Origin of the sequence: Roseomonas indoligenes (assembly GCF_017813365.1) — a bacterium.
In the GTDB taxonomy this organism is placed as follows: Bacteria; Pseudomonadota; Alphaproteobacteria; order Acetobacterales; family Acetobacteraceae; genus Roseomonas; species Roseomonas indoligenes.
On record NZ_JAGIZA010000006.1, the window covers coordinates 222,961 to 278,003 of the forward strand.

Sequence of the window (55,043 nt, forward strand, 5' to 3'; positions counted from 1 at the left end):
ACCTGACCGGCCGTCAGCAGCTGGGGCAGGAGCCAGCTTCCGGTCGCGCTGACCAGGGCGGCGAAGATGGTGGGCGGGATGAGGTAGCCGAGGAAGGACAGAGTCGAGGATCCTGCCGTGGCCTCCGCGATCCGGCCCGGCGGGGCGAGGCGGGCGACCTCGGACTGGTAGATCCCGTTCCAGCTCGCCGCCAGCGATCCTGCGAGGGCACCGAGGATGAGGGTGGGCCAGAACCCCATTGGCGGCAGCAGCACGAAGAGGGCGACCAGCACGGCCGCGCCCAGGCCTTGCCCGACGAGGTTCATGGGCCCGTTCGCCATGCGGTCCGCCACCCAGCCGAGGACGATGCGTGCGATGATGCCGCCCCCCTGCATGGCGGCGAAGACCGCGCCCGCTTGGGTCAGGCTCAGCCCGCGCGTCGTGGTCAGCCAGGTGACGGCGAAGGTGGTGAGGCAGCCCTGGAGCGTGGCGAGGGAGCAGGCGAGCACCGTCAGCGGCGGCAGGAGAGGATGAAGGCCAAGCGCGGTGAAGGGGCCGGTGACGTTGCGTCGGGAGAGGAGGGCGAGGGGATGGATAGGGCGATCCGGCTCCCGCTCCACGTCCAGCATGGGGCGGCTGCGCTGGATGAGGGCGGCGGAGACGAGGGCGATGGCGATGGCGAGGCCCAGGCCGAAGGGCCAGCCGGCGGAGGCGGCCACGGGCGCGATCACCAGCCCCGCGACCACGCCGCCCAGCGGGGCGCCGGCCTGCTTGATGGAGAAGATGAGGGTGCGGTGCCTAGGCGGGGCGGTTGCGGCCAGGATGCGGCTGCCGGCGGGCGGCGTGGGGCCGTAGCCGACGCCGATGAGGAGGGCGGCGACGGCAAGGGCGAAGGTGTTGCCGAGGGCCGCGACCGCCATGCCGCCCGCCGCGATCGCTGCCCCCGCCTGGAGGGTGCGGACTGGGCCGAGCCGGGCGAGCACGGGCATGCCGACGAGGAGGAAGAGGAGGGTGCCGGTGGTGGACAGGGCCGCAAGATGGCCGGCGGCCTCCGGCGGGAGGCCGGCGCTGCCCGTGAGGAGGGGGGCGAGCACCGGGACGCACTGGTTCAGGAAGGCCGCCACCGTCTGCATCAGCAGGGTGACGGCGAGGGCGATCTTCCAGGAGGCGCCGGCGAGGCCTTTCGGACCTTCGCCGGGAGAAAGGGGCCCGGGGGCCTGCGGAAAGGCGGGGCCGCCGTCCCTCACGCTGCCCGGGCTCTCCGGTTCAGGCGGCCTGGGTGTGGGGGATGCCGTTCTCGGTGAGGAGGGTGCCGAGCTCGCCGCTCTGGAACATCTCGGTGACGATGTCGCAGCCGCCGACGAACTCGCCCTTCACGTAGAGCTGGGGAATGGTCGGCCAGTTGGAGAAGGCCTTGATGCCCTCGCGCACTTCCGGATCGGCGAGGACGTTCACGCCGTGGAAGGGGACGCCCATGTGGGACAGGATCTGCACCACGCGGGCGGAGAAGCCGCATTGCGGGAAGACCGGGGTGCCCTTCATGAAGAGGGTGACCGGGTTGGCTTCGATCTCGCCCTTGATCTGGGCGAAGGCGGGGTTGTCGGACATGGGGTCTCTTTCACTCCGTTCTCTTATTCGGGGGTGGAGGTCTGGAGGGCGAGGGCGTGGAGTTCGCCGCCCATGCGGCCCTGCAGGGCCGCATAGACGATCTGATGCTGCTTCACGCGGGGGATGCCGCGGAAGGATTCCGAGATGACGGTGGCGGCGTAATGGTCGCCGTCGCCGGCCAGGTCCTCGATCGTGACCTTGGCGTCGGGAAGTGCGGCGCGGATCAGGGCCTCGATCTCGGCGGCGGGCATGGCCATCGTCGTCGTCCTCCTCAGGCGTCCGACATGAGGGCGGGGAGGGTGCCCTCATGCGCGGTGCGCAGCTCATCCAGGGATATGGCGGGGTGGCCGGGCAGCGCCAAGGCCCCGGTGGTACCGGCGAGCTGGGCGATGCGCATGGCGGGGATGCCGGCCGCCTTGGCCGCGGCGAGCAGGGCGGGGGCGTCCGGGGTGGCGCAGACGTAGCGGGCCTGATCCTCGCCGAACCAGAAGGCGTGGGCGGGGATGCCGGGGGGCGGGGCCTCGATCACCATGCCGCAGTTGGCGGCCAGGGCCATCTCGGCGAGGGCGACGAGGAGGCCGCCGTCGGCGCAGTCGTGGCAGGCGCCGATGGCGCCGGAGAGGATGCGGGCGCGGACGAAGTCGCCGTGGCGGCGCTCGGCGGCGAGGTCGACGGGCGGGGGGGCGCCTTCCTCACGGCCGGCGATCTCGCGCAGCCAGAGGGACTGGCCGAGATGGCCCTTCGTCTCGCCGATGAGGACGAGTTCGCGGCCGGAGCGGGGGGCGATGCCGACGGCCTTGGAGGCGTCCTCGATCACGCCGACGCCGCCGATGGCGGGGGTGGGCAGGATGGCCTGCGGGTGCTCGACGCCACGGGTCTCGTTGTAGAGGGAGACGTTGCCGGAGACGACGGGGTAGTCCAGCGCCTCGCACGCGGCCTTCATGCCGCGGATGCAGGCGGCGAACTGGCCCATGATCTCCGGGCGCTCGGGGTTACCGAAGTTCATGTTGTCGGTGATGGCGAGGGGGGTGGCGCCTGTCGCGGTGATGTTGCGCCAGGTCTCCACCACCGCCTGGGCGCCGCCGGTCTCCGGGTCTGCGAAGCAGTAGCGGGGGGTGACGTCGGTGGTCATGGCCAGGGCCTTGCGGCTGTCCTCCAGCCTGACGATGGCGGCGTCGGCCTGGCCGGGGCGGCGGACGGTCTGGCCGTTCACGGTGCTGTCGTACTGGTCCCAGATCCAGCGGCGGGAGCAGAGGTCGGGGCTGGCGATGAGGGTCTTCAGCGCGGCGGGGATGGTGGTGGGGTTGGGGATGCTGGCCGGGTCGAGCAGGGGCTGCTTCGGGGTTTCGACCGTGGGGCGGCGGTAGAGGGGGGCCTGGGATTCGAGGGGGGCGAGGGGGATGTCCGCCTCAAGCACGCCGTTGTGGCGGAGGGTGATGCGGCCGGTGTCGGTGAGGTGGCCGATGACGGCGAAGTCCAGTTCCCACTTGCGGAAGATGGCTTCGGCCACGTGCTCCTCGCCGGGCTTGAGGACCATGAGCATCCGCTCCTGGCTCTCGCTCAGCATCATCTCGTAGGCGGACATCCCTTCCTCGCGCTGGGGGACGTTCTCCATGACGAGCTCGATTCCAACGCCGCCCTTGCCGGCCATTTCCACGCTGCTGCTGGTGAGGCCGGCGGCGCCCATGTCCTGGATGGCGACGATGGCGTCGGTCTCCATCAGTTCCAGGCAGGCCTCGATGAGAAGCTTCTCGGCGAAGGGGTCGCCGATCTGGACGGTGGGGCGCTTCTCCTCCGCGTCCTCGGAGAATTCGGCGCTGGCCATGGTGGCGCCGTGGATGCCGTCCCGGCCGGTCTTGCTGCCGACATAGACGACGGGGTTGCCGATGCCGGCGGCGGCGCTGAGGAAGATGCGGTCCTGGCGGGCGATGCCGACCGTCATCGCGTTCACCAGGGGGTTGCCGTTGTAGGCGGGGTGGAAGTTCACCTCTCCGCCCACCGTGGGGACGCCGACGCAGTTGCCGTAGCCGCCGATGCCGCGGACGACGCCATCCAGGATGCGCTTCGTGTTGGGGTTGTCCACGGCGCCGAAGCGCAGCGCGTTGAGGTTGGCGATGGGGCGGGCGCCCATGGTGAAGACATCGCGGAGGATGCCGCCGACGCCGGTGGCGGCGCCCTGGTAGGGCTCGATGAAGCTGGGGTGGTTGTGGCTCTCCATCTTGAAGATGGCGGCCAGGCCATCGCCGATGTCGATCACGCCGGCATTCTCACCCGGGCCGTGGATGACCCAGGGGGCCTTGGTGGGGAGTTCCTTCAGCCAGACGCGGCTGGATTTGTAGGAGCAGTGCTCGCTCCACATCACCGAGAAGATGCCGAGTTCGGTGAGACTGGGGTTGCGGCCGAGGATGGCCAGCACGTTGTCGAACTCATCGCCCTTCAGGCCGAAATCCTTGGCGAGGCCGCGGGCCTTCGCTTCATCCAGGAGGTTGGCGGGGGTTTCGGGGGCGTTCGGCATTTGCGGGTTTTGGGGAGAGGGGGGGCGCTTGTCGAGGGGCCTTTCCGGGGTGGGGGTGGGCGGTTGTTGCATGGGTGGGGCCATCAGGGGCGCGCGGGTGGGGCGGGACAACGCTTCGCGTTGCCCTGGTGGGGCCTCGGCAATGCCGTTGGGCGATGACGCTTTGCGTCCCGCGCTGAGACGATGCTTTGCATCGCTCAGGACCAAGCCAAGCGGACGGTGCGGGGGATGCGGCGGCGGCCCTCGGCGGCCTTGAAGAGGTATTTCAGGCTTTTCAGGCGGGTTTTCAGGGCGGCGAGGCCGGCGCGGGTTTTGGGCGCGGCGGTTGGGAGGGCGCGGGTGAGCATTTCGGACAAATCGGGATCGGGCAGGAGCCAGGGCGGGGCGGGGAGGGCGCTGCGGAGGCCGATTCGGCGGATGAGGACGAGGAAGGGCAGGCCGAGGAGGCGGTGGGCGCGGCGGCAGGCGCGGACGATGAGGTGTTCGATCCCGCGCAGGGGGTGGTTGGGGGCGGCATCGGCCAGGGCGATGAGAAGGCGTTCCCATAGGCCGGCGCGGGTGAGGCGGCGGTAGTGGCGGGCGACCGTGTCCGGAGTGCCGGCGCCGGGCGGGGCTTCGCGCCAGGGGGCGTGGGTGTTGGCGACGTGGAAGATGGCGTTCATGCGGGCGCGGAGGTCGGAAATGCGGCGGCCGGCGGGGGAACGGGGGAGGATGTAGGGGAGTAGGGCGTGGAACTGGAGGTCGGTGAGCGGGGACCAGGGGGCGGGGGTGGTCAGGCGAGGGGTGTGGGGGAGGGGCATAGCGGAACGTAGTAATATTTACCTATAAATGTCAAGGCTGGCGGGGGCTGCCGTCGTGGGACGACTGCAGGGAACCTTCCCGTGGCGAGCCTCCGCTGCTTGCCGGTCCCGCATCTTGGCTGGGCGCGCGAGCGGCAGGCAGATTCGGCACTCCACGCCCGGTGGCGGGAAGCTGAGCGAGACCTCGGCACCGGACTGATAGGGCAGGGCGCGTTCCAGCATCCGCGAGCCGAAGCCGCGCCGTTCCGGCGGCCGCACCGGCGGACCCCCGCGCTCGCGCCAGGAGATCACGACGGCAGGCGTCTCGGCCCCGGTTCGCGCCTCCAGTTCCCAGACCACCTCCACATGGCCATCCGGGGCCGAGAGCGCGCCGTATTTCGCGGCATTCGTCGCCAGCTCGTGCAGCGCCAGGTTGAGAATGACCGTGGTATCCGAGGAAAGCCGGACCGGCGGTCCTTCCGCCGAGTAGCGCACCGCCCCGGCGTTCCCGGCGTGAGGCTCGAGGGTCTCCGCGAGCACCTCGCCCAGCAGGGCTCCCTTCCAGCCGGACCGCACCAGCATGTCGTGCGCACGCCCCAGCGCCTTGAGCCGCTCGACCAGGGTTGCCTGCAAGGTGGCCGATATCTCTGTCTCGCGCAGGGTCTGGGCTGCGACTGACTGCACCGAGGCCAGCGTGTTCTTGACCCGGTGGAGCAGCTCGTCAGTGAGCAGCACGCGGCGCTGCTCCTCAAGGCGGCGTTCCGTGTGGTCGCGCAGGATCTTCAGGAAGCCCTGCAGGCCGCCATCCCGATCCAGCAGCGGCATCAGAACGCCGGCGGCCCAGAAGCGGGATTCATCGGCCCGCATATGCCAGCGCTCGTCCACGGCGCGGCCGTCCTCCACCGCCCGGCTCATCTCGACTTCGGGCTGCCTCTCGGCGCGCTCCTCCGGCGTGAAGATGACGGCGGCGGGCTGCCCGAGGATCTCGTCCTCCGCATAGCCGAAGATGCGCTGCGCGCCGGGGTTCCAGGTCGTGACACGCCCCTGGGTATCGAGGGTGAAGATCGCGTATTCGGTCGCGCTCTCGAAGATGAGCTGCAGGTGCTGCTCATCCCGGCGCAGGGCCTCATTGGCGATGCCCAGCTCGGCGGTGCGTTCCGCGAGGCTGTCATCGAGCGTGCTGTTCCGGCCGGAGAGCTCGGCATTGGCTGCCTCCAGGCCTCTGGTCAGGATGTGGGCCTCCGCGAGCGACAGCCGCAGCTCGTCCCCGGCAGTCGTCAGCTCCTTCTCATGGGTGCGGGATCGCGCCTCGGCTTCGGCGTGCGCCTGACGCAGTGCGTCCATCCCCTCGCGGTGGGAGGCGGCATCGGCCCGGAGTGCCCGGTTCTCGGCCGCCAGCGCGTCGCGCTCCTTGGACACGGAGGCGGGGTGTTCGGCATCATGTCCGGGCAGGGGCGATGCCTCCTCGGATCTTCTGCCAGGCGGCATGGTTCCTCCTGCTGTGGCCGGGGCCAGCCTCGCCCGGAATGATCGCCCAACCCGAATGGACGTCCATCATTGGCTTGGGCATCGGTTGAGGATGGGCGAGTGCTGAATTCGGAGGTGCCGGATCAGGCTGCACGTTCGGGCTCTTGTAAGGCCGCCCACGATCTCCGCGCCATAATCCGGGATAATGCCCTCCGCCTGCCAGGTGCCTAGGGTGGCGAGGCCGGGCGATCGGAACGGCGAGACGGAGCCTGCCAGCGCTGATGCCGGTCCGCGATGCCCTGGAACGGGGCGAGCAGATCCGGATGCGTCCGGCCGTGTATCAGCGGCGCCCATGCTGATCGTTGCTGTCGATTCCACAGTCCATGAAGTACCGATGGAGGGGTAATATTACGCGGACATGATGTAGGGCGAGTAATCGTGCGTCGACTGCAGAAACCAGGTTATGGGACTTTGCGTTCTTCTTCGCAGAACAATGCAGCCGGAATGGCTGTGCGGAGGAGAGACCCGATGCTGCCCAAACTTGCTTTCCTTCCTCCGAGCCATCCCGGTGTTCTACTGGCGGAGTTCTTGCGGCAGGCCGATGTGTCGCGTGCGGATTTCGCCTGTGCGATCCGGGTCTGCCTCGTTCGCCTGGACCAGATCGTGGACGGGCAGCGGAGTGTGACGGCCGAAATGGCGCTTCGCCTCGCCAAGGCGACCGGCATCGGCGCGGAGACTTGGCTGGCGGCGCAGCAGCAATGGGACCTCTACGACACCGAGGACCTGATCTGCGACGAGCTGGCGAAGATCCAGCCGGTGTCCAGGGGGCGGGTGCGTCTTGCCGCGTGACGGGTGCGGGCGGGCGCACAAGCCCTGGGCCGTGAAGGGCCTGCCTTCGGGGAGGCGCCTGCACGGGTGATGGTCCGGCGCGTCCCGGTCCGTGTCATGCCCGTCGAGTCATGCCGCCGGAGTGATCTGTCGGAGTATCCTTCGACAATGCCTGCCCGCTGACTTCGTGACACCTCTCCGGACCGGCCGCCGCACTGAAGGGCGCTGATCAGGGAAACCATCCAACATGCGGGACGAATCCCTCCGTTTCCTGGCGGAGCTGATCAAGGCTCCGTCCCCGAGCGGGTATGAGGGCGAGGTGGCGCGGCTGTACCGGGACTATGCCCGGCCCTATGCCGACGACATCACCACGGACGTGCATGGCAATGTGACGGTGATCCTTAACCCCGATGCGCCGGTGAAGATCATGCTGGCCGGGCACATGGATGAGATCGGCTTCATCATCCACGACATCGGCGAGGAAGGGCTGCTCCACTTCATGGCGATCGGCGGGCACGACGCCTCCGTGCCGCTGGGGCAGACGGTGTGGGTGCATGGGAAGCGGCGCGTGGTGGGCGCGGTGGGGCGGAAGGCGATTCATTTGCTCGGGCCGGGGGAGATGAACGACAAGCCGAAGATGGGAGAGATGTGGATCGATATCGGCGCGACCTCTCGTGCCGAGGCGGAGGAGGTTGTGCGTCTCGGGGATATCGTGACCTTCCAGCGGGACTTTCAGCCGCTGCTGGGCGATCGCGCGGTGGCGCGGGCCTTCGACAACAAGGCGGGGCTGTTCGTGGTGGCGGAGGCGATCCGGCTGCTGAAGGAGGAGGGCGGGCTTTCGCCTGAGGTGGGCGTCTATGCGCTCGGCACCGTGCAGGAGGAGATTGGGTCCCGCGGGGCGGAGACGGCGGCGAACCAGTTGAAGCCGCTGACGGGGGTGGCGGTGGATATGGAGCACGCCATCGATTACCCGGGCGTGACGGCGGCGCAGTTCGGCAAGCTGGACATGGGGAAGGGGCCGAGCCTGCTGCGGGGGGCGAATGCCAATCCGAAGGTGTTCGAGCTGCTGTGCCGGGCGGGGGATGAGGAGGGGATTCCGTACCAGGTGCGGATTGCGCCGAGCAGCACGCCGACGGACGCCAACAAGATGCAGACCGCGGGGCACGGGATGGCCTCCGGGCTGGTGGGGGTTCCGCTGCGGTACATGCACACGCCTTGCGAGGTGGTGAGTCTCACGGATCTGGAGAACACGGCGCGGCTGCTGGCGGCCTATTGCCGGCGGGTGACGGCGGAGACGAACTTCGTTCCGTGGTGAGTGCGGCTTCGCGTCGTCGTCGGCCGGGGGTTTCTCAGCCCGCGGCGAGGTGCAGGACGACGGTGAAGTGGCAGGCGGCGGCGGCCAGGACGAAGGCGTGCCAGATGGCGGTGCTGTAGGGGATGCGCTCCGCGACGTGGAAGGCGGTGCCGGCGGTGTAGAGCAGGCCGCCGGCGGCGATGGCCGCGGTCTGCCAGGGTGGCATGGTCTGGAGCATCGTGGGGAGGGCGAGGACGCCCAGCCAGCCGAGGGCTAGGTAGGCGGCGAGGGCCGCGCGCTCATACCGGCCGGGGGCGATGAGCTTCAGGGCCATGCCGGGGAGGGCGCCGGCCCAGACGGCGGCGCAGAGGGTTGTGCCCCAGGTGCCGCCGATGCCGAGCAGGGCGACGGGGGTGTAGGTGCCGGCGATCATCAGGAAGATGGCCGCGTGGTCCAGGCGGCGGAGGATGTTCTTGCGCGGGCCTTCGGGCGCCGTGTTGTAGGCGGCGGAGCAGGCGAAGGTGGCGACCAGGCCGAGGATGTAGAGGCCGGTGGCGAGGGACGCGCCGGGGCTCGGGGCCGTGAGGAGGGTGTGGAGGAGCAGGATGGTGCCGGCGAGCACGGCGAGGAGGCCGAGCGCGTGGACGGCGGCGTCCGCGCGGCGTTCGGCCGGTGATACGGTTCGCGGGAGGGCCGGGATGGCCTCGGCGGTTGCCCCGGGCGTCACGGCAGCGGCGGTGGGCTCAGCTCTCGCTCGGCCAAGTGCGGCTGGCGAGGGTGGTGGCGCTGGCGCGCATCTCGCTCTCACGGACGACGCGCTCGTGGCCGTCATGGCCGCTCTTCACGCGGTACTCGCGGTCCATGGAATCGTTCGGGAGGAGGCGGGTGATCGTGTAGCGACCGTGGGCTTCACGCGGGGAGAAGTGGCGGGGGATGAGCTCGACGTCCTCGCCGATGCGGAACCTGTGCTGCTGCTGCATGGGGTGGTTCCTTGCCGGGCCCCTGCAGACCTCGATCGGGGCCGGCGCGTGTTGGCCGGCGGCTCGGGGGCGGGGAACCGGTGAACGGGGTGAGGGGCGGCCGGGGTTGGCCGCCCTTCCTTCCGGCGGGCCGTGGCCCTGCCGATGCGCCCGGGGTCTGTGCCCCGGGCGGAGCCTCAGCTCAGGCGACCTTCAGGTTGCCGGCAGAGACCTTGCCCTGCTGCCCTCGCTGCAGGTCGTACTCGAGCTTGTCGCCCTCGCGCGGCTCGGCGATGCCGGCGGCCTGGACGTCGGAGATGTGGAGGAAGACGTCCTTGGAGCCGTCATCCGGCTGGATGAAGCCGTAGCCCTTGGTCGCGTTGAACCACTTGATGGTGCCTGTGGCCATGGTAGGTGTTCCGTTCATGCTAAAACACCGGTGGGCAACGTGCACACCGGATCGAGCTTCGAGAGAGACGGACACCGAGCTCGGCGCTCGGAAGAGCAAGGAGAGCAGGCCGGCACGACGAGACTGACCCAGCCAAGATGGGCTGCGCGGCCACGAGTTGCAAGGTCTTACCGGATTTTCGCTTCTGTTCGCTTCACGGCACGGGCTTCGCTAGCCTTTTGCACAGGGCCAGGAACATGGCCGCGGGAAGGCTGGGCGCACGCATCCGAACAACGGGACAGGGATGCTGCTGCGATGATGCGTGGAGTTCGGGCCGCCCTTGGGGCGGCGGTTCTGGGGCTGGCGATGGGCGGCGCGGCCTGGGCGCAGCCGGCAGCGGATACGATGGGCGCCATCCGCGCGCGCGGCACTGTGATCTGCGGCGTGGCCGGGGGTGTTGCGGGATTCAGCCTGCCGGACAGCCAGGGGGTGATGCGTGGGCTGGACGCGGATGGCTGTCGCATCGTGGCGGCGGCGATCCTGGGGGATGCGAGCAAGGTCCGGTTCATCAACACGACGACACAGAGCCGGTTCACGGCGTTGCAGAGCGGCGAGGTGGACATGCTCGTGCGGAACACGACCTGGACGCTGGGGCGGGAGGCGGCGCTCGGGCTCGAGTTCGCGAGCATCAATTTCTATGACGGCACCGGCTTCATGGTGAAGAAGGCGTCAGGCGTGACCTCGGTGAAGGGGTTGGACGGGGCGACGGTCTGCGTGCAGCCCGGGAGCACGACGGAGCTGAACCTGACGGATTATTTCCGGGCCAACGGGCTGCGGTTCTCACCGCTGGTGATCGAGAATCTTGAGGAACTGCGGGCAGCGTTCATCAACGGGCGGTGCGACGCTTTCACGACGGATGCATCCTCCCTCGCATCCTTCCGCTTCGCGCAGGGGGCGAATGCCGATCAGTACCTGCTGCTGCCGGAGATCATCTCCAAGGAGCCGCTGGGGACGATGGTGCGGAAGGGGGACTGGAAGTTCTTCGACATCGTGCGCTGGGCGCATTTCGCGCAGCTGACGGCGGAGGAGCTGGGGATCGACAGCCGGAACATCGAGAGCTTCCGGGGCAGCGCCAATCCGGAGATCCAGCGCTTCATGGGCGCGACGGGGGATCTGGGGAAGGCGCTGGGGGTGAATCCGGACTGGGCGGTGCAGATCATCCGGCAGGTCGGGAATTTTGCGGAGATGTGGGACCGCAACATCACGCCGATGGGGGTGCAGCGCGGGATCAACAATCTCTGGACCCGTGGCGGGCTGCAATACGCGCCGCCGATGCGGTGATGGGTTATGGGGGAAGGCGACTGGCGCCTTCCCCCACGGAGCGGAGGGCGGTCCCTTCCGCTCGGGGAGGCCTGGCCGCGTGGGGGCGCGGTGTCAGGCTTCCCACTCGCTGTGCCGCCGCAGGGCGGTGGTGAGGAGGATGGCGGCGAGGCCGAGGATGGCGGCCGTTGCCGCGGGGCGCTTCGTGGCCTTCACGTAGAGGCTGCTGCTGCGGAGCAGGTGCGGCTCGTGCGTGCCGCGTTCATGGCCGCCATAGCCGGCCTGGAAGAGGGCACGGGCGGGATCGCCGGAGGAGCGGCGGGTTCGGGACTGGTGGGAGGTGTACATCAGCCGCTTCATCAGCCAGTCCGTGAAATGAGGGAACAGGAAGCCGATGAGGGCGGCGGCCTTCGCCTGCGAGCCGACATACATGTCGCGCTTGGGGTGGGCGGCGCACCAGAGGATGGCTTCCGCCACGGCTTCCGGCGGATAGATCATGCCGCGGTGGACGGGCTGCATCGGCATGTAGTTGCCGGCGTGCTCGTTGTAGGGCGTGTCGATGCGGCCGGGATGGATGAGGGAGACGGAGACGGGCCAGCCGTGGTGCTCGATCTCGGTCCGCATCGCTTCGGTGAAGCCGTGCACGGCGAACTTGGCGGATGAGTAGGTGGACTGCACCGCGGGCGCGCGGTCCCCGAAGAAGCTGCCGGTCTGGATGATGGCGCCCGGGCTGCCGCGTTCCCGGTAATGGCGCAGGGCGGCAAGGGAGCCGTAGACGAGGCCCCAGTAGACCGTGTCGAACATGCGGTGCCAGGCGTCCATGGGGACGTTCCAGGTCTCGCCGAAGATCGAGATGCCGGCGTTGTTCACCCAGGTGTCGAAGTGGCCGAACTCACGGATCGTGGTTTCCGCGAGGTTGCGGATGTCGTCCTCCTTGCCGACGTCGCAGACGACGTGGAGCGCGCGGCCGCCCTGCGCGCGGATCTCCTGCGCGAGGTTGCGCAGCGCCTCCTCATTCCGGGCGGCGACGACGACGGTGGCGCCTTCCCTTGCCGCCATGCGTGCCGTGGCGAGGCCGATGCCGCTGCTGGCGCCGGTGATGACGACGACCTGTTCGGACAGAGGCTTGAGTCGGGGCTGCATGCGCTCTCTCCGTTGCAGGGGGGCATGTAAGCCGTGGCGGCGGAGCGGCGCCTTGGCGCATGTGAATCGCGCACGCATGCGTGTTCGGATCGCGCGGGCATGCGTGCCGCGATGCGTGCACTCGGTGGAACGAATGTCGCGCTGGGATGTTCTTCGTGCCGACTAGCCGAGGAGCGGCGCATGTTCCCTTTTCATATGTTGCCCGCAGCAATGATCGCGGTGGCCGGGGCGGTGCTGGGAGGGTGCTCGGCACCCGCCGAACTCGGGAGCCGGGACCGCGCGATGGTGGCCGGGCGGACCTATGTCGTGACGGGGGCTTCCAGCGGGTTCGGGCGCGGCACGGCGGAGCGGCTGGGAACCTATGGCGCGAATGTCGTGCTGGCGGCGCGGCGCGGGGCGGTGCTGGAGCAGGTGGCGGCGCAGGTGCGCGCCAATGGCGGGCAGGCGCTGGTGGTGCCGACCGATGTGAGCGACCCGGCGCAGGTGGAGGCGCTGGCGCAGGCGGCGCTGGGCGGGTTCGGGGCGATCGACGTGTGGATCAACGACGCGGCGGTGGCCTCCATCGGGCGGTTCGAGGAGATCCCGATTGCGGACCATGCGCGGATGGTGGACGTGAACCTGAAGGGGGCGATCTACGGCTCCCACGTCGCGCTGCGGCAGTTCCGGCGGCAGGGGCACGGGGTGCTGGTGAACATTTCCTCCGTCGAGGGAGATGTGCCGCTGGCCTATCACGCGACCTATGCGGCGACGAAGCACGCGATGCTCGGGCTGGATGGCGCGATCCGGCAGGAACTGCGGCTGGGCGGGCTGGACCGGGCGATCCGGGTGGCGACGATCCAGCCCTGGGCGGTGGACACGCCCTACTGGGTGCATGCCGGGAACTACACGGGGCGGCAGGCGCAGGCGGGGTTGATGGACGATCCGGCCCAGGTGGTGGACGCGATCGTGTGGAATTCGGTCCACCCCAACGGGCCGTACCAGGTGGGGTGGAAGTCCCAGGCGGCGGTGCTGGGGGACCGGATCGCGCCGAGGCTGACGGAGCGGATCGCCGGGGGGTTCATCCAGCGCACGCAGATGGAGGATGCGCCGCCGGGGCCGATCACCTCGGGGAACCTGCACCAGCCGATGGCGGAGGGGACGGGGGTCGAGGGCGGCATCCGCGCGCGGATGGACGCGCAGGAGCGGCGGTAGGCTCGCGGCGGGGCCGCGAGCCTTCGCCCGTCAGGCGGCGCCCTGGGCTTCGACGTAGAGGGCGTAGAGCGAGTGGGAACTGGTCATGTAGAGGCGGTTGCCCTTGGCGCCGCCGAAGCAGAGGTTGGGGCAGCGCTCGGGCAGGCGGATATGGGCGAGGCGCTTGCCTTCCGGGCTGAAGACCATGACGCCGTCCAACTCCTCGGGCTTGCCGCGGAGATTGTAGACGGGGCGGCCGTTCACCGTGGTGGGCTGGGCTTCGAGGTTGCCGTCGCTGCCGTAGCCGACCCAGAGGTTGCCGTCCTTGTCGACCTTGAAGCCGTCGAGCGCGGCGGAGTCGGTGGCGTCGATGAGCTTGACGCGGTTGGAGAGCGTGCCGTCCGCACCGACATCGTAGGCGAAGATGGAGCGCGCGGGGGCGGGGTTGCGGCCGACGACGTAGAGCTTCTTCTCGTCCGGCGAGAAGGCGAGGCCATTGGGCAGGACGAGGTCGGTGATGACGGCCGTGATCTTCCCGTCCGGCGCCAGGCGATAGACGTTGGTGGTGGGCTGTTCCGGCGCGGCCTTGAAGCCTTCCCAGTCGCCGAGGATGCCGAAGGTGGGGTCGGTGAACCAGATGCTGTCGTCGGACTTCACCACGATATCGTTCGGGGCGTTGAGGCGCTTGCCCTCGTACTTGTCCGCGAGGACGGTGATGGAGCCGTCCTTCTCCGTGCGGGTGACGCGGCGGGTAACGGAGTGCTCGCAGGTCACGAGGCGGCCCTGGCGGTCGCGGGTGTTGCCGTTGGAATAGTTCGCGGGGCTGCGGAAGACGGTGCAGGAGCCGTCCTTCTCGCTGAACTTCATGATGCGGTTGTTCGGGATGTCGCTGAAGAGGAGGTAGCCGCCGTCCTCCGGGAACCAGGCGGGGCCTTCGGCCCAGCGGAAGCCCGTGGCGAGTTGCTCCACCGTGCTGCTGTAGAGGCGGTACTTCGCGAAGCTGGGGTCCAGGATCTGGACCGCCGGGTCGGGGTAGCGCTGGTTCGGGGTGAAGGGGAAGGACTGGGCGGCTGCCGCGAGGGGGGCAAGCGCCGGGGCGGCGGCCGCGGCCGTTCCGGCGGCGCGCAGCAGGGCGCGACGGGTGGTGTTCATTCCTGGGTTCCTCCTGCGCGCACCGGTGCCGGGCGCGGACCGTTGCCATGATGGCCACGGTCCGAGCGGGGGTGGCAAGGGCGCGGGCGCGTCGGCGGATGCGAGGTCCTGGCGCCCGACGAGGTCAGGGGACCGGAGGGCCCGGCCATCGGCGACGCTGGTGACGGGCCTGTATTCGCGCCTGCTACCCGCCTCTGGATCAGTTCCGCCCATACAGCCTAAGGGGAGGGATGACAGGGCGGGCGTGATGACAGCGGACACGGATTTCGAGATTTTCCTTTCGGCCCCGCCTGGGCTTGAGGACCTGCTGGCCGAGGAGGTCGGCGGGAAGGGGTTCAAGCGGCCGAAGGCGGTGCCGGGCGGCGTGGTGACCCGGGGCGGGTGGCCGGAGGTATGGCGGGCCAACCTTTGGATCCGTGGGGCCGGGCGGGTGCTGGCGCGGGTGGACGGGTTCCGCGCGGTGCATCTGGCGCAGCTGGATACGCTGGCGCGGCGGGTGCGGTGGGGCGACGTGCTGCGGCGGGACGTGCCCTTCCGCGTGGAGGCGTCCTGCGCGGGGTCGAAGATCTATCACAGCGGGGCGACGGCGGAGCGGTTCGAGCGGGCGATCCGGGAGACGCTGGGGGCGGTGCCGGGCGAGGACGGCGTGCTGGTGATGGTGCGGATCGAGAACGACTTCTGCACGGTCAGCGTCGATACCTCCGGTGAGCCGCTGCACAAGCGCGGCTACAAGGAGGCGGTGAACGCGGCGCCGATGCGGGAGACGATGGCGGCGCTGTTCCTGCGGGGATGCGGCTACGAGGGGAACGAGCCGGTGCTGGATCCGATGTGCGGGTCCGGCACCTTCGTGATCGAGGCGGCGGAGATCGCGGCGCGGCTGAATCCCGGGCGTGCCCGGGCATTTGCCTTCGAGCGGCTTGCCAGTTTCGACGCCGAGGCCTGGGAGCGGATGCGCGAGGTGAGGAGCGCGCGCGTGCCTGCTTTCCGGTTCCACGGGAGCGACCGGGATGCGGGGGCAGTGGCGATGAGCCTGGCGAATGCGGCCCGGGCCGGGGTGGAGGGGTTCTGCGCCTTCCGGCGGGCTTCGATCAGCGAGGTGATGCCCCCGGACGGGCCGCCGGGGCTGGTGATCGTCAATCCGCCCTATGGGTCGCGGCTGGGGGACAAGGGGAAGCTGCTACCGCTGTACCAGGCCTTCGGGCAGGTGATGCTGGAGCGCTTCGCGGGGTGGCGCGTGGGGATGGTGGCGAACGAGGCGCGGCTGGCGAGGGCCACCGGGCTGCCCTTCCTGCCGGCCGGGGCGCCGGTGCCGCATGGCGGGCTGCGGGTAACGCTGTACCGGACGGCGGTGCTGGGGTGAGGGGCGCTGCTCAGGACGGCGGGCAGTTGCGGGGCCAGGGGCCGGCGTAGCGGTTCAGGGTCCAGGTGGTGATCGCCTCGGCATCGGGGTGGCCCGCGCGGATGGAGGAGCGGTCGATGCCGTTCTCGTCCGTCCACATGCGCGTGGTGACGGGGCCGGGGGCGAAGAGGCGGCCTTGCAGGCGGAGGGTGTCGCCGGTGCGGCTGCCGGTGAGGGGGCCGAGATGGACCTCCTGTGCGACCTCGGGCGGTGGGGTCGGGCTGAAGCGGATCCGGGACTCGTCGTTGTCCGGGACCGAGGCGGTGATGCGGTAGAGGCGGAGGGTGCCGCGCTCGTCGCAGGTGGCGGCCTGGCCGGTGGGGTAGGGGCCGCAGCCCGTGCCGCTGCGGCAGCCGCTGTTGCGCGTGCTCATCCGCAGTTGGAGCCAGATGCGGAGGGGGCGGCCGGTGGGGGTGGTGGCGGTGCCGGCCCAATCGCCGGTGAGGGTGCCTTCCGCCGAGAAGGGGTTGCCCCAGGGATGGGTCAGGCGGTCCAGGTACCAGGGCAGGCCGGCGATGAGGATGACGGCGAGGACGGCGAGTAGGCGGACGGGGAGGGGGTAGCGGCGGGGGGCGGGCATGGCGCTCTCCTTCCGGAGGGCACCATGCCAGCGTGTTCAGGCCGAAACGAGGGTTTCGGCGAGGGAGGTGAAGAGGGGGAGGCCGTCCTCGCCGCCCATGAGGGGGTCCACCAGGTCCTCGGGGTGCGGCATCAGGCCGAGGATGCGGAGGTTGGGGGAGAGGATGCCGGCGATGTCGCGGGCGGCGCCGTTGCGGTTCCGGTCGGCGTAGCGGAAGGCGACGAGGCCCTCGCCCTCCAGGCGGTCCAGGGTCTCGTCCTCGGCGAAGTAGTTGCCGTCTCCGTGTGCCATGGGGGCGCGGAAGGTGGCGCCCTTCTGCCAGCGGGCGGTGAAGGGGGTGCCGGCGCGCTCCACCCGGAGGACGCAGTCCATGGAGAGGAAGCGGAGGCCGGCGTTGCGCAGCAGGGCGCCGGGGAGGAGGCCGGCCTCGCAGAGGATCTGGAAGCCGTTGCAGACGCCGAGGACGTGGCCGCCCTTGGCCGCGAAGTCGCGCACGGCGGGCATGATGGGGGACTGGGCGGCCATGGCGCCGCAGCGCAGGTAGTCGCCGTGGGAGAAGCCGCCGGGGAGGACGACGAGGTCCGTGCCGGTCGGCAGCTCGGTCTCCCGGTGGAAGGTGATGGAGGGCTTGCGGCCGGTCGCCTTCTGCAGGGCGATGGCCATGTCGCGCTCCCGGTTCGTGCCGGGGAAGAGGAGGATGGTGGCGTTCATGGTTCGTGGAGGACCCTGAGCCAGTGGAGGCCGCCGAGGACGGCGATGGTGAGGAGGGCCGCGATGGCGGCGGCGGTGACCCAGCGGTCCAGGCCCACCTTGGCGCGGGCCATGAGGCCCAGGCGGGCGGGGGCGCGCCTGCCGCGGGGGAGAGGGGCCGCGGGGCGGGCGAGGGCCTTGCGGCGCTCCCGCCATGAGAGGAGCATCGAGATCAGGACCGTCAGGACGGTCATGATGAGGAGGCTGGCCTTGATCATGGCGCGGAGCCCGGGCGCCTCAGGCCAGTTCGACGCGGAAGGATTCGATGACCGTGTTGGCGAGGAGCTTGCGGGCCATGGCCTCGGCGGCGGCCTTCGCGGCCTCCGGGTCGGTCTCGGCGAGCTCCAGTTCGATCACCTTGCCCGTGCGGACTTCGCCGATACCCTCGAAGCCGAGGGTGCCGAGGGCGTGGGCGATGGCCTTGCCCTGGGGGTCGAGGACGCCGTTCTTCGGCATCACGTAGACCTTTGCCTTCATCACTGCATGAGCTCCGGGCCCTTGAGGTCGCGCACGCCGGCTTCGGGGAGGATGCCAAGACGGCGGGCGACCTCCTGGTAGCCCTCCTCGACCTTGCCGAGGTCGCGGCGGAAGCGGTCCTTGTCCATCTTCTCGCCGGTCTTGGTGTCCCAGAGGCGGCAATTGTCGGGGGAGATCTCGTCGGCGAGGACGATGCGCATCTCGTCGTTCTCGTAGAGGCGGCCGAACTCGAGCTTGAAGTCCACGAGGGAGATGCCGACGCCGAGAAAGAGGCCGGTGAGGAAGTCGTTCACGCGCAGCGCGAGGGCGACGATGTCGTCCAGGTCCTGGGTGGAGGCCCAGCCGAAGCAGGTGATGTGCTCCTCGGACACCATCGGGTCCTGCAGCTCGTCGTTCTTGTAGTAGTACTCGACGATGCTGCGGGGGAGGCGGGTGCCTTCCTGGATGCCCAGGCGCTTGGCGAGGCTGCCGGCGGCGATGTTCCGGATCACCACCTCCAGCGGGATGATCTCCACCTCGCGGATCAGCTGTTCCCGCATGTTCAGGCGGCGGATGAAGTGGGTGGGGACGCCAATCTCGGCGAGGCGCGTCATCAGGTGCTCGCTGATGCGGTTGTTCAGCACGCCCTTGCCGGTGATGACGCCCTTCTTCGCGCCGTTGCCGGCGGTGGCGTCGTCCTTGAAGTACTGGACCAGGGTGCCGGGCTCGGGGCCCTCGAAGAGGACCTTGGCTTTGCCTTCGTAGAGCTGCCGCCTGCGGGCCATGGTGGGGTTCCCGGAATCTCGTATGGCCGCCGGAATCGGCCTGTCGGCGGGCCCGCGGCGGCGAATGAGGGCTGCGTATAGCAGGGGGTGTGGGGCAGGGCCACCGCCGCGGGCGCATGGCCGGGGCGGGCTGTCCGGGGGTGTGGATGGCGGGCAACCCACGATTGCGTGACCGGAGCGGGTCAACGCCTGGCCTTCACCCGCGTTAAGCCCGGGCACGGCACGGCAAGAGACCGTGACGCATCAGAACTTCAGGGAGATTTCGCTATGCGCACGCGTATCGCCATCATCGCCGCGGCTCTGGCCACCACCGCCCTGGCCCCCCTCGCCATGGCCCAGAGCACCAGCAATCCGTCTTCCCCCAGCAATCCGCCGATGAGCATGGCGCCGGCCACGCAGCCCCCCGGCACCACCGCCGCGCCCGGCACCACCTCCGGCCCCGCCGCTTCCCAGTCCCGCGCCGGCACGGCCACGCAGGGCGCGCCGCTGGGCAGCACCGCCGGCACCACCCACACCCAGACGGGCGGGACCGCCGGCAACACGACGGGCCGGACCGATAACGGCCAGTCCGCCGTCCGGACGGACAATCACGGCAATGCGCCCGCGACCACGGCCACCCCGGCATCCGGCGCCAATTCCTTCACCGAGGGCCAGGCGCGCAGCCGGATCGAGGCCGCCGGCTTCACGGGCGTGCAGGACCTGAAGAAGGACGAGGCCGGCGTGTGGCGTGGCCGCGCGATGCGCGGTGGCCAGTCCGCCGATGTGGGCCTGGACTTCCAGGGGAATGTCGTGACCGGCGCAGCGCCGGCGCGCTGAGCGAACGCATCCGACTAAGCCCGACGACAACGACCAAAAGGAGAGTTCTATGACGATGCGGACCATTGCCCGACTTTACGACACCTATGCCGACGCGAGCTCCGCCGTGAACGCGCTTGAGGCCGCCGGCTTCTCCCGCGACGACGTCAGCATCGTGGCGCGGAACGGCGACAACGCCGCGACGACGGGCACGACCACTGACGCCGTGGACACCGATGACGCGGCGACCGGCGCTGGCACCGGCGCCACGATCGGCACCGTCCTCGGCGGCGGCGCGGGCGTGCTGGCGGGCATCGGCGCTTTGGCGATCCCGGGCGTCGGCCCGATCGTCGCGGCCGGCTGGCTGGTGGCGGCGCTGACGGGTGCGGGCGCGGGTGCCGCGACCGGCGGCCTGCTGGGCAGCCTGGTGGGCGCTGGCGTCGAGGAGCGCGACGCGCACGTGTATTCCGAGGGCCTGAACCGGGGCGGCAGCCTCGTGACAGTTCGCGCGGATGAGATGCGCGCCAGCGAGGCCGAGGCGATCCTGGCCCGCTACAACCCCGTGGACACGGCGGGCCGCGAGGCCGACTACCGCGCGGGTGGCTGGACGGGCTACGACCGCGGCATCGTGGCGGACTCGCCGGACGGCACGCCGGGCAACCCCCCGGGCACGATGCTGAGCCGCGGCGTGGACCAGGTGGCCGGCACCAACATCTCCGGCGCGCACCCGGAGAACGAGACGAGCCGCGCCGACAGCACGGCTTTCCCGAAGTCCTCCAGCTACGCGGCCGGGACGACCTCCGGCACGAACCCGCCGGGCACCGAGGCTACCCGCGCCTTCGACCGTGCGGCGGGGACCAACACCTCCGGCGCCTTCCCGTCCCAGTCGGACGGCACGCCCGCCAACCCGCCGGGCACGGCGGCCGGGCGCGCGGTGGACAAGACGCTGGGGACCAACACGACCGGCGCGAACCCGACGCACAAGAGCATCTGATCGCGGCTTCCGCGCTCGGGTGAGGATGGGGCGGCTCCTTCGGGGGCCGCCCTTTTCTTTCGTCGCGGTCCCCGCCCGTCAGGGGTTGAGCTTCCCACGGTGGGAAGCGGGAGAATGCCCGGGATGGATCGGGAGTTGGGGTGATGGCCGGACGCGCGGGTGTGGCGGGATGGCGGGCGGCGGGAATGCTCGGCCTTCTTCTCGCGGGGCCGGTTTCGAACGCGGCCCTGGCCATGGTTGGTGAGGGAGCGGACGAGGGCGTGGAGCCCGTGCTCTCTACCGATTACGCGGTAATGCCGGCGGGCGCTCTGGCGGCGCGGCTGAAGGCCGACCGCGACTACGTGGCGGGGATGAGGGCGCATCACGCGGGGGCGCTGACCATGTCGGAGGAATATCTGGCGGACCCGGCCGCGCGCAGCCCGGCGCTGCGCGTGCTGGCGCGGTCCATCATGCACAACCAGCGCTACGAGATCGCGCTGATGGACGAGGTGGCGCGGCGGTTGGCGGAGCCGGCGATGGTCGTGGGCGGGCTGGCCGTGCAGCCTTCCGCGACGGAAGGGCTGGCGATGCCGTTGCGGTACCAGCGCTACCCCGTTCCGGGTTTCCTGGAGCCGTTCAACCCGTCGGGCGGGGCGATGACGGTGCGGGACGTGCAGTTCGCCAAGGCTATGACGATCCACCACCAGGGCGCGCTGGACATGGCCCGCGCCTACCAGGCGGATCCGGCGGGGCGGAACACCTTCCTCGGCCTGCTCAACGTGGACATCATCACGGACCAGACGCAGGAGATTGCCCTGATGAACCGGGCTGTGGCCGCCTATCCCGGCGACGCGGCGGCGGTGGTCGTGCCGGCCTCCATGGTGCACGGGATGGATGGGATGGCGCATGGCGGGCATGGCGGGGCCGAGCAGGGCGGCGCGCATGCGGGGCATGGTGGCAGTTCGGGAATGGCGGCGCCGGCCGTTGCGGCGCCTCCTGTCGGGCGCGGGGCGCGCCATTCCGGGCATCACGCTCATTGAGGGTGGGTGCGGCTTGATCGCGAGCCGGGAGAGATCCTTCCGCTACCCGGACCGAGTGGGGCAGGGCGCCGATAGCAACGAGGCTTGCCGGCGCGGCTGGCTGCCGCCTTTTCTCTCCGCAGCGATCTGCGACGGGGAAAGAGCAGGGCAACCACCATGCTGCGCCGCAGTTGGGACCACTCCAGACCTGGGAGTACCGACTTGCCGATTGCGCGCATCGCGAAGGCCCTGATCCAGGGTGCAATCCGGCGCCAGCAGTACCGGGCGCTGGGCGCGATCGGCTTGCGCGGCTGGAAAATGGACCTCTTCCGGGCCGTGCGGGGCATGATAAAGGCCCGGAGGCGTGATGGTGGGCGTGATGCTGGGCGTGGCGCCAGGGCGGATCGGCCGAGAGGTCGGCGGGACACGGCCTGACGGCCATGCCGGCTTTCGGCACCGCAGGGATGTACGGAGTGAGCCCGCTGACCCGTCCTCTGACCCTGGCCATGGCTTTCCTCGCCCTTTCCGTCGGGGCCTGCACCGCGCCATCGCCGGATGTCGACGCGGCCGGCAAGTATCCCGACGAGCTCTATGCGGATGACGCCCGGGCCTCCGCCGATGCCATCGCGGCGGGCATGGAGAGGGCGCGGCGTGATCTGGCCCGGCGCGCGATCATGCGGATGTTCCGGGACGAGATGTCGCGGTAGCAGGGGCATTGTCCCGCTTCGTCTCGCCGGCCGCCCGTTGCCCTCATGGCCGCGGTCCACTGGAAGCATGCCGTCCTCTCCGGCATGGCCGGTCTCGTCGGCATCCTCCTGGGCCAGGCGCCCGATCAGGCCGGGAAAGGCGCGTAGGGCGCAAGGTCCAGGGATGGCGGGCGGCCGAGGACGAGGTCGGCCAGTAGCGCGCCTGCGAGGGGGCCCAGGGTGAGGCCGCTGGGGCCGAGGGCGTTGCCGATCGTCAGGCCTTCCCAGCCCGGGGCGCGGCCGAGCTGGGGGGCGAGGTCGGGGCCGGCGGGGCGGAGGCCGATGCGGAACTCCAGCAGGGTGGCGTTGGCGAGGCCGGGGGCGAGGGCGAGGGCGTTGTCCAGCACCTCCTTCGCGCCGGCGGCCGTGAGGCGGGGGTCGAAGCCGGAGCCGGTCTCGCGCGTGGCGCCGGCGACGATGCGGGAGCCCTCGAAGGCCAGCATGTAGTGGCCGGACTGGGGGAGGAGGACGGGCCAGGCGGCGGTGTCCTGCCCCTGCAGGTGGAAATGGGCGATCTGGCCCCGCTGCGGCTGGACGTTGAGGCCGAGGTTCAGGGCGGAGAGGAGCGGCGGGGCCCAGGCGCCGGCGCAGAGGAGGACCTCGTCCGCTTCCAGCCGGGCGTCGGGGGTGAGGACGCCGGTGACGCGGCCGCCGGTGGTGACGAGGTCCAGGGCAGGGTCGGCGATGCGGCGGGCGCCGTGGCGCTCGGCGTCGCGCAGGAGGGCGGCGGCGAGGCGGCGGCCGTCCACGCGGGCGCCGCCGGTGAGATGGAGGGCCGGCAGGTCCGGGTTCAGAGCGGGGAAGAGGGCGCGGGCCTCCTGCGGGGCCAGGCGGGAGAGGGTCCCGGCCTCCGGCGCGTCGGGCAGGCGGGCGAGGATGCGGGCCTCGGCGGCTTCCAGCGTGCCGTCGGGGCCGGGGAGGACGAGGGCGCCGCTGCGGCGGTATCCGGTATCCGTCTCGCCTCCGGCCGCGAGGGCCTCGATCAGGGTGGGGTAGTGGCGCGCGGCGGCGGTGGCGAAGCCGTACCAGCCGGGATCGGTGCGGGCGGAGGGCCAGGGGCAGACGATGCCGGCCCCGGCGGCGGTGGCCCGGCCCTCCAGGAGAGGGTCGAGCACCGTGACCTCCGCGCCGGCGCGGGCGAGGTGGAAGGCGGCGTTGGCGCCGAGGATCCCGGCCCCGATGACGATGACCCGCATGCCGGAAGACTCCCTGCCGTTCCCCGGCAGGGTGGCCGGGGCCGCGCGGGTTGGGAAGGTCAGCGGCGGCGGGGGCGGGGCGCGACCTCGATCCGGACCGGCTGTTCCGCGCAGCGGCGGAGGACGGTGCCGGGGGTGACGCCGCGGCTGGCCAGGGCAGGGGGGATGGTGCCGGAGAGGCGCATGCTGCCGTCCGTCTGGCCCTCGAGGATGCGGGCCGGGCCGCCGCCGGCGGGGAAGAGGTAGAAGCGCTGCTCGTCCGCGAAGATGGCGTAGCGGGTTTCGCCGGAGACAGGACGGTTGCCGAAGTAGAGGCCGCCGCCGATCCAGGTGGCGGTGGGGGCGCCGCAGTCCGAGACGGCGTAGCGGGCGTTCAGCGCGGCGGGGAAGCGGGGCAGCCAGACCGTGTCCGGGGGCGGCGCGGTGGGCGGTTCGGCGGGCGGGGGCTGGGTGGGTGGCGCCCCCGTGGGCTGCGGCGCGGGCGGCAGGACGAGGGCGGCGGTTCGGGCATCGAGGAAGCCGGTGGCGGGCAGGCCGGCCCCGCGCTGGAGGGTGGCGATCACCTCTCGCCGGGCCTCCGGGGCCGCGGGGAGGCGCGATTCAAGGGCGGCCTGGGCGTCCGGGTCGCGCTCCGCCTCCTCCCGCGCGGGAGGCTGGAGCCAGCGGAGGAGGTCTTCGCGCTTGGCGGCGGTGGCACGGGCGATACAGGCGGCGTCGGCGGTGCCGCCGGGGCGGCACTGGGTCTCGAGGAAGGCCTGGAAGGCGCGGGCGTCGGCCTCCAGGCCCGGGCGCTGGGCGGGGTGCAACTGGTGGCGGAGTGCCTCGTAGGCTCCGGCGCGGCGGCGGTCCGAGGCGCGGGCGGCGGGGTCCGAGCAGAGCGCGGCCGCCACCGTGCCGGCGGCGGGTGCGGGATTGCAGGTCGCGGGCGCGCCGGGCTGAGACTGGTCGGGCTGGGGCTGGGCGGGGGCCTGCGCGAGGGCGGGAGTGCATGCGGCCGCGAACGCCACCAGCGCGGCGGCGGGAAGGGAACGCGGCGGAGGGATCACGCGCGGAGTTTCCGGGCGGTGGCCTTCCGGGTCAAGCGTCTCGGTCAAGCGTGCGCGGATGCAGGCCTGGGGCGCACGGGGCCGGGCGGCCCCGTGCGGCCATGCGAGGCCCCTAGTAGCGGTAGTAGGCGCCCGGCGGCGGGGGCGGCGGCACGTAGTAGCGCGGCGGCGGGGGCGCGTAATAGACCGGCGGCGGCGGGTAGCCGCGCCAGCGGCGGTAGTAGCGCGGCGGGGGCGGCGGCGCGTAGTAGCGCGGCGGAGCGTAGTAGTATTGCACGGGCTGCAGCAGCGCGGCGGTGCCGGCATCGGCCACCGGGGGCGACAGGGTATTGGCCGCCTGGAGCGTCATGGCATCGGCTGCCCCTGGCGCCAGGGCCAGGGCACCCGCCACGGCCGCCGCCGCGAGGGCGGCGCGGAGCGTGCCGCGCCGGCCGGTGCTGGTGGTGGACGGGATCATGGCTGAGGACCTCCTCCGTTAGCCGGCGGACCGGCCGGGGACGCCCGAGAGATGGGCGCCCATGTGGGCGGAACGGAGGCGGGGCGCTGCCGCATTGCGGCAGCGCGGATCAAGCTTCCGCGAACACCCGGGCGAGGGTGGCCCGGACATGGGTGAAGTCGCGCTGCGGGTCCATGACGCGGTCCAGTTCCTCCGGCACGATGAGGGCAGTGACCTGGGGGTCGGCGAGGAGGTTGTCGCGGAAGCTGCGGCCTTCCGGGGTGCCGAGCTTCTCCCAAGTGGCCATGGCGCTGCGCTGGACGGTGGCATAGGCGTCCTCGCGGCTCATGCCGGCCTGGGTGAGGGCGAGCAGCACCTTCTGGCTGTGGACCACGCCGCCGAGGCTTTCCAGGTTGGCCTCCATGCGGTCCGGGTAGATCGTCAGCTTTTCCATCATGCCGGCGGCGCGGGCGAGGGCGAAGTCGAGCGCGATGGTGGCGTCCGGGCCGATCACGCGCTCCACGGAGGAGTGGGAGATGTCGCGCTCGTGCCAGAGGGCGACGTTCTCCAGCGCGGGGGTGGCGTAGCCGCGCACGAGGCGGGCGAGGCCGGTGAGGTTCTCGGTCAGGACGGGGTTGCGCTTGTGGGGCATGGCCGAGGACCCCTTCTGGCCGGGGTGGAAGTATTCCTCGGCCTCGCGCACTTCGCTGCGCTGGAGGTGGCGGACCTCGACGGCCAGGCGCTCGATCGCGGAGGCGGTGACGGCGAGGGCGCAGAAGAAGGCGGCGTGGCGGTCGCGCGGGATGACCTGGGTGGAGATGGGCTCAGGGCGAAGGCCGAGCTTCTCCGCGACATAGGCCTCCACCCGCGGGTCCACGCTGGCGAAGGTGCCGACGGGGCCGGAGATGGCGCAGGTGGCCACCTCGTAGCGGGCGACGGTGAGGCGGGCGCGGCAGCGGGCGAATTCCGCCCAGTGGCCGGCGAGCTTAATGCCGAAGGTGGTCGGCTCCGCGTGGATTCCGTGGGAGCGGCCGATGGTGGGGGTGAGGGCGTGCTCCTCGGCGCGGGTGCGGAGCGCCGCGAGAAGGGCGTCCAGGTCCGCGATCAGCAGGTCGGCGGCCTTGACGAGCTGGAGGTTCAGGGTGGTGTCCAGCACGTCGGAACTGGTCATGCCCTGGTGCATGAAGCGGGCGTGCTCGCCCATGCCGGAGCCGTCCTCCCGCGTCTCGCCGAGCCAAGTGAGGAAGGCGATGACGTCGTGGCGCGTCACGCGCTCGATCTCGTCGATGCGCTCCAGGTCGGCGGGGGAGAGGGCGGCGATGCGGCGGTCGCCCTCGCGCCGGATGGCCTCGGCGGATTCGCGGGGGATGGTGCCGAGCCCGGCCATGGCCTCGGCGGCCAGGGCCTCAATCTCGAACAGGATGCGGAACCGGGTCTCGGGGGACCAGATCGCGGCCATCTGGGGGCGGGTGTAGCGCGGGACCATCGGTGAGCCTCCTCGGGGCAGGGGGGCGGTATCCGGGGGCGGGGATGGGGTCAAGCGCGGGATCGAGGGGCGCCGGGCCGCGCGGGTGGATCATGTGTTGCCGAATGATTGCCTATTCTTTATGTCCCGCGAACCGCCCCCGGGGAAACCCTGCCGGGTGTGGCAGGCCGCGAGGGCGCGGCCCGCGTGCCGCCTCCTGGGAGCCACCCTTGGGGCCGGCGCGCGATCATTCGTGGCCGGCGCCGCGCGGGCGTGCGGTGGGGAGGCGCTTCGCGCATGGGTGCGGATTGGTTCATCGCTCTGGGGCAGGTCTTGCTGATCGACCTGGTTCTGGCGGGCGACAACGCGATCGTGGTGGGCATGGCCGCGGCCGGCCTGCCGGCCGAGCAGAAGCGCAAGGCGATCCTCTACGGCATCGGCGCGGCGACGCTGATGCGGATCGGATTTGCGGCCGTCACGACCCAGCTTCTGGCCATTGTCGGGCTGACGCTGATGGGCGGTCTGCTGCTGCTCTGGGTCTGCTGGAAGATGTTCCGCGAGCTGCGGCACTCCCACGAGCAGAACGAGGGGACGCATGCCCTGTCCGGCGACGCGGTGGGGGCGCCGCAGAAGACGCTGCGGCAGGCGATCTGGCAGATCCTGATCGCCGACGTATCCATGAGCCTGGACAACGTGCTGGCGGTGGCCGGCGCCGCGAAGGAGCACCTGGACGTGCTCGTCGTCGGCCTGGCCATCTCCGTGGTGCTGATGGGCGTGGCGGCCACCTTCATCGCGCGGCTGCTGGAACGGCACCGCTGGATCGCCTGGGTCGGGCTGCTGGTCATCCTCTACGTTGCCGGCGACATGATCTGGGATGGCTGGCATGACGTCGGCCACTGGTGGACCACGGGGGCGCGGCCACCCTCGGCCGGCCACTGAGCGGGGAAAACTCCTCGCCGACATGACGACGGGGTTAAGGCCCTGTCATGTATCCAGGAAGCGCCGTCCGGGGGACCGGGCGGCGCTTTCTCGTTTCCGGAGCGGCGTTTAGGGTCCGCGCGCGGGCGGGGCCCGGGCATGCGCCCGGGGCAAGGCCCTTCCCCCGATCACCGGCCCTGCGGCGCATCCTCCCGCGCCCGGGTCACAGCGGAGACTTTCATGGAAGCGATCACCTCGGCAGTGCCGGAACTGCTGCAGATCATGTGGCTCAACATCATCCTCTCCGGCGACAACGCGGTGGTGATCGGGCTGGCGGCGGCCGGGCTGCCGGAGAGCCAGCGCAACAAGGCGGTGATGTTCGGCATCGTCGCGGCGGCGGTGCTGCGGATCATCTTCTCCGTCATCGCGCAGCAGCTGCTGGCGCTGTGGTGGATCGACATCGTGGGCGGCCTGGCGCTGCTCTACATCGCCGTCAACTTCCTGCTGGAGCTCCGCAAGGGGCAGAAGGAGGAGGACGCCGAGGGGCATTCCCACCACGACAAGTCGCTGATGGCGGCGCTGTGGCAGATCGTGATCGCCGACGTTTCCATGAGCCTGGACAACGTGCTGGCGGTGGCCGCCGTGGCCCGGGACAACCTGACCCTGCTGATCATCGGCCTCGTGGTCTCCATCGTCATGATGGGCATCCTCGGCGGGCTGCTGGCCCGGCTGCTGGATCGCTACAAGTGGATCGCCTATCTGGGCGTGGCGCTGATCGCCTGGATCGGCGTGAAGCTGCTTTGGGAAGGGCTGGTGATTGCCGATACGACTCTGGGTCTCGGGCTCGGGCTTCCCGCGCCGGCCGGGCATTAAGGGCACGATCACGGGCGGGGCGGGCGTGAGCCGCCTCGTTCCCATGCTGGCGCTGGCGGCCCTTGCCGGCTGCGCCACCCCCGAGGAGGACGAGGCCGCGGTGCAGCGCGCGCGGCCGGCCGTGGAGGCCGTGCTGGCCCGGCTTCCGGCCGCGGCCGCCGGCTTCGAGCGGGACGCGGTGCAGGACGTGGCGCAGGGCGACCCGGCTTCCGGCAAGGTGGTGGAATATGTCACCCCCCGCCGCGTGGCCGTGGCCTACGTGTTCCTCTACGATCTCGGCCAGCCCCGCGTGACGGCCGCCGAATTGCCGCCGGAGGTGGAGCGCGCCGTCTCAGAGGCGACGGCGCTGCCCTCCGACCGGACCGGGCGGCAACTCTCCGTGGCGCAGCGCTACACCGTGCCGGCCCGTGGCGGCGACCTCTCCTGCGCGGCGCTGGAAGGGAGCTTCGGCCGCACGCGCGTGGAGCGGCAGGTCTGCGTGGGCGTGGCGGACGGGCGCTTCCTGCGGGTGCAGGTGACGATGCCCAGCAACGCGGCACCCTCGGCGGACTCGCGGGCCTTCGCGGCGGCCGTGGCCGGCGCGGCGCGGGGTAGCTGACCGGGCTGGCCCGGCTTTTCTGACCGGCCGACGATCTGTCCCGGGGGGAGGAAGAAGAGTTCTTCCTCTCCCCGTTGCCGTTCAGAGCGGTGCTACGAACCCGACATCGCCCAGTTTTCTGTCATGGCTGGGCTGGCCTTGCGGCCCCGAGACCGGCCCGGGAGCCTCAACCGACGGCTTCGGCTATCCCAGGCAGCGCAGGAACAGCACCGAGGGATTTACCGTCTCCCCGACCTCGGCAGCCGTGCGGGTCGGACCGCTGGTGGCCACGCGGGGCTGGATCCGGTTCTCCCGCAGGAAGGCCAGGGCCTGTTCGGCCTTGACGGCGAAGTTGACGTTCTGGGGGATGTCGCCGGTGCGCTGGGCCACGCGCTGGGCGTTGAGCTTGCTGGTGATGATGCCCACCACGTTGCCGGCAAGGTCCAGCAACGGGCCTCCGGAGTTGCCGGGCTGCACGGGGGCGCTGATCTGGAAGTGGGCGCGGTTGTCGGAGAGACCGGCCAGCGCCGAGATATCGCCCGTGGTGAGGGTGGGACCGGAGGCGAGCATGCCGGCCAGCGGGAAGCCGTAGGTGATCACCGATTCGCCGCGCCGGATATCCGGGGCGTTGCGGAAGGTGAGGGGCGGGCCCGCATTCTCCCGCAGGTCGAGGATGGCCAGGTCGCGGCCGCTGTCACGGGCGCGAACGGTGGCGGTGATCTCCCGCCCCTCCGCGTTGCGGGCGCGGACGGAGCGGCATTCCCGGACCACGTGGTCGTTGGTGAGGGCCTGGCGGTCGCCGATGATGAATCCGGTGCCGGAGGAGACCTCCCGCGCGTTGGGCGGCGGGGCGTTCCGGGGATCGAGCGGCGGGGGCTTGCCATCGGGGCCCGGCCTGCCGGCGGGCGGGGTGCCCGGTTGGGCGCGCGCGTCAGGGCGCGAGGGAGGGCCGGGCCGCCGCGGGGCCGGGTCGGGCATGTCGTAGAGCGGGGGCGGCTTCCCCGAGGAGTCGGGCTCGGCCGCGCCGGCGCCACCGAGCGGCGGGGGCTTGCCGCTCTGCGCGTCGGCGGTTGGGGAGGCCAGCAGCAGGGCTGCGGCCAGGGGGGTAGCCAGGAGGCCGGAGCGGATCGCGGCGAGGGGGGCGCGCATAATGGAAGGGTGGGGTTGGTGCGGCGGGCGGTCAATCGCCGCGTTTCAGAGAAGGTTCTCGCGCCGAAAGGAGAGGTGACGGCCATTGCCGATGATGAGGTGGTCGTGAAGGAGAATGCCGAGGGTGGCGGCGGCCTGCCGGACCTCCGCCGTCATCTGGATGTCGGCGCGGGAGGGGGTTGGATCGCCCGAGGGGTGGTTGTGGACGAGGATCAGGGCAGTGGCCCCGAGCTCCAGCGCGCGCTTGACGACCTCACGCGGGTAGACGGGCGTGTGGTTGACGGTGCCGCGGGCCTGGGGTTCGTCCGCCAGGAGGCGGTTCCGGCTGTCCAGGAAGATGATGCGGAACTGTTCCACCGGCTCATGCGCCAGGGCGGCGGTGAGATAGGCGATGAGGCGTTCCCAGTTGTTGAGCACGGGCTGTTCCCGCGCTTCCTGCACCAGCAGCCGGAGGGCGGCGGCGCGGGCGAGGCGGAGAGCGGCGATGGCGGCCTCTCCGATCCCCTCCACGCCGCGCAGCTCGTGCTCCGGCGCGTTGCAGGCGCGGGCGAAGCTGCCAAAGCGGGCCATGAGGCGCTTGGCATGCGGCTTCGTGTCCACGCGGGGGAGCGCGAGGAAAAGGAGCATCTCCAGCAGCTCGTAATCCGCCAGGGCGTCGGGGCCGGCGCGGAGCAGCTTTTCCCGCAGGCGCTTGCGGTGACCTTCGGGGCCGGGGGGAGGGGCGGGCTCGGCGGAACGGGGAGGCGACGGGGCAGGGGCGCTGGCTTGGTCGGGCGCAAGGTCGAGCAGGGTGGAGAAAACGGGACTCGCTTCCTCCATGCCGCGCCGCGTGCCCAAGAACGCCTCCTGCACTCCGTATCTTGTGAAGATGGGCGCGGTGCCGCGGGAAGTCCATGCGGCCCGCGCTCCGATTTCCGCGCGCCGCATTTCCCGTTCGGTTAGGTGCCTTGGTCAGGTACTTCGGTCAGGCACGGTAGCGCTGCGCCGCGTGCTCCTGGCGGAAGCCGGGCTGCATGGACCGGCGGGCGGCCTCGAAGGCCGTCCAGGCGGATTCGTCCTGCAGGGGCGGGATGGTGACGGGCTCGCGCCGGTCGAAGCCGACCAGGGCGGCGTCCACCAGCTCGTTCACGTCCATGACGCCGGGAATCTGGGCCAGGTCCATCGCCGCGCGGGACCAGATCTCCGTGCGGGTGGCGGCGGGAAGAACGGCCTGCACATAGAGGCCGGTGGTACCGAACTCTGCCTGGAGGGCCTGGGAGAAGGTGAGGATGTAGGCCTTCGTGGCGGGGTAGATGCCCTGCATCAGCTCCGGCGCCAGGGCGAGGACGGAGGCGATGTTGACGATGGCGCCGCCGCCTTGCGCCACGAGGCGGGGAAGCGCGGCGCGGGCGAGGCGGGTGGGGGCGGTGATGTTGAGCTGGATCAGGGCCTGCTGCCGATCGGCATCCGTGCTTCCGAAGCCGCCGGGAAGGGCGGCGCCAGCATTGTTCACGAGGAGGGTGACGGCGGCGTCCTCGCGCAGGCGGTCCTCGACGATGCGGAGGGCGGCGGGGTCGGTAAGGTCGGCGGGGAGGACCTCCACCTTTCGGCCGGTTTCGGCCCGGAGGCGGGTGGCGAGGGTTTCCAGGCGGGCGGCGTCGCGGGCGACCAGGACCAGGTCGTGGCCTCGGTGCGCGAGTCGGTCGGCATAGGTGGCGCCGATGCCGGAGGAGGCGCCGGTGATCAGGGCGGTGGACATGGGGTGAGCCTTTCGGGGCTGGGTGGCGTGGTGCCGTTGCAGCAGGGTCGGCCTGCAGCGGCTTGGCTTTTCGTCGCGCGATCCGCGGCGACGGACGGGGCTGTCCGCCGCCGCGAGATGACCGTCGTCCCTGGCCAATGGATTATACTCGTCATCTATATCGTCAAGAGCCGCTTGGAGCCGGGGGCCGACTGCGGACGCGGCCGATGGCCGGTTTCGGGGAAAGTGTCTCTCCAGGCGCAAAAGCGATAAACTTTTGTTTGATTCAACCTTGGGTTGAGACAGACTGGGCCCATGCCAAAATTGGCTGCACCTGCTTCCGGCCCTCCGATGGCCTCTCCTTGCGAGGGACCGAGGACGTGGCCGGAGCTGACGGTTCGGAGGACGCCATGCCGCCAGCGCCGCTGCCGCGGAACGAAAAAAGCCGACTTGCCGCGCTTCGCTCCTACGAGGTGCTCGACACCGAGAGCGAAGAGGTTTTCGACGACATCGTGGACCTCGCCGCGCGACTGACCCACAGCCCGATCGCCCTCGTCTCGTTGATCGATGCGGAGCGGCAGTGGTTCAAGGCCCGGCACGGGCTGGAGGTGGCGGAGACGCCGCGCGACCTGGCCTTCTGCGCGCACACCATCCTCAACCCCGACAGGCCTCTGGCCGTGGAGGACGCGACGAAGGACCCGCGGTTCCAGGAGAACCCGCTGGTGACGGGGGCGCCGGACATCCGCGCCTATCTGGGCGTGCCGCTGGTGGACACGGAGGGGCACGCGCTCGGCAGCCTCTGCGTGATCGACCGGGAGGCACGCGAGTTCGACCCGGAGATGATCGGGACGGTGCGGACCCTGGCACGGGCCGTGGTGACGAACCTGGAGCTGCGGCGCGCCCTTCTCGACGCGCGGGAGGCGGCGCTGACGGATGCGCTGACCGGCCTGCCGAACCGGCGCGCGACGATGGGCGCGCTGGTGGATGCCCTGGGCAGCGGCACGCCCGTGGCCGTGGTGACGGTGGACCTGGACCACTTCAAGGAGGCGAATGACGGCGAGGGGCACGCCGCCGGCGACGCGCTGCTGAAGGAGGCGGCGGCCCGCCTGAGCGAGGCGGTGCGGCCGGGCGATACGGTGGGGCGAACCGGCGGGGACGAGTTCGTCGTCCTGCTCTCCGGCGTCGGGGACGACGTGACGGCCGACGCGGTGGCGCAGCGGATCAGCGCCGCCCTGCACAGGCCGGTGCCCTTTGGCGAGCGGATGCTGCGGCTTGGGGCGACGCTCGGGGTCGCGCTCGCCCCCGCGCATGCCGCGGATGCGGAGATGCTGGTCCGCGTGGCCGACGAGGCATTGGTGCGGGCCAAGCGGGATGTGCGCGGCAGCATCGGCCGCGCGAGCCCGGAAGATGCCGCGCAGCTGATGCGGGCCGCCGCCATCCTCCGTGCCTTCGATGCGGACGCCGCCTCCGGGCTTCCCGGGGCGACGGCGCAGCTGCAGCCGATCCTTGGGCTCGGCCGCGGCAAGGCGCCGGACGGGGCGGTGCTGGCGGTGGAGGTGCTGGCGCGGTGGGGCCACCCTGATGTCGGCCATGTCCGGCCCGGGGAGCTATTCCCGGCCATCGGCCCGGAGCGGGGCGCCCTCCTCGGGCGGGTCGTGCGCGGACAGGCGTTGGCGGCCTTCGCGGCGCTGCAGGCCCAGGCACCGGCCGGGGGACGGCTGGCGGAGGCGCGGCTGGCGTTGAATCTCTCTGCCAGCGAGGTGGCGCGGGCGGATATAGCGCTGGAATTGGCCGCGCAGGTCGAGCGGGCCGGCCTCTCCCTGCGGGCGGTGGAGATCGAGATCACCGAGGAGGTGCTGCTGGACCGGGTGAGCGACCGCACGCTGGACGGGCTGGCGGCGCTGCGCGGGCGCGGGGCGCGGCTGGTGCTGGATGACTTCGGCACCGGGAATTCCGGCCTCGCCCAGTTGCTGCGCCTGCCGCTGGACGGGCTGAAGCTGGACCAGCGCTTCATCCAGCGGCTGGGGATGGATGTACGGGCCGAGGAGATCGTGAAGGCGACCGTTTCCCTGGCCCATAGTCTCGGGCTGCAGCTGGTGGCGGAGGGGATCGAGACGCCGCGGCAGGTGGCCATGCTCCGGGCACTGGGCTGCGACGCGGTGCAGGGCTTCCTTTTTGCCCGGCCGATGACGCCGGAGGCGCTGGGTGGCTGGCTGCGCGGACTGCCGGCGGAGGGGGCGCCCGAGCCGATCCCACTGGCACCGCGGATCGCGCTTCGGGCGAATTAGAGGGCTGCGCTTGTTCTGATGGGGCCGGAACCAGGGGGCGCTGCTCCCTGGATCCCCGCCAAGGGCCTGAGGCCCTTGGATCCCCGTCCCGCTGCCGCCGCGCCCGACTGACACGGGGTCTCGGCGCGAAGGGATTGATCCTGCCCTTGCGGTCGCCTCGGGTCATCGACCCGAGACGCACTGTCAGCAGAGCAAGCCCAGAGCCTAGAAAAAGATGATGGTGAGGGGGCCGGGGAGAGAAAGAATTCCTTCTTCCTCTCCCCGGGACAGACCGTCCGCCCAGGGTCGGACCAAGGGTCCTCAGGACAGCGGCATGTCCTCGAGCGTGGCGAACTCGCCTGTTTCCTGGTTCAGCACGCGAAGGGCGCCGTCCATGACGGCGAAGTGGAGGCCGTGGAGGACGAGGTCGCCGGCGCGCTCGCGCTCGGCGAGCCAGGGGAAGGTGCGGAGGTTGGCGAGGGATTGGCGGATGGCGGCCAGTTCCATCGCGGTCTGGTCCTGGAGGGGGTCCACGCCGTCGCAGGCCAGGCGGGTGGCGGGGGCGGCGATCTGCATCCACTGGGCGACGAAGTCGCCGCCGGTGGTGTCCGTGCCCTGGAGGGCATTCTGGCGGAAGACGTTGATGCCGCCGCAGGAGGCGTGGCCGCAGACGACGACGTGGCCGACCCGGAGGGTGCGGACGGCGAACTCGATGGCCGCGGAGGTGCCGTGGTAGTTCGCGTCCGGCTGGTAGGGCGGGACGAGGTTGGCGACGTTGCGGACCACCAGCATCTCGCCGGGGTCGGCATCGAAGACGACCTCCGGGGCGACGCGGCTGTCCACGCAGGCGATCATCAGGACGTCGGGGCTCTGGCCGGTTTCGGCCAGTCGGGCGTAGTTCTCGCGCTCCCGCCGGAAGCGGGTGTGGCGGAAGCCGCGATAGCCCTCGATCAGACGAGGCGGGAGGTTCATGCCTCGGCGGTGGCCTGCGTCGCGTAGGGCGGCTTGGTGAGGCCGGCGGGGGAGAGGGTGAAGATCTCGCAGCCCGTCTCCGTCACGCCGACCATGTGCTCGAACTGGGCGGAGAGGGAGCGGTCCCGCGTGACGGCCGTCCAGCCGTCATCCAGCACCTTCACCTCGGGGCGGCCAGCATTCACCATCGGCTCGATGGTGAAGAACATGCCGGGCTTCAGCACCGGGCCCTCACCGGGACGGCCGAAGTGCAGAATGTTCGGCGGCGCATGGAACTTGCGGCCGACGCCGTGGCCGCAGAAGTCCCGCACGACGGAGAAGCGGTGCTTCTCCACATAGGACTGGATGGCGTGGCCGATGTCGCCGAGCGTGTTGCCCGGCTTCACGGCGGCGATGCCGCGCATCATGGACTCGTAGGTCACGTCCATCAGCAGGCGCGCCTTCGTGGTGGGCGTGCCGGCGACGTACATGCGGGAGCTGTCGCCGTGCCAGCCGTCGAGCAGGGGCGTGACGTCGATGTTGATGATGTCGCCGTCCACCAGCGCGCGGTCGCCGGGGATGCCGTGGCAGACGACGTGGTTGATGCTGATGCAGGAGGACTTGGTGTAGCCGCGATAGCCGAGGGTGGCCGGGGTGGCGCCGTGGTCCAGCATGAAGTCGTGGCAGAGCTGGTCCAGCGCGCCGGTGGTGGCGCCGGGGCGGACATGGGGGGTGATCATGTCCAGGCACTCGGCCGCGAGGCGGCCGGCGCGGCGCATGCCCTCGAAGTCGTCCGGTCCGTGCAGGGGGATGCGGCGCGCTTCGCCGGCCGATTGGTCCATGCGGCGAAAATGCGCGCGCGATCCGGCGGTTGCAAGGCATGACGGGGATGCGCGGGGCGGGGAGCCGGGACGCGCGGCGCTCAGGCCGGGAGGGCGTCCTTCAGGGCCGAGGCGGCCAGGCGGGCGGTGGCGAGGAGGCGGTCGGGGCCGTGGCCCTCGCGCGCCTTGGTGGAGAGGCCGGCCATGAGGGTGACGACGTAGTCGGCCAGGCGTTCGGCCTCGTCCGGATGGGTGGCTGCGATGAAACGGCGGATCGTGTCCTCGCCGGCGGCGGTGAGGGCGCGGGCGGCCTGCCGCGCCTCCGGGTCGTTGCAGCGGGTGCCTTCGATGGCGAGGCAGCCCGCGGCCGCGGGGTCGGCGGCGTAGCGGAGGGCGGATTCCTCCAGCAGGGCGGTGAGGGCTTCGGCCACGGGACGGCCGGGGCGCAGGATTTCCGCCAGCGGGAGGCCCTCGGCGGTGCTGTAGCGGCAGAGGATGCGGGCGTAGAGGCCGGCCTTGCTGCCGAAGGCGGCGTAGAAGCTGGGCGGGTTGATCCCGAGGGCCTGGGTGAGGTCGGCGACGCTGACGGCGTCGTAGCCGCGGGCGTGGAAGAGGCGCTGGGCGGTGGCGACCGCCTGGTCCGGATCAAAGCGGCGGGGGCGGCCCCTGGGACGCCCGGTCGAGCTTGGAGAATTTGTAGCCATCGATACAGAATGCCTTGACGGGGCTTTCAGAAGTTTTATGTAGTGGTCACTACGTTGAACTTCAAGGAGAGGCCAGTGGCCGGTTTTCAGGGCAAGTCCGTTCTCGTTCTCGGTGGAAGCCGGGGGATCGGGGCGGCGATCGTGCGGCGACTGGCGGCGGAGGGAGGGAAGGTGACCTTCACCTATGCCGGTTCCCGCGAGGCGGCGGAGCGGCTGGCCGCGGAGACGGGGGCGACGGCGGCGGTGACGGACAGCGCGGACCGTGACGCGGTGATCGCACGGGTCCGGGAGAGCGGGCCGTTGGATGTGCTGGTGGTAAATGCCGGCGTGGCGCTGATGGGCGACGCGCTGGAGCTGGATGCGGACGCGGTGGACCGGATGATCCGGATCAACGTGCATGCGCCGTACCACGCGGCGGTGGAGGCGGCGCGCCGGATGCCGGAGGGTGGGCGGATCCTGGTGATTGGTTCCAATGTCGGGGACCATGTGGGGTTCCCGGGGATCGCGGGCTACGCCATGACGAAGTCGGCCGTGCAGGGGCTGGTGCGCGGGCTGGCGCGGGATTTCGGGCCGCGCGGGATCACGGTGAACGCGGTGCAGCCGGGGCCGGTGGACACGGACATGAACCCGGCGGAGGGGCCGCTGAAGGACCTGCTCTACGGGAAGATGGTGATCCAGCGGCACGGGCGGCCGGAGGAGATTGCGGCGATGGTGGCCTGGCTGGCGGGGCCGGAGGCGGGCTTCGTGACGGGGGCGATGCACACGATTGACGGGGGCTTCGGCGCCTGAGCCCATGGGGCGGGGAACCGGACGGGGCCCCGCCCATTTTTGTCCCCTTCCTCCCTGTTCCGGGGCTTCGCGCGGGGCGCGGCCGGGCGCAATAAGGGTCCGGCCGGACGGCCGGCGGGCTTGCGTGCGGGGTGGGGCGTGGCGGTTTCGGGGTTGGACGCGGCGGAGGGTGTGGCGGCCTCCTCGGGTGATCCGGTTCCAGCGCCGCCCCCGAACACGCGGCTGACGGCGATCATCGTCGCCTCCGCCCTCATCATGCAGAACCTGGACTCCAGCGTGATCGCGACGGCGCTGCCGGCGATGGCGCGGGACCTGGGGACGGAGCCGCTGCACCTTTCGGCGGCCATCACCTCCTACCTCGTGGCGCTGACGGTGTTCATCCCGCTCTCGGGCTGGGTGGCGGATCGGTTCGGGGCGAAGCGGGTCTTCATGATCGCGATCGGGGTCTTTGCCTTCGCTTCGGCGCTGTGCGGGATTTCGCAGGGGCTGGGGCAGCTCGTCGCGGCGCGGGTGCTGCAGGGGCTGGGCGGCGCGATGATGGTGCCCGTCGCGCGGCTGCTGCTGATGCGGCAGGTGCGGCCGGAGGAGGTGGTGCGGGCGACCACCTGGCTGACGATGCCGGGCTTGCTGGGACCCATCCTCGGTCCTCCGCTGGGCGGGTTCCTGACGGATACGGTGACCTGGCGGGCGGTGTTCTGGATCAACCTGCCGATCGCGGCGATCGGCCTGCTGGCGGTGTGGCGGTTCATTCCCGCCAGCCGGGAGGAGAAGCCGCCGCGGCTGGACGTGGTGGGGGTGACGCTGATCGGGGCCTCGCTCGCTTTCCTGATGTTCGGGGCGGAGACGGTGGGGCGCGGGGTGCTGCCGGAATGGCTGGCTGTGCTGGCCTTCGTGCTGGGCGGCGGGCTGGGGTGGCTGGCGCTGCGCTGGGTGCGGCGGGTGCCGAATCCGGCGCTGGACCTTTCGCTGTTCGCGTTCCCGTCCTTCCGGATCGGGGTGGCGGCGGGCAGCCTGTTCCGGATCGGGGCGGGGGCCTCGCCCTTCTTGCTTCCGCTGTTCCTGCAGCTGGGGTTCGGGGCTTCCGCGACGGTGTCCGGGCTGATCACCCTGGCGACGGCGCTGGGAGCTTTCGCGATGAAGCCGATGACGAGCGCGGCGCTCCGCCTGTTCGGGTTCCGCAACGTGCTGGTCTGGAACGCGCTGCTGGTGAGCCTTTCCTTCGTGGCCTGCGCGCTGTTCAATCCGGGATGGCCGCTTGCGGCGGTGTTCGGCGTGCTGGCGTTGGGCGGGCTGGCGCGGAGCCTGCAGTTCACCTCCTCCAACGCGCTCTGCTACGTGGATGTGCCGCCGGCGAAGCTTTCCGGCGCGACGGCGATCGCGGCGACGGCGCAGCAGCTGTTCATGGCGCTGGGCGTCACCTGGGGGGCGGCGTGGCTGGCGGCCTCCTCCGCGATCGCGGGACGTGGGGCGCCGGCGGTGGCGGATTTCGCCATCGCCTTCCTCGGGGCGGCGCTGCCGCCGTTGCTGACGATGCCGATCGCGGCCCTGCTGCCGGCGGATGCGGGGGTGAAGGCCTCCGGGCACCGGAAGAAGGCGGGCTGATCCGCCTGCCGGAACGGGGCGGGGTCTCAGCGGAAACGGTAGCGGAAAGTTCAGGAAGCGCGGGCGATCCTCTCCCTGGGCGGGCGCCATGGCTGTGGCAAGCTGCGCGAAACGAGAATCACGGTCCGGTCCACACCATGCGCCTGCTCCGCTGCCTGATGCTGGCCGCCTCCCTGCTGGGAAGCGGCGGGGCCTTCGCGCAAGGCTTCGAGTTGCCGGGGCTCTCGGCCGAATCCTCCCGCTACGTCACCGCGCTGACCGCGAAGTTCCCCGCGGGCGGCACGCCGGCGCAGCGTCAGGGAGCGGAGCGGCGGGCGCGGGATGCCGAGGGGCGGGCGGACTGGGGCGCCGCCGTGACCGCCTGGGAGGAGCGGCTGGGGATGGGGCAGGCCCGGCCGGAGATGTGGCTTTCGCTGGCGCAGGCGGCGATGAAGCGGGTGCCGCCGGATCCGGCCAAGGCGCTGCAGGCGGCGCAGCAGAACTTCAACCTTGTCGAGTCGGGGGAGGCGGAGGTGCCTTCCCTGCGCGTGATGGCGGATGCGCTGCGGAGCCAGGCGCGTTGGCCGCAGGTGATCCAGGTGATGGAGGCCGTGGTCGAGCGGCTGCCTGAGGACACGGCGGCGAAGACGGCGCTGGCGGATGCGCGGCGCGAGGCGGGGATGATGCTGCGGCGCGTGCAGACGGAGCCGGAGGCGGAGCCGGCGCGGGCCTGCCTGCAGTTCACCATCACCCCGCGGCAGGCGGCGAATTGGCAGCCTGAGGACTGGGTGCGGGCGGAGCCGGCGATCCCCGGGCTGGCGGTGCTGAAGGAGGGCGACCGGCTCTGCGTGGCCGGGCTGCCCTGGGGGCGGAAGACGCGGCTGGTGCTGCGCGCCGGGCTGCCGGGCGAGGGGGGCGTGAACCTGCGCGCCGACCTGCCGGTGGAGGTGGCGATGCCGGACCGGGCGCAGCGGATCGGCTTCGACCAGAAGGCCTTCATCCTGCCGCGCGGGGCGCCGCCGCGGGTGACGGTGGCGACGATGAACGTGGAGCGGCTGAACCTGCGGCTGGTGCGGGTGAGCGAGCGCAACCTCGTGCCGCTGGTGCAGAACAACCGGCTGGGCGAGGAGCTGAGCGGGTACACGGCCGAGGACATCCCGGAGAGCCGGGGGCGCGTGGTGTGGGAGGGCACGGCGGATGTGCCGCGCTTCACGCGGAACGCGATGCAGCGCACGGCGCTGCCGCTGCCGGAGGCGCTGACGGGATCGGGGCCGGGGCTGTTCGTGCTGCTGGCGCGGAACGCGCAGGACGGCGAGCAGGACGTGAGCAACACGGCGGCGCTGCCGATCATGGCGACCGATCTGGGGCTGACGGCCTGGCGCGGCGGCGAGGGGCTGGCTGTGCAGGCGCGCGGGCTGGGCGACGCGCGGCCGAAACCGGGCGTGCGCGTGGCGCTGATGGCCCGGAACAACGACATCCTGGCCGAGACGACGACCGGGGATGACGGGCTGGCGCGCTTCGGTGGGCCGCTGCTGCGGGGCGAGGGGCCCGTGGCGCCGGTGGCGCTGCACGCGCAGCTGGGCGAGGACCTGGTGGCGCTGGACCTGGAGGCGGCCTCCTTCGACCTGTCCGACCGTGGGGTCACGGGGCGGGAATGGCCGGGGCCTGTCGATGCCTTCCTGTGGACGGACCGGGGGATCTACCGGCCGGGCGAGTCCGTGAAGCTGTCCCTCCTGCCGCGCGATCCGGCGGGGCGGGTGCTGGACCTACCGATCCGGCTGCGCCTGCGGCGGCCCAACGGGCAGGTGGCGGCCGAGGCGGTGCCGGACCGGGGGCCCGAGGGTGTGGTGCTGTGGGCGCCGACGCTTTCCGCCGGGGCGCCGGCGGGCGGATGGACGATCGAGGCCCTGCTGGACCCGAACCGGCCGCCGATCGCGAGCATCGGCTTCCAGGTGGAGGCCTTCGTGCCGGAGCGGCTGGCGGTGACGGTCGGGCCGGCGCCGGGGCCGCTGACGGGCACGGCGCCGCTGGATCTGCCGGTGGAGGCGCGGTTCCTCTACGGCGCGCCAGGGGCGGGGCTGACGGGGCAGGCGGAGATGCGCCTGGCGGTGGAGCCGGAGCCGTTCGAGGCCTGGAAGGGCTGGCGCTTCGGGTTGGCGGAGGAGCCCTTCGATGGTGGGCTTCAGACGATCGACGTGCCGGCGCTGGGCACGGACGGGAAGGGAGCGGTGCCGCTGACGCTGCCGAACCTGCCGGATACCTCGCGCCCCCTGCGGGCGGATGTGGTGGTCACGGTGGCGGAGCCGGGCGGGCGCGGGACGCGGGGGACGGCGGCGGTGCCCGTGCGCTCCGCCAATCCTTTCGTGGCGCTGCGGCCGGCTTTCCAGAACGACGCGGTGGATGACGGGGCGGAGGCGGCGATCGAGGCGGCGCTCGTCTCGCCGACCGGGCAGGCCTTGCCGGGGCGGCTGCGGGCGCGGCTGGTGCGGGAGCGGCCGACCTGGCGGCTGACGCGGATCAACGGCGCGGCGCGCTACGCGACGGTGTGGCAGGACGAGCCGGTGGATTCGGCTGATCTGACCGTGGCGCCGGGGCGGCCGGGGCGGTTCGCGCGGCGGCTGGGCTTCGGGCGGTACCGGCTGGAAGTGACGCAGCCCGGGGGGCTGGCGATCGCCACGATGCGGTTCCGCTCGGGCTGGGTGGGATCGGATGATCCGGCGGTGCCGGACAAAGTGGATGTGGCGGCGGACCGGCAGGCCTATTCCGTTGGCGGGACGGCGCGGCTGCGGATCACGCCGCCCTTCGCAGGGCGGGCGAGCGTGGCGGTGCTGACGGACCGCGTGCTCTCCGTGCGGGACGTGGACGTGCCGGCGGGCGGGGCGGATGTGGAGGTGCCCGTGGAGGCCGGCTGGGGCCCGGGGGCCTGGGTGGCGGTGACGGTGTTCCGGCCGGGCGAGGCGCCGGTGCAGGGTGGTGTCGCGACGCCGAGGCGCGCCATCGGGCTGGCCTGGGTGGGGCTGGACCCGGCGGCGCGGCGGCTTGAGGTGGCCGTGGAGGGCGAGGCGCTGCTGCGGCCGCGGCAGCGGGTGGAGGTGCCGGTGCGCGTCTCCAATGCCGGGGGTGCGGCCTATCTGACGCTGGCGGCGGTGGACCAGGGCATCCTGCAGCTGACGCGCTTCCAGTCGCCCGATCCGGCGGCGCATTTCCTGGGGCGGCGGAAGCTGGGGCTGGATATCCGCGATGACTACGGGCGGCTGATCACGCCGGCGGATGGCGAGCCGACGACGCTGCGGCAGGGCGGCGACGATGATGGCGACCTGGCGGGGGTGCAGCCGCCGCAGCGAGTGGTGGCGCTGTTCTCCGGCGTGGTGGCCGTGGGCGCGGACGGGCGCGCGGTGGTGCCGCTGGAGCTGCCGGACTTCAATGGCGAGCTGCGGCTGATGGTGGTGGCCTGGTCCGGGGATCGGGTCGGGTCCGGATCGCGGCCGGTGACGGTGCGGGACCCGGTGGTGGCGGAGGCGCTGCTGCCGCGCTTCCTGGCGCCCGGGGACGAGGCACGGCTGCCGGTGCTGCTGCACAACCTGGACCTGGCAGGTGGCGGGGTGCGGGCGAGCGTTTCCGTGGAGGGGCCGCTCTCGGTGGATGGTGGCGCCAATCTCGGCGGCGACCTCGCGCAGGGGCAGCGGGTGCTGCCGGCGGCGACGCTGCGGGTAACGGGCGCGGGCGAGGGCGTGGTGCGCGTGGCGGTGACCGGGCCCGGTGGCTACAGCGCGACGCATGAGAGCCGGATCACGCTGCGTTCCCCGCGGCCGCTGCTGCGGGAGGTGGCGGTGGCCTCCGTCGCGCCGGGTGCGACGGTGGGGGTGGCGCCGGATCTCGGGCGTTTCGTGCCGGGCACGGCCTCCGTGCGCGGGACCTGGGGGCAGCCGGTGCGCTACGACCCGGCGGCGCTGATGCGCGTGAATGTCGATTTCCCCTTCTCCTGCGGGGAGCAGGCGGCGAGCCGGCTGATGGCGCTGGTGGGCTTCGAGGCGGCGCCGGACCGCGATGTCGGGATGCAGCGGTCCATTGCGCAGGTGCTGGACAAGCAGCGCTTCGACGGGAGCCTGGGGCTGTGGTCCGCGAGTGGGCCGGCGGACCGCTTCGTCACCTCCTACGGTGCGGAGGCGCTGCTGCGGGCGAAGGCGGCGGGGGCGACGGTGCCGGAAGCGCCGCTGGACGCGCTGCTGAAGAGCATTCGCGAGGATGCGGACAATACCTATGGTGATGAGCCGCTGGACAAGGCGGTGGCGGCATACCGGCAGTACGTGCTGGCGCTGGCCGGGCGCGGGCTGCCGGGGGCGGCGCGGCGGCTGTTCGAGGATCTGGAGAGGCTGCCGACGCCGCTGGCCAAGGCGCAGCTCGGCGCGGCCTTCGCGCGGATGGGCGACCGGGCCAGGGCGGAGGAGGCCTTCGCGGCGGCGCTCGCCGCCCCCGGGCGGCGTCCCTGGCACGAGGATTACGGCAGCGCGGCCCGCGACGCGCTGGCGGTGACGCTGCTGCTGAAGGAGAGCGGCGTGTTGGAGGGGCGGATGGCGGAGGCGCTGGGCCGGGTGCCCGGGGCCGAGCTGACGCCGGAGGCGGCCTCCACCCAGGAGGCGGCCTGGGGGGTGCTGCTGGCCTCCTCGCTCGGCAAGGATGGGCGGCCGGTGCGGGTTTCAGTGGACGGGCGGGCGCTGGCGGTGGCGCCGGTGGTCTCGGCGGTGCTGGCGGGGCGGGCGGAGGTGCGGAACCTCGGCGACCGGGCCGTTCCGCAGGCCGTCTCGCTGGCCGGGCTGCCTGTGCAGCCGGCGGTGGCGGGGCGGGCGGGAATGCGGATTTCCCGCCGCTTCTTCAACCCGGATGGGACGCCGGTGAACCTGGACACGCTGCGGCAGAACCAGGTGTTCCTGATGCAGGTCGAGGCGCGGGCGGAAACCGGGGAGACGCACCGGGCCATGGTGCAGCAGGGGCTGCCGGCGGGGTGGGAGATCGTCGGGCGGCTCAACGGGGAGGGGATCCTGGCCGGGATGGACTTCCTGGGCGAGCTGACCGCGGCCGATGCCTTCCCGGCGCTGGACGACCGCTTCGCCGCGGCGGTGACGCTGACGCCGGAGAGTCCGGTGGCGCGCTTCGCCGTGCGGGTGCGGGCGGTGACGGCGGGGCGCTTCGAGCTGCCGGGGGCGGAGGTGCGGGACATGTACCGCCCGGCGGTGTTTGCGCGGCAGAACACGGGGCGGGTGAACGTGGCGCCGGTGCCGTGATGGCGCTGCCCTGCTGAGCGGTTCGGGCGGCGGGCCGGTGGAACCGGTCCGCCTCTCGTGCCGGCTTGTGCGAGGCGTGACGGGGGAGGATAGGGGCCGGGCCAGTTACAAAAAAAGGCACACGGCGATGGAAGAAGACGTAACGCCCGAGGCGCGGAAGGCGCTCTGGGGTTCGGCGGTTGGCTACGCGATGGATGGGTTCGACCTGCTCATCCTGGGATTCATGCTGCGGGCGATCTCGGCGGAATTGGAGTTCGGGCAGGCCGAGGCGGCCTCGCTCGTGACGGGCACGCTGGTCGGGGCGGTGCTGGGCGGGCTGATTTTCGGGCTGCTGTCGGACCGGCTGGGGCGCGTGCGGGTGCTGACCTGGACGATCGTGCTGTTTGCGGTGTTCACGGGGCTCTGTGCCCTGGCGCAGGGGTACTGGGACCTTCTGGCCTATCGGACCATTGCGGGGCTCGGGCTGGGCGGTGAGTTCGGGATCGGCATGGCGCTGGTGGCGGAGACCTGGCCGGCATCGAAGCGGGCGCGGGCTTCTTCCTATGTCGGGCTGGGCTGGCAGGCCGGGGTGCTGCTGGCGGCGGTGCTGACGCCGCTGCTGCTGCCGGTGATCGGCTGGCGCGGCATGTTCGCGATCGGCGTGCTGCCGGCGGTGGTGGCCTTCTTCATCCGGCGCACGCTGCACGAGCCGGAGATCTTCGAAAAGCGGAGCGCGGCGGCGGTGAAGGAGGGCTTTCCGCTCCGGCTGCTGGTGCGGGACGCGGAGACGACGCGGATCAGCCTGGGGCTGGTGATCCTCTGTTCCGTGCAGAACTTCGGCTATTACGGCGTGATGATCTGGCTGCCGAACTACCTGAACAGCCGGTTCGGGTACGGCCTGACGCAGTCCGCGGTGTGGACGGCGGTGACGATCCTCGGGATGGCGGTTGGCATCTATGCCTTCGGGCAGATCGCGGACCGCGTGGGCCGGCGCCCGGCCTTCCTGGGCTACATGATCGGGGCGGCCGTGATGGTCGTCGTCTATTCCATGCTGACGGGACCGACGGCGCTGCTGATCGGCGGGGCGGTGATGGGCTTCTTCGTGAACGGGATGCTCGGCGGCTACGGCGCGCTGATCAGCGAACTGTACCCGACGGCCGTGCGCGCGACGGCGCAGAACGTGCTGTTCAACATCGGGCGCGCGGTGGGCGGGTTCGGGCCGGTGGTGGTGGCGGCGGTGGCCGCGACGCAAGGGTTCGAGACGGCGATCGCGGCGTTGGCGGCGCTCTACGTGCTGGACATGCTCGCGCTGTGGCTGCTGATCCCGGAGCGACGGGGCGCCGAACTGGCGTGATAGCGGGGGCGGTTCCGGGGTGCCGGAACCGCCCTTCGCTTATGCGGGGATCTTCGGGGCGATGATCGTCTGGGGAACGTCGTAGGCCTGGAGCTCGGCCCAGTGGCGCTCCACGTCCCCGGCGAAGAGGGCGCGGGTGAGGCCGTTCACCAGCTTCGGCACCGCCGTGGTCATCGCGTTGATGGAGGAGCCGGAGGGGCCGAAGCTCATCGTGGAGGCGATGCTGAAGAGGTGGACATCGCGGATCCACGGGGTTTCGCCGGGACGCCGCTCGGTAAAGGCGAAGTCAGGGGCGAGATAGGGGAAGCGGGCGAGGCGGTCGTCCCGCTCGGACGCGGGCGGCGTGTAGTGGTCGGCCCAGGTGGCGATGTTCGTGGCGAAGGTGGAGAGTTCCGGGCGGAGCGCGGGATTCATCTCGATGCCCGTGCCGGCGATGGCGAAGTCCGCGCGCACGGAACCGCGCGGGGTTTCGAGGATCGCGGTCTCACCTTCCGCCGACGCACCGGTGACGGGGGCGCCGGCCATGAGGATGAAGTTGGGGTGGCGGGCGCAGCGGTCCCAGGTGTGCTGGGGGAAGCCCTCCCGCAGGCCGAGGATGCGCGACATGAAGCGCCAGCGCCACTCGTCCGGGAGATCGGCGAGGTGGCGGAGGAAGCCCGTGAAGGTGAGCCAGCGGTAGGGCTGGACGACCTGCGGCTCCGCGCGGCGGCAGAGGAGGCGGACTTCGCGTGCGCCGACCTCCAGCGCCATGGCGGCGTTGTCGAGGGCCGAGGCGCCGGCGCCGATGACGGCGACGACCTTGCCCTGCAAGGCGGCGAAGTCGATGGGGTCGGCGCTGTGGGCGCGGAGGTGCTGGGGGAGGGCCTTCAGGAAATCCGGCATCCACCATTCGCCCGTGGATTCCTGGCCGGTGGCGAGGACGAGCTTGCGGGTGTGGCGGATCGTCTCCGTGCCGTCGGCGGCACGGAGGGTGACGGCGAGGAGGTTGCCGTTCGCCGGGGCGATGCCGGTGACGGTGGTCTCGTTCTGCACCGGCAGGTTCAGCGTGTCGCGGAACCAGAGGAGGTAGGCGGCCCAGTCCTCGCGCGGGATGAGGTCGAGCGACGCCCAATGCGCGGGGCCGTACTTCGCCTCGTGCCAGGACTGGTAGGTGAGGCTGGGGATGCCGAGGTCCGGGCCCGTGTAGTCCTTCGGCGAGCGCAGCGTGGGCATGCGTGCATAGGTGAGCCAGGGGCCTTCCCGGCCGCGCTCGGCCCGGTCCACGAGCAGGATGTTCGTGACCTTCGCGCGATGCAGGCCATGGGCGGTGGCGAGGCCGCCCTGGCCGGCGCCGGCGATGAGGACGTCCAGCGCCTCCGTGCCGTCCAGGGCGCGGTAAGGGGTGAGCCAGGAGGCGCGGGGATGGGCAATCCTGTCCAGGTCGGCGCGGACCTGGGCGGCGAGGGCTTCCAGGGACATCAGCCGGCGAGCCAGCCGCCGTCCACGGCGAGTTCGAGGCCGGTGGTGAAGGCGGCGGCGTCGCCTGCGAGGTAGAGGGCGGCGTCGGCCACTTCCTCGGGGCGGCCGAGGCGGCCGATGGGGTGGCGGGCGCGGGAGCGCTCGCGGGCGGCGTCCGGGTCCGCGTTGCGGTTGAAGCTGCGGTTGAGGAGCGGGGTCTCGATAGCGCCGGGGAGGAGGGCGTTCACGCGGATGCCGCTCTCCGCGAAGTCGTTCGACATGGTCTTGGTCAGGGCGAGGATTCCGCCCTTCGCGGTGATGTAGGCGGTGTTGTTGCGGCCGCCCGCGCGGGCGAGCTGGGAGGCGACGGTGATGATGCTGCCGGAGCCCTGGGCCTGCATGGCGGGGAGGACGGCGCGGGCCCAGAGCCAGGTGCCGTCGAGGTGGACGCGCAGCACGGCGTGCCAGTTCTCGATGCTGGTGGTGAGCGCGTTGCCGCCGGTGGAGAAGCCGGCGGCGGTCATCAGCACGTCGATGCGGCCCCAGGCGCCGAGGGCGAGCTGGGCGCCCCGCTCCGCGGCGCCGGGATCGGCCACGTCGCAGACGAGGGTGAGCACGTCGTGGCCGGCGGCGCGGAGCTCGTCGGCCAGGGTTTCCAGCGGGGCGTGGTCGCGGTCGGCCAGCAGGAGGCGGGCGCCGTTCTGCGCGAAGAGGAGGGCAGTGGCGCCGCCGATGCCGGAGGCGGCGCCGGTGATGGCGGCGACCTTGTCTTTCAGTCTCATGGATGCCTCAGGCCTGGACGGGGACGGGCGCGGGATCGAAGTGGGGGATCGCGGCCAGGAGTTCGCGCGTGTAGGCGGATTGCGGGTTGGCGAAGAGGGAATGGCCGCTGCCTTCCTCCACCACCTTGCCAAGGCGGAGGACGACGACGCGCTCGCACATCATGCGGACGACGTTGAGGTCGTGGGAGACGAAGAGGAAGGCCATCCCGTCCTCCCGCCGCAGGCGGTCCAGCAGGTTGAGGATGATGGCCTGGACGGAGACGTCCAGCGCGGCGGTGGGCTCGTCCAGCACCAGAAGGCGGGGGCGGAGGGCGATGGCGCGGGCGATGCCGACGCGGGCCTTCTGGCCGCCGGAGAGCTGGTGGGGGAAGCGGGTGAGGAGTTCGGGCGGCAGGCCGGAGCGCTGGGCGGCTTCCTCGACGCGGGCCTTCAGGGTGGCGCCGTCGCGCAGCCCTTCCAGCGTGCGCAGCGGGTGGGCGATGCTGTCGAAGGCGGAGAAGCGGGGGTTCAGGCTGTCGTTGGGGTCTTGGAAGACGATCTGAATGTCGCGGCGCTGGGGCGCGCGGTGGAAGTCGCGGGCGGGGATGCCGCCGATGGCCTCTCCGTCGAAGATGACGTCGCCATCGGTCTTGTCGATCAGGCGGCAGATGAGGCGGGAGAGGGTGGACTTGCCGGAGCCGGATTCACCGACGAGGCCGAGGCTGCCGCCGCGGGGGATGGAGAAGGAGACGTCATCCACGGCGCGGGTGGGGGCACCGTAGTCCTTGATGAGGTTGCGGACCTCCAGCAGGGGCGGGGTGCCGGGTTCCGGGGCGGGACGCGGGGTGGCGGCGATCGGGGGCAGGACCTCCCCGGCTTCCTGGGCGGCGCGGGCCAGGTCTTCCACAGTGGAGCGGGGGGTGGGCGAGGCGGCGATGAGGCGGCGCGTGTAGGGGTGCTGCGGGTCGCTGAAGAGGGCGCGGGTCTCGCCCGATTCCACGATCCGGCCGCGCTCCATCACCACGATGTCGCGGCAGTACTGGGCGGCGAGGCCCAGATCGTGGGTGATGAGGACCATGGCCATGCCGCGATCGGCGGTGATGCGGGCGAGGAGGTCCATCACCGTCTTCTGGGTGGTGACGTCGAGGCCGGTGGTGGGCTCGTCCGCGATCAGGAGGTCGGGTTCACAGGCGATGGCCATGGCGATCATGATGCGCTGGCACATGCCGCCGGAGAGCTCGTGCGGGTAGGCGTCCAGGCGCGTCTCGGGATCGCGGATGAGGACGGCCTTCAGCAGGTCCAGGGCCTGGGCGCGGGCTTCCTTCTTCGACAGGTCGCGGTGGGCGCGGATGGCGTCGGCGATCTGGTCGCCGACGCTGCGGATGGGGTTCAGCGCGGCGCGGGGGTTCTGGAAGATCATCGACATGGCGGCGCCGCGGAGGGCGCGCAGGTCGCGTTCGGGCACGCGGGTGACATCCGTGCCGCGGAAGAGGATGCGGCCGCCGGTGATCTTCCCCGCGCGGTCCAGCAGGCGGGTGATGGCATAGGCGGTGACGGACTTGCCGGAGCCGCTTTCGCCGACGAGGCCGAGGGTTTGGCCCTTCTCCAGTGAGAGGGAGACGCCGTGCAGGGCGTCCACGGTTCCGGCACGGGTGGAGAAGGCGACGCGGAGGTCCTCGATCCGGAGGAGTTCGGTCATGTGCGCATCCGGGGGTCGAGGATGTCGCGCAGCCCGTCGCCCATAAGGTTGAAGCAGAGGACGGTGAGCATGAGCGCGAGGCCGGGGAAGGCGACGAGCCACCACTGGCCGGCGGTGATGAAGCGCGCGCCTTCCGCGACCATGATGCCCCATTCCGGCGTGGGCGCGGTGACGCCGAGGCCGATGAAGGAAAGGCCGGCGGCGTTGAGGATGGCCCAGCCGAGGTTGAGGGAAATCTGCACGGCCATGGCGGGGAGGACGTTGGGGAGGAGGAAGCGGAGGACGATGGCGAGGTGGCCTTCGCCGCCGGCGCGGGCGGCTTCCACCCAGCCGGCGTCGCGGCGGATGTTCACCTCCGCGCGGGCGAAGCGGATGTAGAAGGGAAGGTTGATGATGGCCGTGGCGATGACGATGTTTTCCACGCGGTTCCCCAGCGCGGCCACCATGGCCATGGCGAGGACGAAGAGCGGGAAGGCCATCAGCACGTCCACCACGCGGCCGACCACGCGATCCAGCGTGCCGCCGCGATAGCCGCAGAAGGCCCCGATGACCGCGCCGGCGGCGAAGGACAGGATGACGGCGCTGGCGGCGATCATGAGGTCCAGCCGGGTGGCCATGATGAGGCGGGAGAGGATGTCGCGGCCGAGCTGGTCCGTGCCGAAGAGGTGCGCGGCGCTGGGGGGGCGCAGGGCTTCCGCGACGCTGCTCGCGATGGGGTCGTAGGGCGTGATCCAGGGGGCTAGGATCGCGACCAGGACCAGCAGCGCGACGCCGGCGATGGCGAGGGCCGTGACGGGGTTGCCGCGCATGACCCAGCCGGCATGTCGGAGGGTCGCGCTCATTCGATGCTCACCCGCGGGTCCGCGATTCCGTAGAGGATGTCCACGATCAGGTTCACCAGGACGAAGATGCCGGCCATGAGGAGGACGAAGCCCTGGACGGGGGCGTAGTCCGAGGCAACCAGGGCATCGAGGGTGTAGGAGGCAACGCCGGGCCAGGAGAAGACCTTCTCCACCAGCACGTTGGCGCCGAGCATGGTGGAGAAGACGATGCCGGCGATGGTGAGCACGGGGAGCAGCGCGTTGCGGAGCGCGTAGGTGACGGTGACGCGCGATCCCGGCAGGCCGACGCTGCGGGCGGTGCGGATGAAGTCGCTGCCGAGCACGGAGAGCATGCTGGCACGGGTCATGCGGGCCAGGGGTGCGAGGACGAAGAGCGCCATGGTGCAGGCGGGCAGGATGATCTGGGTGAAGGCGGCCCACCAGCCCTGCAGGTCGCCGGTGATGGCGAAATCGACCAGCAGGAACCCGGTGATGTCGGGCGGTGAGGCGGAGAAGATGTCGATGCGTCCCGTGGGATCGGGCGCCCAGCCCAGCAGGTAGTAGAAGACGTAGATCAGCAGCAGGCCCGAGACGAAGGTGGGCATGCAGACGCCGAGCGTGCAGATGAAGCGCACGGCGTGGTCCACGAGGGAGCCGGGGCGCAGCGCGGCGACGATGCCGAGCGGGAGCGCGACGAGGAGCGCGATGAAGAGTGCGGTGAAGGTGAGCTCCAGCGATGCGGGCAGGCGGCGGGCCATGTCCGTGACGACGGGCTGGCCGGTGGTCATGGACTTGCCGAGGTTCCCCGTGGCGACGTCCCGCAGGTAGAGGGCGAGCTGGACGGGGATGGGCTTGTCCAGGCCCATCGAGCGGCGCAGGTCCTCGATCTCCTGCTGGCCCGCGCTGGGGCCGGAGGCGAAGAAGACGGCCGGATCCCCGGGCAGGACGCGCATCAGCAGGAAGGTGAGCACCACCACGCCGAGGATGGCCGGCAGCGAGGAGACCAGCCGCCGCAGGATGCGGCGGCTGATAGCACCGAGCGTGGTCACGCGCGGCTCAGGTCCCGGAAGTCGATCTGGCGGTAGAACTGGTAGGTGAAGCCCTCGATGGCCTTGCCCATCACGGCGTCCATGTTGGGCTGGTAGAGCATCACCAGCGGCATCTGGTCCGCCATGATGGAGATCATCTCCTTGCACTCCGCCTCATAGGCCGCGCTGTCGGTCTCGAAGCGGGCCTTGTCGGCGAGCTCGGCGATGCGGGGGTTGTTCCAGCTGGCGAAGTTCCAGCGCTGGTCGCGCGTGAAGTAGAGGTAGAAAAAGTAGTAGGTGGCGGGCAGCCAGGCGGTACCGGCATCGGTGTAGAAGGCGAGCTTGTGCTCGGACTGCAGCGTGTTGAGCTGGGCGTCCGTGACCTTCTGGATCTCCACCTTCACGCCGATCTTGCCCAGGGCTTCCTGCACCAGGGCGGCCACCGGCTCCGCGATGGCGGCCTGGCCGAGGGAGAAGGTGAAGGTGGTGCTGAAGCCGTTGGGGTGGCCGGCTTCTGCCAGCAGCGCCTTCGCCTTCTCGATGTCCGTGCGGACGGGCATGGCGATGGGGAATTCGGCCGTGGGCGGGGTGCCGGTCCAGCTGCCGTTGAAGAGGGGTTTGCCGCGCTCGAACAGGGCGGCCTTGAACATGGCGTCGTAGGGAAGGGCGGCGGCGAGGGCCTGGCGGACCTTCACGTTGTCGAAGGGCGCGAGCTGCGTGTTGAAGGAGATGTGGGTGAAGCCGTTGGTCTGCGGGAAGGACTGCACCTTCGCGCGGCCGCGGCTCTCCAGCGAGGAAATGTCGCTGGCCTGGAGGTCGATGGAGAGGTCGGCGTCGCCGCGCTCGATGAGGTTGGCGCGCGTCGCGGCCTCAGGCACGGTCTGTGCGATGATGCGGCGGAAAAAGGGGAGCTTACCGTCGGGGCCGCCCTTCCAGTTCTCGTTGCGGCGAAGCGCCACCTGCTCGCCGGGGCGGAAGGTCTCGACGATGTAGGCGCCGGAGCCCGCGGAGTTGTTCTGCAGCCACTTCTGCGCCCAGGGATCGTCCGGCGTCGCGTTCTTCTTCGCGAGAGTGGAGTTGATCATGATGGCGTAGGGGACGGCGAGGTTCGACAGCGCGAGGCGGTCCGGCTTCGCCAGGTGCACCTCGATCACGCCGGGGCCGGCGATCCTGAACTGGTCGGGGGAGGTGAGGCTGCCCGTTTGGAACTGCGGGGCGGCGAGGGACTTGGAGGAGACGTGGCGGTCCAGCGACCACTTGACGTCCTCGGCCGTCACGGGCGTGCCGTCGTGCCACTTGGCGTCGCGGCGGAGGGTGAGGGTGAACTTCAGGCCATCGGGGCTGCGCTCGATCTTCTCGGCCAGCTCGCCGCGGATGTTGTCGTGGTCGAAGACCCAGAGACCGTTCACCTGCTTGCGGCCGAAGGCGACCAGGCGGTCATAGACGTTCATCGACAGGCCGAAGGACTCGCGGGTGGCGCCCGGCATGGTCGGGTCCAGCGTGTTGATCGTGCCGCCGGTGACCTGGCGCAGCGTTTCCGCGCGGGTCTGCGCATGGGCGCCGCCCATGGGCATGGCAGCCATGAGCCCGGTGGCGAGGCCGCCGCCGAGGGTCTGACGACGATTGATCTTCATGCGCGCACCCGGTTCCCTGTTGGTCCCGCGTGAGGCCGGCATCCCTGCGGCCTCTTGCTGGGCCGGGCGGGAGATTGCCATCGCGGGATGGTGAAGGGCAAGGCGGGCCTCAGAAGGGGGACTGCCCGGCGATGTTGCCGGGCGGACTGTAACGGCAGACGAGGACGTCCGTGGCGGCGCCGGAGGCGAGGGCGCATCCCAGGCCTGTCGTGCCGCGCCAGACCATCTGGGTGTAGTGGCCGGTGCGGGCGAGGTCGCGCGCGCCGGCGCGCCAAGCCTTGCCCTCAGCGGCCCAGACCGCTGCCATCTGCGCCGGGGTGAAGGCGCCGCGCGTGCCGGCCCAGAGATTCTCGCCCTCCGCGAGGCCGGGTTCATGGGCGAGGCGGCCGGTGCGGGCGAGGCTGCGGGCCCAGCGACCGGCATCGGCGGCGAGGGCCGGGTCCCAGCGGAGGGGCGGCAGGCCGACGGCGGCGCGCTCGGCGGCATGGGCGGCGAGCAGGGCTGGGGCGAGGTCGAGCGGGGCCGGGCCTGCGACGCAGGCGCCCAGGAGGATCGGCAGGACAGGTGTGAGCCGCATGGGAGGGAAGGTGGCGCTGGCGCGGCGCCTGTCCAGCGGCGCGCTGCCTTCGGCAGGTCCCGCCTTTCGTGGCGCCAGCCCGTGCGACGGAGGCTGCCGCTTGATGCCGGGGGCTGCCGTGCGAGGATGAGGCGGGGCGGAGGACGGGGCTTGGCGCGGGCGGGATCTGGCATCTTCGGGCGGTGGGCGGCAGGGCTTCTCGGGGCCGTGCTGGGGGGGATCGCGCTTCTTCTCCTGCTGGACCGGGCGTTCCCGCCGGATCTCTCCCGCCTGGAGACGGTGGGGCGCGTGGTGGTGGACCGGGAGGGGCGCACCCTTTCCGCCCTGCCGGCGCCGGGCGGGGTATGGCGGCTGCCTGTGGGGGCGGAGGAGGTGCCGCCGCATCTGGTGGAGTTGCTGGTGGCGGCGGAGGACCGGCGGTTCTGGCGGCATCCCGGCGTTGATCCGATCGCGCTGGGGCGGGCGGCCTTCCAGTGGGCGCGGGCGGGGCGGGTGGTCTCCGGCGGGTCCACGCTGTCGATGCAGGCGGCTCGGCTGCTGGAGCCGCGACCGCGCAACCTGCGGAGCAAGGCGATCGAGGCCTTCCGGGCGGTGCAGCTGGAATGGCGGCTGGGCAAGCCGGGGGTGCTGCGGGCCTGGCTGACGCTGGCGCCGATGGGCGGGAACCTGGAGGGCGTGCGGGCGGGGGCACTGGCCTGGTTCGGGCGGCCGGTGGAGCGGGTTTCCGTGGCGGAGGCGGCCCTGCTGGTGGCGGTGCCGCGCCGGCCGGAGACGTTGCGGCCGGACCGGCACGCGGAGGCGGCACGGGCGGCGCGGAACGCCGTGCTGACCCGGCGCGGGGCGCCTGCGCTGCCGGAGGCGGAGCGGGTGGCGGCGCTGGCGGAGGGGATGCCGGATGCGCGGCGGCGGATGCCGGGCCTGGCGCCGCATCTTTCGCGGCAGGTGGCGCGGGAGGTGTCCGGGGATGTGCTGCGGACCACGCTGGATTCGGGGCTGCAGCGGGCCATGGAGGGGATCGCGCGGGAGGCGATGGCGGGGCTGCCGGAGCGGGGATCCCTGGCGATCGTGGTGGCGGACCTGCGGACGCGCGAGGCGCGGGCGGTGGTGGGGGGCGAGTGGCTGGCCGAGGGGCGGGCGGGGGCGCTGGACCTGACGCGGGCGGTGCGGTCGCCGGGATCGGCGCTGAAGCCGCTGCTCTATGCGATGGCGTTCGACCGCGGGCTGGCGCGGCCGGGGAGCGTGATGGAGGACCTGCCGCGCCTGTTCGGGGATTGGGCGCCGGAGAACTTCGCGCGGGGGTTCTCCGGGCGGGTGACGGCGGCTTCCGCCCTGCGGCAGTCCCTGAACCTGCCGGCGGTGGCGCTGATGGAGGCGCTGGGGCCGATCCGCTTTGCCTCCGCCATGAAGCGGCTGGGGGCGCCGCCGCGGATGCCGCCGGGGGCCGGGGCGGCGCTGCCCCTCGCGCTCGGTGGGGCCGGGGTGACGTTGCGGGAGCTGGTGGGGGTGATAGCGGCCATCGGCGATGGCGGCCGGGGCGGGGCGCTGCGGGTTCTGCCGGGCGGGGCGCCGTTTGAGGGGGAGGCGGTGGTCCGGGCACCGGCCGCGGATGCGGTGGCGGCGATCCTGACGCAGGGCTTCCCCGGTGGCGGCCCGGAGGGGGTGGCGTGGAAGACGGGAACGTCCTGGGGCGGGCGGGACGCGCTGGCGGTGGGGTTCGACGCGCGGCACGCGGCCGGGGTCTGGGTGGGGCGGCCGGACGGGACGCCCATTCCGGGGGCGACGGGGCGAAGCCTGGCCCTGCCGGTGCTGGCGCGGGTCTTCGCGGCCCTGCCGATGGCGCCGAGGGCGGTGGAGGGGACGGTGGCGGCGCGGGCGG

Annotated in this window: 51 protein-coding genes (2 of these 51 only partly in view); 18 read left to right on the forward strand and 33 right to left on the reverse strand. The window is 71.7% G+C overall.

From position 1 onward, the window contains the following. From J5Y10_RS12650 to J5Y10_RS12675, 6 genes are all read right to left on the reverse strand, one after another. A protein-coding gene (locus J5Y10_RS12650; protein WP_209374041.1) for an MFS transporter crosses the window boundary here: on the reverse strand, positions 1-1,226 show its 5' portion. Its footprint begins 49 nt before the window's first position; only the first 1,226 of its 1,275 coding nucleotides appear in the window; it begins with the start codon at positions 1,224-1,226; its stop codon lies off the left edge, out of view. Between the two features lie 19 nt (positions 1,227-1,245). Further along, positions 1,246-1,587, reverse strand: a complete 342-nt coding sequence (gene grxD / locus J5Y10_RS12655; protein WP_209374042.1) for a Grx4 family monothiol glutaredoxin — start codon at positions 1,585-1,587, stop codon at positions 1,246-1,248. 23 nt (positions 1,588-1,610) lie between these two features. Beyond that, positions 1,611-1,844 (reverse strand): BolA family protein, encoded by a 234-nt coding sequence (locus tag J5Y10_RS12660; protein ID WP_209374043.1) that lies wholly within the window; start codon positions 1,842-1,844, stop codon positions 1,611-1,613. Positions 1,845-1,858: 14 nt separating this feature from the next. Next, the gene (purL, locus tag J5Y10_RS12665) at positions 1,859-4,102 is read right to left on the reverse strand and encodes a phosphoribosylformylglycinamidine synthase subunit PurL (protein ID WP_209374044.1); all 2,244 of its coding nucleotides are present in this window, start codon (positions 4,100-4,102) and stop codon (positions 1,859-1,861) included. 197 nt (positions 4,103-4,299) lie between these two features. Then, positions 4,300-4,902, reverse strand: a complete 603-nt coding sequence (locus J5Y10_RS12670) for a transposase (protein WP_209374045.1) — start codon at positions 4,900-4,902, stop codon at positions 4,300-4,302. Between the two features lie 18 nt (positions 4,903-4,920). Next, positions 4,921-6,369, reverse strand: a complete 1,449-nt coding sequence (locus J5Y10_RS12675) for a sensor histidine kinase (RefSeq protein ID WP_245214624.1) — start codon at positions 6,367-6,369, stop codon at positions 4,921-4,923. 507 nt (positions 6,370-6,876) lie between these two features. Between J5Y10_RS12675 and J5Y10_RS12680 the strand changes: the two genes are divergently transcribed. Then, on the forward strand, positions 6,877-7,197 hold the full coding sequence (locus J5Y10_RS12680; RefSeq protein ID WP_209374046.1) for a HigA family addiction module antitoxin: 321 nt from the start codon (positions 6,877-6,879) through the stop codon (positions 7,195-7,197). Between the two features lie 226 nt (positions 7,198-7,423). Then, positions 7,424-8,491 (forward strand): M20/M25/M40 family metallo-hydrolase, encoded by a 1,068-nt coding sequence (locus tag J5Y10_RS12685; RefSeq protein ID WP_209374047.1) that lies wholly within the window; start codon positions 7,424-7,426, stop codon positions 8,489-8,491. A 34-nt stretch (positions 8,492-8,525) separates the two neighbouring features. Here the strand turns inward: J5Y10_RS12685 and trhA are convergent, their stop codons facing one another. The 3 genes from trhA to J5Y10_RS12700 all read right to left on the reverse strand — a co-directional run bounded on the left by trhA (position 8,526) and on the right by J5Y10_RS12700 (position 9,838). Further along, positions 8,526-9,197 (reverse strand): PAQR family membrane homeostasis protein TrhA, encoded by a 672-nt coding sequence (gene trhA / locus J5Y10_RS12690; RefSeq protein ID WP_342452906.1) that lies wholly within the window; start codon positions 9,195-9,197, stop codon positions 8,526-8,528. Between the two features lie 16 nt (positions 9,198-9,213). Then, entirely contained in the window at positions 9,214-9,450 is a 237-nt protein-coding gene (locus tag J5Y10_RS12695; RefSeq protein ID WP_209374051.1) for a hypothetical protein, read from the reverse strand. 181 nt (positions 9,451-9,631) lie between these two features. Next, complete coding sequence (locus tag J5Y10_RS12700) at positions 9,632-9,838, reverse strand: cold-shock protein (RefSeq protein WP_209374053.1); 207 nt, start codon at positions 9,836-9,838, stop codon at positions 9,632-9,634. A gap of 297 nt (positions 9,839-10,135) precedes the next feature. On the opposite strand from J5Y10_RS12700, the gene J5Y10_RS12705 reads away from it, so the two are divergent. Further along, positions 10,136-11,158 (forward strand): amino acid ABC transporter substrate-binding protein, encoded by a 1,023-nt coding sequence (locus tag J5Y10_RS12705; protein ID WP_209374168.1) that lies wholly within the window; start codon positions 10,136-10,138, stop codon positions 11,156-11,158. A gap of 93 nt (positions 11,159-11,251) precedes the next feature. On the opposite strand, the gene J5Y10_RS12710 is transcribed toward J5Y10_RS12705, so the two are convergent. Further along, positions 11,252-12,280 (reverse strand): SDR family oxidoreductase, encoded by a 1,029-nt coding sequence (locus tag J5Y10_RS12710; protein ID WP_209374054.1) that lies wholly within the window; start codon positions 12,278-12,280, stop codon positions 11,252-11,254. Between the two features lie 180 nt (positions 12,281-12,460). Between J5Y10_RS12710 and J5Y10_RS12715 the strand changes: the two genes are divergently transcribed. After that, complete coding sequence (locus J5Y10_RS12715; protein ID WP_209374055.1) at positions 12,461-13,471, forward strand: SDR family NAD(P)-dependent oxidoreductase; 1,011 nt, start codon at positions 12,461-12,463, stop codon at positions 13,469-13,471. Between the two features lie 30 nt (positions 13,472-13,501). On the opposite strand, the gene J5Y10_RS12720 is transcribed toward J5Y10_RS12715, so the two are convergent. Beyond that, positions 13,502-14,602: an SMP-30/gluconolactonase/LRE family protein gene (locus J5Y10_RS12720; RefSeq protein ID WP_209374056.1), complete on the reverse strand. Its 1,101-nt coding sequence runs from the start codon at positions 14,600-14,602 to the stop codon at positions 13,502-13,504. 247 nt (positions 14,603-14,849) lie between these two features. Here J5Y10_RS12720 and J5Y10_RS12725 point away from each other — a divergent pair, with 247 nt between their 5' ends. Beyond that, positions 14,850-15,962: a THUMP domain-containing class I SAM-dependent RNA methyltransferase gene (locus tag J5Y10_RS12725; RefSeq protein ID WP_209374057.1), complete on the forward strand. Its 1,113-nt coding sequence runs from the start codon at positions 14,850-14,852 to the stop codon at positions 15,960-15,962. 10 nt (positions 15,963-15,972) lie between these two features. Here J5Y10_RS12725 and J5Y10_RS12730 read toward each other — a convergent pair whose 3' ends face one another. The 5 genes from J5Y10_RS12730 to purC are packed head-to-tail and all read right to left on the reverse strand — an operon-like array spanning position 15,973 to position 18,572. Beyond that, positions 15,973-16,581, reverse strand: a complete 609-nt coding sequence (locus J5Y10_RS12730; RefSeq protein WP_209374058.1) for a hypothetical protein — start codon at positions 16,579-16,581, stop codon at positions 15,973-15,975. 36 nt (positions 16,582-16,617) lie between these two features. Then, positions 16,618-17,292, reverse strand: coding sequence for a phosphoribosylformylglycinamidine synthase subunit PurQ (gene purQ / locus J5Y10_RS12735; RefSeq protein WP_209374059.1), 675 nt, complete (start codon positions 17,290-17,292; stop codon positions 16,618-16,620). Next, the gene (locus J5Y10_RS12740; RefSeq protein ID WP_209374060.1) at positions 17,289-17,549 is read right to left on the reverse strand and encodes a hypothetical protein; all 261 of its coding nucleotides are present in this window, start codon (positions 17,547-17,549) and stop codon (positions 17,289-17,291) included. The genes purQ and J5Y10_RS12740 overlap by 4 nt, the downstream gene beginning before the upstream one ends. A 19-nt stretch (positions 17,550-17,568) precedes the next feature. Further along, positions 17,569-17,808: a phosphoribosylformylglycinamidine synthase subunit PurS gene (gene purS / locus J5Y10_RS12745; protein WP_209374061.1), complete on the reverse strand. Its 240-nt coding sequence runs from the start codon at positions 17,806-17,808 to the stop codon at positions 17,569-17,571. Further along, a complete protein-coding gene (gene purC / locus J5Y10_RS12750; RefSeq protein WP_209374064.1) occupies positions 17,808-18,572 on the reverse strand; it encodes a phosphoribosylaminoimidazolesuccinocarboxamide synthase in 765 nt (254 codons plus the stop codon). Before purC ends, purS begins: the two co-directional genes overlap by 1 nt. A 267-nt stretch (positions 18,573-18,839) precedes the next feature. On the opposite strand from purC, the gene J5Y10_RS12755 reads away from it, so the two are divergent. The 4 genes from J5Y10_RS12755 to J5Y10_RS12770 all read left to right on the forward strand — a co-directional run bounded on the left by J5Y10_RS12755 (position 18,840) and on the right by J5Y10_RS12770 (position 22,066). Beyond that, entirely contained in the window at positions 18,840-19,388 is a 549-nt protein-coding gene (locus tag J5Y10_RS12755; RefSeq protein ID WP_209374066.1) for a hypothetical protein, read from the forward strand. 49 nt (positions 19,389-19,437) lie between these two features. Next, complete coding sequence (locus tag J5Y10_RS12760) at positions 19,438-20,361, forward strand: general stress protein (RefSeq protein WP_209374068.1); 924 nt, start codon at positions 19,438-19,440, stop codon at positions 20,359-20,361. A gap of 143 nt (positions 20,362-20,504) precedes the next feature. Then, positions 20,505-21,380, forward strand: a complete 876-nt coding sequence (locus J5Y10_RS12765; RefSeq protein WP_209374070.1) for a DUF305 domain-containing protein — start codon at positions 20,505-20,507, stop codon at positions 21,378-21,380. Between the two features lie 452 nt (positions 21,381-21,832). After that, the gene (locus J5Y10_RS12770) at positions 21,833-22,066 is read left to right on the forward strand and encodes a hypothetical protein (RefSeq protein ID WP_209374071.1); all 234 of its coding nucleotides are present in this window, start codon (positions 21,833-21,835) and stop codon (positions 22,064-22,066) included. Positions 22,067-22,191: 125 nt separating this feature from the next. On the opposite strand, the gene J5Y10_RS12775 is transcribed toward J5Y10_RS12770, so the two are convergent. The 4 genes from J5Y10_RS12775 to purB form a co-directional block, all read right to left on the reverse strand. Further along, a complete protein-coding gene (locus J5Y10_RS12775; RefSeq protein WP_209374072.1) occupies positions 22,192-23,301 on the reverse strand; it encodes an NAD(P)/FAD-dependent oxidoreductase in 1,110 nt (369 codons plus the stop codon). Positions 23,302-23,360: 59 nt separating this feature from the next. Continuing rightward, positions 23,361-24,347, reverse strand: coding sequence for a lysozyme inhibitor LprI family protein (locus J5Y10_RS12780; RefSeq protein ID WP_209374073.1), 987 nt, complete (start codon positions 24,345-24,347; stop codon positions 23,361-23,363). A 112-nt stretch (positions 24,348-24,459) separates the two neighbouring features. Further along, on the reverse strand, positions 24,460-24,804 hold the full coding sequence (locus tag J5Y10_RS12785; RefSeq protein ID WP_209374074.1) for a hypothetical protein: 345 nt from the start codon (positions 24,802-24,804) through the stop codon (positions 24,460-24,462). 109 nt (positions 24,805-24,913) lie between these two features. Further along, positions 24,914-26,269 carry an adenylosuccinate lyase gene (purB, locus tag J5Y10_RS12790; RefSeq protein ID WP_209374075.1) on the reverse strand — a complete coding sequence of 452 codons (1,356 nt, stop codon included), beginning with the start codon at positions 26,267-26,269 and terminating at the stop codon, positions 24,914-24,916. 276 nt (positions 26,270-26,545) lie between these two features. On the opposite strand from purB, the gene J5Y10_RS12795 reads away from it, so the two are divergent. The 3 genes from J5Y10_RS12795 (at position 26,546) to J5Y10_RS12805 (ending at position 28,637) form a co-directional block, all read left to right on the forward strand. After that, positions 26,546-27,187, forward strand: coding sequence for a TerC family protein (locus J5Y10_RS12795; RefSeq protein WP_209374077.1), 642 nt, complete (start codon positions 26,546-26,548; stop codon positions 27,185-27,187). A gap of 219 nt (positions 27,188-27,406) precedes the next feature. Continuing rightward, the gene (locus J5Y10_RS12800; RefSeq protein ID WP_209374079.1) at positions 27,407-28,039 is read left to right on the forward strand and encodes a TerC family protein; all 633 of its coding nucleotides are present in this window, start codon (positions 27,407-27,409) and stop codon (positions 28,037-28,039) included. Next, positions 27,984-28,637, forward strand: a complete 654-nt coding sequence (locus J5Y10_RS12805) for a hypothetical protein (protein ID WP_209374081.1) — start codon at positions 27,984-27,986, stop codon at positions 28,635-28,637. The genes J5Y10_RS12800 and J5Y10_RS12805 overlap by 56 nt, the downstream gene beginning before the upstream one ends. A 183-nt stretch (positions 28,638-28,820) precedes the next feature. On the opposite strand, the gene J5Y10_RS12810 is transcribed toward J5Y10_RS12805, so the two are convergent. From J5Y10_RS12810 to J5Y10_RS12820, 3 genes are all read right to left on the reverse strand, one after another. Further along, positions 28,821-29,765, reverse strand: a complete 945-nt coding sequence (locus J5Y10_RS12810; protein WP_209374083.1) for a S1C family serine protease — start codon at positions 29,763-29,765, stop codon at positions 28,821-28,823. Positions 29,766-29,810: 45 nt separating this feature from the next. After that, positions 29,811-30,602 (reverse strand): RadC family protein, encoded by a 792-nt coding sequence (gene radC, locus J5Y10_RS12815; RefSeq protein WP_245214626.1) that lies wholly within the window; start codon positions 30,600-30,602, stop codon positions 29,811-29,813. Positions 30,603-30,729: 127 nt separating this feature from the next. Then, a complete protein-coding gene (locus J5Y10_RS12820) occupies positions 30,730-31,503 on the reverse strand; it encodes an SDR family NAD(P)-dependent oxidoreductase (RefSeq protein WP_209374085.1) in 774 nt (257 codons plus the stop codon). A gap of 389 nt (positions 31,504-31,892) precedes the next feature. Between J5Y10_RS12820 and J5Y10_RS12825 the strand changes: the two genes are divergently transcribed. Next, the gene (locus J5Y10_RS12825; RefSeq protein WP_209374087.1) at positions 31,893-33,770 is read left to right on the forward strand and encodes a putative bifunctional diguanylate cyclase/phosphodiesterase; all 1,878 of its coding nucleotides are present in this window, start codon (positions 31,893-31,895) and stop codon (positions 33,768-33,770) included. 300 nt (positions 33,771-34,070) lie between these two features. Here the strand turns inward: J5Y10_RS12825 and J5Y10_RS12830 are convergent, their stop codons facing one another. The 3 genes from J5Y10_RS12830 to J5Y10_RS12840 form a co-directional block, all read right to left on the reverse strand. Continuing rightward, complete coding sequence (locus tag J5Y10_RS12830; protein WP_209374089.1) at positions 34,071-34,721, reverse strand: carbonic anhydrase; 651 nt, start codon at positions 34,719-34,721, stop codon at positions 34,071-34,073. Then, positions 34,718-35,542: a type I methionyl aminopeptidase gene (map, locus tag J5Y10_RS12835; RefSeq protein WP_209374091.1), complete on the reverse strand. Its 825-nt coding sequence runs from the start codon at positions 35,540-35,542 to the stop codon at positions 34,718-34,720. Before map ends, J5Y10_RS12830 begins: the two co-directional genes overlap by 4 nt. 80 nt (positions 35,543-35,622) lie before the next feature. Then, positions 35,623-36,225: a TetR/AcrR family transcriptional regulator gene (locus J5Y10_RS12840; protein WP_209374093.1), complete on the reverse strand. Its 603-nt coding sequence runs from the start codon at positions 36,223-36,225 to the stop codon at positions 35,623-35,625. 75 nt (positions 36,226-36,300) lie between these two features. Here J5Y10_RS12840 and bdcA point away from each other — a divergent pair, with 75 nt between their 5' ends. The 4 genes from bdcA (at position 36,301) to J5Y10_RS12860 (ending at position 45,210) form a co-directional block, all read left to right on the forward strand. After that, positions 36,301-37,014 carry an SDR family oxidoreductase gene (bdcA, locus tag J5Y10_RS12845; RefSeq protein WP_209374095.1) on the forward strand — a complete coding sequence of 238 codons (714 nt, stop codon included), beginning with the start codon at positions 36,301-36,303 and terminating at the stop codon, positions 37,012-37,014. Between the two features lie 138 nt (positions 37,015-37,152). Then, positions 37,153-38,616, forward strand: a complete 1,464-nt coding sequence (locus J5Y10_RS12850; RefSeq protein ID WP_342452907.1) for an MFS transporter — start codon at positions 37,153-37,155, stop codon at positions 38,614-38,616. 137 nt (positions 38,617-38,753) lie between these two features. Next, positions 38,754-43,877 (forward strand): alpha-2-macroglobulin family protein, encoded by a 5,124-nt coding sequence (locus J5Y10_RS12855; RefSeq protein WP_209374097.1) that lies wholly within the window; start codon positions 38,754-38,756, stop codon positions 43,875-43,877. Positions 43,878-44,004: 127 nt separating this feature from the next. Then, on the forward strand, positions 44,005-45,210 hold the full coding sequence (locus J5Y10_RS12860; protein WP_245214627.1) for an MFS transporter: 1,206 nt from the start codon (positions 44,005-44,007) through the stop codon (positions 45,208-45,210). A 39-nt stretch (positions 45,211-45,249) separates the two neighbouring features. Here the strand turns inward: J5Y10_RS12860 and J5Y10_RS12865 are convergent, their stop codons facing one another. From J5Y10_RS12865 to J5Y10_RS12895, 7 genes are all read right to left on the reverse strand, one after another. Next, positions 45,250-46,668, reverse strand: coding sequence for an NAD(P)-binding domain-containing protein (locus J5Y10_RS12865; RefSeq protein ID WP_209374098.1), 1,419 nt, complete (start codon positions 46,666-46,668; stop codon positions 45,250-45,252). Further along, positions 46,668-47,429 carry an SDR family oxidoreductase gene (locus J5Y10_RS12870; protein WP_209374100.1) on the reverse strand — a complete coding sequence of 254 codons (762 nt, stop codon included), beginning with the start codon at positions 47,427-47,429 and terminating at the stop codon, positions 46,668-46,670. Before J5Y10_RS12870 ends, J5Y10_RS12865 begins: the two co-directional genes overlap by 1 nt. Positions 47,430-47,436: 7 nt before the next feature. Continuing rightward, positions 47,437-49,107 (reverse strand): dipeptide ABC transporter ATP-binding protein, encoded by a 1,671-nt coding sequence (locus tag J5Y10_RS12875; RefSeq protein ID WP_209374102.1) that lies wholly within the window; start codon positions 49,105-49,107, stop codon positions 47,437-47,439. Beyond that, a complete protein-coding gene (locus J5Y10_RS12880) occupies positions 49,104-49,949 on the reverse strand; it encodes an ABC transporter permease (protein WP_209374104.1) in 846 nt (281 codons plus the stop codon). Before J5Y10_RS12880 ends, J5Y10_RS12875 begins: the two co-directional genes overlap by 4 nt. Next, on the reverse strand, positions 49,946-50,977 hold the full coding sequence (locus J5Y10_RS12885) for an ABC transporter permease (RefSeq protein WP_342452908.1): 1,032 nt from the start codon (positions 50,975-50,977) through the stop codon (positions 49,946-49,948). The genes J5Y10_RS12880 and J5Y10_RS12885 overlap by 4 nt, the downstream gene beginning before the upstream one ends. After that, positions 50,974-52,590 (reverse strand): ABC transporter substrate-binding protein, encoded by a 1,617-nt coding sequence (locus J5Y10_RS12890; protein ID WP_209374106.1) that lies wholly within the window; start codon positions 52,588-52,590, stop codon positions 50,974-50,976. The genes J5Y10_RS12885 and J5Y10_RS12890 overlap by 4 nt, the downstream gene beginning before the upstream one ends. A 109-nt stretch (positions 52,591-52,699) precedes the next feature. Beyond that, the gene (locus J5Y10_RS12895; RefSeq protein ID WP_209374108.1) at positions 52,700-53,167 is read right to left on the reverse strand and encodes a CAP domain-containing protein; all 468 of its coding nucleotides are present in this window, start codon (positions 53,165-53,167) and stop codon (positions 52,700-52,702) included. A gap of 150 nt (positions 53,168-53,317) precedes the next feature. Here J5Y10_RS12895 and pbpC point away from each other — a divergent pair, with 150 nt between their 5' ends. After that, positions 53,318-55,043 carry the 5' portion of a penicillin-binding protein 1C gene (pbpC, locus tag J5Y10_RS12900; protein ID WP_209374110.1) on the forward strand. 260 nt of this gene lie beyond the right edge of the window, so 1,726 of the gene's 1,986 nt are visible here — the first part of the coding sequence; the start codon lies at positions 53,318-53,320; its stop codon lies off the right edge, out of view.

What these genes read in the sequence shown, in the direction of transcription:
- J5Y10_RS12875 (WP_209374102.1), bottom strand. Translation starts at nt 49,107, where the DNA reads ATGACCGAACTCCTCCGGATCGAGGACCTCCGCGTCGCCTTCTCCACC.
- J5Y10_RS12820 (WP_209374085.1), bottom strand. Translation starts at nt 31,503, where the DNA reads ATGTCCACCGCCCTGATCACCGGCGCCTCCTCCGGCATCGGCGCCACC.
- J5Y10_RS12765 (WP_209374070.1), top strand. Translation starts at nt 20,505, where the DNA reads ATGGCCGGACGCGCGGGTGTGGCGGGATGGCGGGCGGCGGGAATGCTC.
- J5Y10_RS12865 (WP_209374098.1), bottom strand. Translation starts at nt 46,668, where the DNA reads ATGTCCCTGGAAGCCCTCGCCGCCCAGGTCCGCGCCGACCTGGACAGG.
- J5Y10_RS12720 (WP_209374056.1), bottom strand. Translation starts at nt 14,602, where the DNA reads ATGAACACCACCCGTCGCGCCCTGCTGCGCGCCGCCGGAACGGCCGCG.
- J5Y10_RS12725 (WP_209374057.1), top strand. Translation starts at nt 14,850, where the DNA reads ATGACAGCGGACACGGATTTCGAGATTTTCCTTTCGGCCCCGCCTGGG.
- J5Y10_RS12660 (WP_209374043.1), bottom strand. Translation starts at nt 1,844, where the DNA reads ATGGCCATGCCCGCCGCCGAGATCGAGGCCCTGATCCGCGCCGCACTT.
- J5Y10_RS12840 (WP_209374093.1), bottom strand. Translation starts at nt 36,225, where the DNA reads ATGGCTACAAATTCTCCAAGCTCGACCGGGCGTCCCAGGGGCCGCCCC.
- purB (WP_209374075.1), bottom strand. Translation starts at nt 26,269, where the DNA reads ATGGTCCCGCGCTACACCCGCCCCCAGATGGCCGCGATCTGGTCCCCC.
- J5Y10_RS12775 (WP_209374072.1), bottom strand. Translation starts at nt 23,301, where the DNA reads ATGCGGGTCATCGTCATCGGGGCCGGGATCCTCGGCGCCAACGCCGCC.
- J5Y10_RS12710 (WP_209374054.1), bottom strand. Translation starts at nt 12,280, where the DNA reads ATGCAGCCCCGACTCAAGCCTCTGTCCGAACAGGTCGTCGTCATCACC.
- purC (WP_209374064.1), bottom strand. Translation starts at nt 18,572, where the DNA reads ATGGCCCGCAGGCGGCAGCTCTACGAAGGCAAAGCCAAGGTCCTCTTC.
- J5Y10_RS12730 (WP_209374058.1), bottom strand. Translation starts at nt 16,581, where the DNA reads ATGCCCGCCCCCCGCCGCTACCCCCTCCCCGTCCGCCTACTCGCCGTC.
- J5Y10_RS12860 (WP_245214627.1), top strand. Translation starts at nt 44,005, where the DNA reads ATGGAAGAAGACGTAACGCCCGAGGCGCGGAAGGCGCTCTGGGGTTCG.
- J5Y10_RS12855 (WP_209374097.1), top strand. Translation starts at nt 38,754, where the DNA reads ATGCGCCTGCTCCGCTGCCTGATGCTGGCCGCCTCCCTGCTGGGAAGC.
- purS (WP_209374061.1), bottom strand. Translation starts at nt 17,808, where the DNA reads ATGAAGGCAAAGGTCTACGTGATGCCGAAGAACGGCGTCCTCGACCCC.
- map (WP_209374091.1), bottom strand. Translation starts at nt 35,542, where the DNA reads ATGGACCAATCGGCCGGCGAAGCGCGCCGCATCCCCCTGCACGGACCG.
- J5Y10_RS12675 (WP_245214624.1), bottom strand. Translation starts at nt 6,369, where the DNA reads ATGCCGCCTGGCAGAAGATCCGAGGAGGCATCGCCCCTGCCCGGACAT.
- J5Y10_RS12740 (WP_209374060.1), bottom strand. Translation starts at nt 17,549, where the DNA reads ATGATCAAGGCCAGCCTCCTCATCATGACCGTCCTGACGGTCCTGATC.
- J5Y10_RS12670 (WP_209374045.1), bottom strand. Translation starts at nt 4,902, where the DNA reads ATGCCCCTCCCCCACACCCCTCGCCTGACCACCCCCGCCCCCTGGTCC.
- J5Y10_RS12680 (WP_209374046.1), top strand. Translation starts at nt 6,877, where the DNA reads ATGCTGCCCAAACTTGCTTTCCTTCCTCCGAGCCATCCCGGTGTTCTA.
- J5Y10_RS12685 (WP_209374047.1), top strand. Translation starts at nt 7,424, where the DNA reads ATGCGGGACGAATCCCTCCGTTTCCTGGCGGAGCTGATCAAGGCTCCG.
- J5Y10_RS12795 (WP_209374077.1), top strand. Translation starts at nt 26,546, where the DNA reads ATGGGTGCGGATTGGTTCATCGCTCTGGGGCAGGTCTTGCTGATCGAC.
- J5Y10_RS12830 (WP_209374089.1), bottom strand. Translation starts at nt 34,721, where the DNA reads ATGAACCTCCCGCCTCGTCTGATCGAGGGCTATCGCGGCTTCCGCCAC.
- J5Y10_RS12755 (WP_209374066.1), top strand. Translation starts at nt 18,840, where the DNA reads ATGCGCACGCGTATCGCCATCATCGCCGCGGCTCTGGCCACCACCGCC.
- J5Y10_RS12700 (WP_209374053.1), bottom strand. Translation starts at nt 9,838, where the DNA reads ATGGCCACAGGCACCATCAAGTGGTTCAACGCGACCAAGGGCTACGGC.
- J5Y10_RS12895 (WP_209374108.1), bottom strand. Translation starts at nt 53,167, where the DNA reads ATGCGGCTCACACCTGTCCTGCCGATCCTCCTGGGCGCCTGCGTCGCA.
- J5Y10_RS12785 (WP_209374074.1), bottom strand. Translation starts at nt 24,804, where the DNA reads ATGATCCCGTCCACCACCAGCACCGGCCGGCGCGGCACGCTCCGCGCC.
- J5Y10_RS12810 (WP_209374083.1), bottom strand. Translation starts at nt 29,765, where the DNA reads ATGCGCGCCCCCCTCGCCGCGATCCGCTCCGGCCTCCTGGCTACCCCC.
- J5Y10_RS12760 (WP_209374068.1), top strand. Translation starts at nt 19,438, where the DNA reads ATGACGATGCGGACCATTGCCCGACTTTACGACACCTATGCCGACGCG.
- J5Y10_RS12890 (WP_209374106.1), bottom strand. Translation starts at nt 52,590, where the DNA reads ATGAAGATCAATCGTCGTCAGACCCTCGGCGGCGGCCTCGCCACCGGG.
- J5Y10_RS12880 (WP_209374104.1), bottom strand. Translation starts at nt 49,949, where the DNA reads ATGAGCGCGACCCTCCGACATGCCGGCTGGGTCATGCGCGGCAACCCC.
- J5Y10_RS12695 (WP_209374051.1), bottom strand. Translation starts at nt 9,450, where the DNA reads ATGCAGCAGCAGCACAGGTTCCGCATCGGCGAGGACGTCGAGCTCATC.
- purL (WP_209374044.1), bottom strand. Translation starts at nt 4,102, where the DNA reads ATGCCGAACGCCCCCGAAACCCCCGCCAACCTCCTGGATGAAGCGAAG.
- J5Y10_RS12715 (WP_209374055.1), top strand. Translation starts at nt 12,461, where the DNA reads ATGTTCCCTTTTCATATGTTGCCCGCAGCAATGATCGCGGTGGCCGGG.
- J5Y10_RS12825 (WP_209374087.1), top strand. Translation starts at nt 31,893, where the DNA reads ATGCCGCCAGCGCCGCTGCCGCGGAACGAAAAAAGCCGACTTGCCGCG.
- J5Y10_RS12705 (WP_209374168.1), top strand. Translation starts at nt 10,136, where the DNA reads ATGCGTGGAGTTCGGGCCGCCCTTGGGGCGGCGGTTCTGGGGCTGGCG.
- purQ (WP_209374059.1), bottom strand. Translation starts at nt 17,292, where the DNA reads ATGAACGCCACCATCCTCCTCTTCCCCGGCACGAACCGGGAGCGCGAC.
- grxD (WP_209374042.1), bottom strand. Translation starts at nt 1,587, where the DNA reads ATGTCCGACAACCCCGCCTTCGCCCAGATCAAGGGCGAGATCGAAGCC.
- J5Y10_RS12870 (WP_209374100.1), bottom strand. Translation starts at nt 47,429, where the DNA reads ATGAGACTGAAAGACAAGGTCGCCGCCATCACCGGCGCCGCCTCCGGC.
- J5Y10_RS12800 (WP_209374079.1), top strand. Translation starts at nt 27,407, where the DNA reads ATGGAAGCGATCACCTCGGCAGTGCCGGAACTGCTGCAGATCATGTGG.